This window comes from Caulobacter sp. FG7 (assembly GCF_057808875.1).
The window spans coordinates 1-54,087 of sequence record NZ_JBMDIW010000034.1; the positions used below are offsets into that span (position 1 = coordinate 1).

General features: G+C 70.8%; 59 protein-coding genes, 1 pseudogene and 1 riboswitch (1 of these 61 only partly in view). Of the genes and pseudogenes, 44 read left to right on the forward strand and 16 right to left on the reverse strand.

Annotation, left to right across the window (positions count from 1 at the left end):
• Positions 1-169: 169 nt before the first annotated feature.
• From ACODR1_RS21535 to ACODR1_RS21550, 4 genes are all read right to left on the reverse strand, one after another.
• The gene (locus tag ACODR1_RS21535) at positions 170-829 is read right to left on the reverse strand and encodes an outer membrane protein (protein WP_488882263.1); all 660 of its coding nucleotides are present in this window, start codon (positions 827-829) and stop codon (positions 170-172) included.
• A gap of 186 nt (positions 830-1,015) precedes the next feature.
• Positions 1,016-2,845: an ABC-F family ATP-binding cassette domain-containing protein gene (locus ACODR1_RS21540; protein WP_488882264.1), complete on the reverse strand. Its 1,830-nt coding sequence runs from the start codon at positions 2,843-2,845 to the stop codon at positions 1,016-1,018.
• 290 nt (positions 2,846-3,135) lie between these two features.
• A complete protein-coding gene (locus ACODR1_RS21545) occupies positions 3,136-3,852 on the reverse strand; it encodes a DUF6250 domain-containing protein (RefSeq protein WP_488882265.1) in 717 nt (238 codons plus the stop codon).
• 141 nt (positions 3,853-3,993) lie between these two features.
• Positions 3,994-4,482, reverse strand: coding sequence for a YcgN family cysteine cluster protein (locus ACODR1_RS21550; protein WP_488882266.1), 489 nt, complete (start codon positions 4,480-4,482; stop codon positions 3,994-3,996).
• Positions 4,483-4,535: 53 nt separating this feature from the next.
• Here ACODR1_RS21550 and pbpC point away from each other — a divergent pair, with 53 nt between their 5' ends.
• The 3 genes from pbpC (at position 4,536) to ACODR1_RS21565 (ending at position 8,441) form a co-directional block, all read left to right on the forward strand.
• On the forward strand, positions 4,536-6,689 hold the full coding sequence (pbpC, locus tag ACODR1_RS21555) for a multimodular transpeptidase-transglycosylase PbpC (protein ID WP_488882267.1): 2,154 nt from the start codon (positions 4,536-4,538) through the stop codon (positions 6,687-6,689).
• 155 nt (positions 6,690-6,844) lie between these two features.
• Positions 6,845-7,273 (forward strand): hypothetical protein, encoded by a 429-nt coding sequence (locus ACODR1_RS21560; protein WP_488882268.1) that lies wholly within the window; start codon positions 6,845-6,847, stop codon positions 7,271-7,273.
• Positions 7,227-8,441: a DNA-packaging protein gene (locus ACODR1_RS21565; RefSeq protein WP_488882269.1), complete on the forward strand. Its 1,215-nt coding sequence runs from the start codon at positions 7,227-7,229 to the stop codon at positions 8,439-8,441. Before ACODR1_RS21560 ends, ACODR1_RS21565 begins: the two co-directional genes overlap by 47 nt.
• Positions 8,442-8,458: 17 nt before the next feature.
• Here ACODR1_RS21565 and ACODR1_RS21570 read toward each other — a convergent pair whose 3' ends face one another.
• Entirely contained in the window at positions 8,459-8,860 is a 402-nt protein-coding gene (locus ACODR1_RS21570) for an endonuclease domain-containing protein (protein WP_488882270.1), read from the reverse strand.
• On the opposite strand from ACODR1_RS21570, the pseudogene ACODR1_RS21575 reads away from it, so the two are divergent.
• The 10 genes and pseudogenes from ACODR1_RS21575 to ACODR1_RS21620 all read left to right on the forward strand — a co-directional run bounded on the left by ACODR1_RS21575 (position 8,826) and on the right by ACODR1_RS21620 (position 14,674).
• A pseudogene (locus ACODR1_RS21575) lies at positions 8,826-10,114 on the forward strand (phage portal protein). The gene ACODR1_RS21570 and the pseudogene ACODR1_RS21575 overlap by 35 nt on opposite strands.
• 158 nt (positions 10,115-10,272) lie before the next feature.
• On the forward strand, positions 10,273-10,518 hold the full coding sequence (locus tag ACODR1_RS21580) for a hypothetical protein (protein WP_488882271.1): 246 nt from the start codon (positions 10,273-10,275) through the stop codon (positions 10,516-10,518).
• 111 nt (positions 10,519-10,629) lie between these two features.
• A complete protein-coding gene (locus ACODR1_RS21585; protein ID WP_488882272.1) occupies positions 10,630-11,031 on the forward strand; it encodes an HK97 family phage prohead protease in 402 nt (133 codons plus the stop codon).
• A gap of 159 nt (positions 11,032-11,190) precedes the next feature.
• On the forward strand, positions 11,191-12,426 hold the full coding sequence (locus ACODR1_RS21590; RefSeq protein ID WP_488882273.1) for a phage major capsid protein: 1,236 nt from the start codon (positions 11,191-11,193) through the stop codon (positions 12,424-12,426).
• A 144-nt stretch (positions 12,427-12,570) separates the two neighbouring features.
• The gene (locus tag ACODR1_RS21595; RefSeq protein WP_488882274.1) at positions 12,571-12,837 is read left to right on the forward strand and encodes a head-tail connector protein; all 267 of its coding nucleotides are present in this window, start codon (positions 12,571-12,573) and stop codon (positions 12,835-12,837) included.
• Positions 12,834-13,229, forward strand: coding sequence for a DUF3168 domain-containing protein (locus ACODR1_RS21600; protein ID WP_488882275.1), 396 nt, complete (start codon positions 12,834-12,836; stop codon positions 13,227-13,229). Before ACODR1_RS21595 ends, ACODR1_RS21600 begins: the two co-directional genes overlap by 4 nt.
• A gap of 26 nt (positions 13,230-13,255) precedes the next feature.
• Positions 13,256-13,672, forward strand: a complete 417-nt coding sequence (locus ACODR1_RS21605) for a phage major tail protein, TP901-1 family (protein ID WP_488882276.1) — start codon at positions 13,256-13,258, stop codon at positions 13,670-13,672.
• A gap of 14 nt (positions 13,673-13,686) precedes the next feature.
• Entirely contained in the window at positions 13,687-13,968 is a 282-nt protein-coding gene (locus ACODR1_RS21610; RefSeq protein ID WP_488882277.1) for a GTA-gp10 family protein, read from the forward strand.
• Complete coding sequence (locus ACODR1_RS21615; RefSeq protein WP_488882278.1) at positions 13,965-14,156, forward strand: phage tail assembly chaperone; 192 nt, start codon at positions 13,965-13,967, stop codon at positions 14,154-14,156. Before ACODR1_RS21610 ends, ACODR1_RS21615 begins: the two co-directional genes overlap by 4 nt.
• Positions 14,153-14,674: a phage tail tape measure protein gene (locus ACODR1_RS21620; RefSeq protein ID WP_488882279.1), complete on the forward strand. Its 522-nt coding sequence runs from the start codon at positions 14,153-14,155 to the stop codon at positions 14,672-14,674. Before ACODR1_RS21615 ends, ACODR1_RS21620 begins: the two co-directional genes overlap by 4 nt.
• Here ACODR1_RS21620 and ACODR1_RS21625 read toward each other — a convergent pair.
• From ACODR1_RS21625 to ACODR1_RS21660, 8 genes are all read right to left on the reverse strand, one after another.
• Positions 14,671-15,090, reverse strand: coding sequence for a DUF805 domain-containing protein (locus ACODR1_RS21625; RefSeq protein ID WP_488882280.1), 420 nt, complete (start codon positions 15,088-15,090; stop codon positions 14,671-14,673). The genes ACODR1_RS21620 and ACODR1_RS21625 overlap by 4 nt on opposite strands.
• Positions 15,087-15,521 carry a hypothetical protein gene (locus ACODR1_RS21630; RefSeq protein WP_488882281.1) on the reverse strand — a complete coding sequence of 145 codons (435 nt, stop codon included), beginning with the start codon at positions 15,519-15,521 and terminating at the stop codon, positions 15,087-15,089. The genes ACODR1_RS21625 and ACODR1_RS21630 overlap by 4 nt, the downstream gene beginning before the upstream one ends.
• Complete coding sequence (locus tag ACODR1_RS21635) at positions 15,518-15,922, reverse strand: DUF805 domain-containing protein (protein WP_488882282.1); 405 nt, start codon at positions 15,920-15,922, stop codon at positions 15,518-15,520. Before ACODR1_RS21635 ends, ACODR1_RS21630 begins: the two co-directional genes overlap by 4 nt.
• On the reverse strand, positions 15,919-16,338 hold the full coding sequence (locus tag ACODR1_RS21640) for a hypothetical protein (protein WP_488882283.1): 420 nt from the start codon (positions 16,336-16,338) through the stop codon (positions 15,919-15,921). The genes ACODR1_RS21635 and ACODR1_RS21640 overlap by 4 nt, the downstream gene beginning before the upstream one ends.
• On the reverse strand, positions 16,335-16,736 hold the full coding sequence (locus ACODR1_RS21645; RefSeq protein ID WP_488882284.1) for a hypothetical protein: 402 nt from the start codon (positions 16,734-16,736) through the stop codon (positions 16,335-16,337). The genes ACODR1_RS21640 and ACODR1_RS21645 overlap by 4 nt, the downstream gene beginning before the upstream one ends.
• 5 nt (positions 16,737-16,741) lie before the next feature.
• Positions 16,742-17,155 carry a DUF805 domain-containing protein gene (locus ACODR1_RS21650; protein ID WP_488882285.1) on the reverse strand — a complete coding sequence of 138 codons (414 nt, stop codon included), beginning with the start codon at positions 17,153-17,155 and terminating at the stop codon, positions 16,742-16,744.
• A gap of 88 nt (positions 17,156-17,243) precedes the next feature.
• The gene (locus ACODR1_RS21655) at positions 17,244-17,702 is read right to left on the reverse strand and encodes a DUF805 domain-containing protein (RefSeq protein WP_116487700.1); all 459 of its coding nucleotides are present in this window, start codon (positions 17,700-17,702) and stop codon (positions 17,244-17,246) included.
• A 79-nt stretch (positions 17,703-17,781) separates the two neighbouring features.
• The gene (locus ACODR1_RS21660) at positions 17,782-18,294 is read right to left on the reverse strand and encodes a hypothetical protein (RefSeq protein ID WP_488882286.1); all 513 of its coding nucleotides are present in this window, start codon (positions 18,292-18,294) and stop codon (positions 17,782-17,784) included.
• 90 nt (positions 18,295-18,384) lie between these two features.
• On the opposite strand from ACODR1_RS21660, the gene ACODR1_RS21665 reads away from it, so the two are divergent.
• The 6 genes from ACODR1_RS21665 to ACODR1_RS21690 all read left to right on the forward strand — a co-directional run bounded on the left by ACODR1_RS21665 (position 18,385) and on the right by ACODR1_RS21690 (position 25,174).
• Entirely contained in the window at positions 18,385-19,017 is a 633-nt protein-coding gene (locus ACODR1_RS21665) for a phage distal tail protein, Rcc01695 family (protein WP_488882313.1), read from the forward strand.
• The gene (locus ACODR1_RS21670) at positions 19,017-19,682 is read left to right on the forward strand and encodes a baseplate hub domain-containing protein (RefSeq protein ID WP_488882287.1); all 666 of its coding nucleotides are present in this window, start codon (positions 19,017-19,019) and stop codon (positions 19,680-19,682) included. Before ACODR1_RS21665 ends, ACODR1_RS21670 begins: the two co-directional genes overlap by 1 nt.
• Before the next feature lie 11 nt (positions 19,683-19,693).
• The gene (locus tag ACODR1_RS21675) at positions 19,694-20,116 is read left to right on the forward strand and encodes an NlpC/P60 family protein (protein WP_488882288.1); all 423 of its coding nucleotides are present in this window, start codon (positions 19,694-19,696) and stop codon (positions 20,114-20,116) included.
• Positions 20,116-23,853: a baseplate multidomain protein megatron gene (locus tag ACODR1_RS21680; RefSeq protein WP_488882289.1), complete on the forward strand. Its 3,738-nt coding sequence runs from the start codon at positions 20,116-20,118 to the stop codon at positions 23,851-23,853. Before ACODR1_RS21675 ends, ACODR1_RS21680 begins: the two co-directional genes overlap by 1 nt.
• 87 nt (positions 23,854-23,940) lie before the next feature.
• Positions 23,941-24,888 (forward strand): DnaJ C-terminal domain-containing protein, encoded by a 948-nt coding sequence (locus ACODR1_RS21685; protein ID WP_488882290.1) that lies wholly within the window; start codon positions 23,941-23,943, stop codon positions 24,886-24,888.
• An 85-nt stretch (positions 24,889-24,973) separates the two neighbouring features.
• Complete coding sequence (locus ACODR1_RS21690; RefSeq protein ID WP_101718418.1) at positions 24,974-25,174, forward strand: hypothetical protein; 201 nt, start codon at positions 24,974-24,976, stop codon at positions 25,172-25,174.
• Positions 25,175-25,633: 459 nt separating this feature from the next.
• Here the strand turns inward: ACODR1_RS21690 and metE are convergent, their stop codons facing one another.
• Positions 25,634-27,997 carry a 5-methyltetrahydropteroyltriglutamate--homocysteine S-methyltransferase gene (gene metE, locus ACODR1_RS21695; RefSeq protein WP_488882291.1) on the reverse strand — a complete coding sequence of 788 codons (2,364 nt, stop codon included), beginning with the start codon at positions 27,995-27,997 and terminating at the stop codon, positions 25,634-25,636.
• 116 nt (positions 27,998-28,113) lie between these two features.
• Positions 28,114-28,329, reverse strand: a riboswitch (cobalamin riboswitch).
• 157 nt (positions 28,330-28,486) lie between these two features.
• Here metE and ACODR1_RS21700 point away from each other — a divergent pair.
• The 13 genes from ACODR1_RS21700 to ACODR1_RS21760 all read left to right on the forward strand — a co-directional run bounded on the left by ACODR1_RS21700 (position 28,487) and on the right by ACODR1_RS21760 (position 41,178).
• Positions 28,487-28,804 (forward strand): PepSY domain-containing protein, encoded by a 318-nt coding sequence (locus ACODR1_RS21700; protein ID WP_165257324.1) that lies wholly within the window; start codon positions 28,487-28,489, stop codon positions 28,802-28,804.
• Between the two features lie 17 nt (positions 28,805-28,821).
• Positions 28,822-29,499 (forward strand): response regulator transcription factor, encoded by a 678-nt coding sequence (locus tag ACODR1_RS21705; RefSeq protein WP_101718415.1) that lies wholly within the window; start codon positions 28,822-28,824, stop codon positions 29,497-29,499.
• A gap of 16 nt (positions 29,500-29,515) precedes the next feature.
• Positions 29,516-30,910 (forward strand): sensor histidine kinase, encoded by a 1,395-nt coding sequence (locus ACODR1_RS21710; RefSeq protein WP_488882314.1) that lies wholly within the window; start codon positions 29,516-29,518, stop codon positions 30,908-30,910.
• Between the two features lie 172 nt (positions 30,911-31,082).
• Positions 31,083-32,414, forward strand: a complete 1,332-nt coding sequence (locus ACODR1_RS21715) for a hypothetical protein (RefSeq protein ID WP_488882292.1) — start codon at positions 31,083-31,085, stop codon at positions 32,412-32,414.
• 79 nt (positions 32,415-32,493) lie between these two features.
• On the forward strand, positions 32,494-33,606 hold the full coding sequence (gene ccmI, locus ACODR1_RS21720; protein WP_488882293.1) for a c-type cytochrome biogenesis protein CcmI: 1,113 nt from the start codon (positions 32,494-32,496) through the stop codon (positions 33,604-33,606).
• A complete protein-coding gene (ccmE, locus tag ACODR1_RS21725; RefSeq protein WP_488882294.1) occupies positions 33,603-34,097 on the forward strand; it encodes a cytochrome c maturation protein CcmE in 495 nt (164 codons plus the stop codon). The genes ccmI and ccmE overlap by 4 nt, the downstream gene beginning before the upstream one ends.
• A complete protein-coding gene (locus tag ACODR1_RS21730; RefSeq protein ID WP_488882295.1) occupies positions 34,094-36,076 on the forward strand; it encodes a heme lyase CcmF/NrfE family subunit in 1,983 nt (660 codons plus the stop codon). Before ccmE ends, ACODR1_RS21730 begins: the two co-directional genes overlap by 4 nt.
• Positions 36,077-36,195: 119 nt before the next feature.
• The gene (locus tag ACODR1_RS21735) at positions 36,196-36,627 is read left to right on the forward strand and encodes a cytochrome c-type biogenesis protein (RefSeq protein ID WP_488882296.1); all 432 of its coding nucleotides are present in this window, start codon (positions 36,196-36,198) and stop codon (positions 36,625-36,627) included.
• A 143-nt stretch (positions 36,628-36,770) separates the two neighbouring features.
• Positions 36,771-38,348: a Do family serine endopeptidase gene (locus ACODR1_RS21740; protein WP_488882297.1), complete on the forward strand. Its 1,578-nt coding sequence runs from the start codon at positions 36,771-36,773 to the stop codon at positions 38,346-38,348.
• 183 nt (positions 38,349-38,531) lie between these two features.
• Positions 38,532-39,203, forward strand: coding sequence for a response regulator transcription factor (locus ACODR1_RS21745; protein ID WP_116487713.1), 672 nt, complete (start codon positions 38,532-38,534; stop codon positions 39,201-39,203).
• Positions 39,204-39,236: 33 nt separating this feature from the next.
• Complete coding sequence (locus ACODR1_RS21750; RefSeq protein WP_488882298.1) at positions 39,237-39,458, forward strand: hypothetical protein; 222 nt, start codon at positions 39,237-39,239, stop codon at positions 39,456-39,458.
• 9 nt (positions 39,459-39,467) lie between these two features.
• Positions 39,468-39,767 carry a type II toxin-antitoxin system RelE/ParE family toxin gene (locus ACODR1_RS21755; RefSeq protein WP_488882299.1) on the forward strand — a complete coding sequence of 100 codons (300 nt, stop codon included), beginning with the start codon at positions 39,468-39,470 and terminating at the stop codon, positions 39,765-39,767.
• Between the two features lie 4 nt (positions 39,768-39,771).
• On the forward strand, positions 39,772-41,178 hold the full coding sequence (locus ACODR1_RS21760; protein WP_488882300.1) for a sensor histidine kinase: 1,407 nt from the start codon (positions 39,772-39,774) through the stop codon (positions 41,176-41,178).
• Positions 41,179-41,188: 10 nt separating this feature from the next.
• On the opposite strand, the gene ACODR1_RS21765 is transcribed toward ACODR1_RS21760, so the two are convergent.
• A complete protein-coding gene (locus tag ACODR1_RS21765) occupies positions 41,189-41,668 on the reverse strand; it encodes a hypothetical protein (RefSeq protein ID WP_488882301.1) in 480 nt (159 codons plus the stop codon).
• Between the two features lie 328 nt (positions 41,669-41,996).
• Between ACODR1_RS21765 and ACODR1_RS21770 the strand changes: the two genes are divergently transcribed.
• The 8 genes from ACODR1_RS21770 to ACODR1_RS21805 all read left to right on the forward strand — a co-directional run bounded on the left by ACODR1_RS21770 (position 41,997) and on the right by ACODR1_RS21805 (position 51,041).
• Positions 41,997-42,833 carry an alpha/beta fold hydrolase gene (locus ACODR1_RS21770; RefSeq protein WP_205685389.1) on the forward strand — a complete coding sequence of 279 codons (837 nt, stop codon included), beginning with the start codon at positions 41,997-41,999 and terminating at the stop codon, positions 42,831-42,833.
• Between the two features lie 94 nt (positions 42,834-42,927).
• A complete protein-coding gene (locus tag ACODR1_RS21775; RefSeq protein ID WP_488882302.1) occupies positions 42,928-44,202 on the forward strand; it encodes a Xaa-Pro dipeptidase in 1,275 nt (424 codons plus the stop codon).
• 69 nt (positions 44,203-44,271) lie between these two features.
• Positions 44,272-45,900: an ABC-F family ATP-binding cassette domain-containing protein gene (locus tag ACODR1_RS21780; protein WP_488882303.1), complete on the forward strand. Its 1,629-nt coding sequence runs from the start codon at positions 44,272-44,274 to the stop codon at positions 45,898-45,900.
• Positions 45,901-46,015: 115 nt separating this feature from the next.
• Positions 46,016-48,493, forward strand: coding sequence for a S9 family peptidase (locus ACODR1_RS21785; RefSeq protein ID WP_488882304.1), 2,478 nt, complete (start codon positions 46,016-46,018; stop codon positions 48,491-48,493).
• Positions 48,494-48,506: 13 nt separating this feature from the next.
• Positions 48,507-49,508: a methionine ABC transporter ATP-binding protein gene (locus ACODR1_RS21790; protein ID WP_488882305.1), complete on the forward strand. Its 1,002-nt coding sequence runs from the start codon at positions 48,507-48,509 to the stop codon at positions 49,506-49,508.
• A 59-nt stretch (positions 49,509-49,567) separates the two neighbouring features.
• Positions 49,568-50,167: a methionine ABC transporter permease gene (locus ACODR1_RS21795; RefSeq protein WP_488882315.1), complete on the forward strand. Its 600-nt coding sequence runs from the start codon at positions 49,568-49,570 to the stop codon at positions 50,165-50,167.
• Positions 50,164-50,646 (forward strand): GNAT family N-acetyltransferase, encoded by a 483-nt coding sequence (locus ACODR1_RS21800; protein WP_488882306.1) that lies wholly within the window; start codon positions 50,164-50,166, stop codon positions 50,644-50,646. The genes ACODR1_RS21795 and ACODR1_RS21800 overlap by 4 nt, the downstream gene beginning before the upstream one ends.
• 35 nt (positions 50,647-50,681) lie before the next feature.
• A complete protein-coding gene (locus tag ACODR1_RS21805) occupies positions 50,682-51,041 on the forward strand; it encodes a hypothetical protein (RefSeq protein WP_488882307.1) in 360 nt (119 codons plus the stop codon).
• A gap of 31 nt (positions 51,042-51,072) precedes the next feature.
• Here ACODR1_RS21805 and ACODR1_RS21810 read toward each other — a convergent pair whose 3' ends face one another.
• The gene (locus tag ACODR1_RS21810) at positions 51,073-51,528 is read right to left on the reverse strand and encodes a hypothetical protein (RefSeq protein ID WP_488882308.1); all 456 of its coding nucleotides are present in this window, start codon (positions 51,526-51,528) and stop codon (positions 51,073-51,075) included.
• 161 nt (positions 51,529-51,689) lie between these two features.
• On the opposite strand from ACODR1_RS21810, the gene ACODR1_RS21815 reads away from it, so the two are divergent.
• The 4 genes from ACODR1_RS21815 to ACODR1_RS21830 all read left to right on the forward strand — a co-directional run.
• On the forward strand, positions 51,690-52,493 hold the full coding sequence (locus ACODR1_RS21815) for a MetQ/NlpA family ABC transporter substrate-binding protein (RefSeq protein ID WP_488882309.1): 804 nt from the start codon (positions 51,690-51,692) through the stop codon (positions 52,491-52,493).
• A gap of 156 nt (positions 52,494-52,649) precedes the next feature.
• Positions 52,650-53,423, forward strand: a complete 774-nt coding sequence (radC, locus tag ACODR1_RS21820) for a RadC family protein (RefSeq protein ID WP_488882310.1) — start codon at positions 52,650-52,652, stop codon at positions 53,421-53,423.
• A gap of 1 nt (position 53,424) precedes the next feature.
• Positions 53,425-53,688, forward strand: a complete 264-nt coding sequence (locus ACODR1_RS21825; RefSeq protein ID WP_488882311.1) for a hypothetical protein — start codon at positions 53,425-53,427, stop codon at positions 53,686-53,688.
• A 94-nt stretch (positions 53,689-53,782) separates the two neighbouring features.
• Positions 53,783-54,087 carry the 5' end (the start) of a dipeptidase gene (locus ACODR1_RS21830; RefSeq protein ID WP_488882312.1) on the forward strand. 916 nt of this gene lie beyond the right edge of the window, so the window shows 305 of its 1,221 coding nt (coding positions 1-305); the start codon lies at positions 53,783-53,785; its stop codon lies beyond the right edge, outside the window.

A 54,087-nucleotide genomic window follows, 5' to 3' on the forward strand; every position in this document is an offset into this window, starting at 1 on the left:
GGTCCGGCGCGCCCTTCTCGTTCAGGCTGGGCCTGGGATGCGTCCTCAGTTGCTTTTACGCGTCATCCCGGCCGGAGGGCCGCGTAGCGGGCCGTAGAGCCGGGATGACGGGAAGTGAGCGAGCGAAACGGTTGGATCCGATGCGCCCGCTCAACTAAGCCCGCTTGGCCTAGAAGCCGAAGCGCACGCCGACCAGGGCGCCGGCGCTCGACAGGTCGAACTTCGACTTCTGGTCGCCGCCCGAGGTGGAGGTCTCCACGCGGATCGGGCCGACGCGCTGGTAGCGGGCCTCGGCGAACAGCGAGACGCGCGGCGAGACCGCCATGCTGGCGCCGGCGATGGCCTGCAGGGTCAGGGCCGAGCCCTTGTCGTCGAGCAGGCCGTCGTCGATCTTCACCGAGGCCGCGCCGATGCCCGCGCCCAGATAGGGCTTCACCGGACCGGCGACCGGGAAGTCGTAATAGGCGTTGATGTCGAGGCTCAGGGTCTGGGCCTTGTCGCCCTCGAAGGTCTGCGACAGCGGGCCCACGCGGACGGTGGTCTCGATGTCCTGGCTGCGATAGCCGACGGCCAGTTCGGCGCGCCAGTTGCCCTCCAGCGACGCGCCCCAGGCCGCGGCGAACTGGGCGCTGGCGTCGACGTCGCCTTCGACGCGGCCGCCGGTGAAGCCGTAGTCATAGTCGCTCTTGCCGATGTAGCCGCCGGCGATCGAGACGTACTGGCCCTTGGTCGGGGCGGGCGCCTTGGCGGCGGCGGGCCTGGCGTCCTGGGCGCTGGCGGCGCCGGCGAAGGCGAGCGTCGCGACGGCGGCGGCGATGAACAAACGCATGAAGTGAAATCCCCCAATAGCTACACGTCCGGGTTGGACGTTCCGCCGATAGGGGTTAAAGTGACGGCTGTAAACTGAAGTCGGCGACAAGCTTGACCGTTTGTCGCCGACTATTGCATGGGCGCAACAATTGGTTGCGTGGCGGATATTTGATCAACTGGAGCGGCGGCCCGGAGGCGCTTGCTCTCAGCCCGCCAGGGCCTCGCGCTTTTCCTCCAGCATCAGCCAGTCTTCCTCGGCCTGGGCCAGATCGGCGCGGGCCTTGTCGAGGGCCTTCATGATCTTGTCGAAGCCGGCCGGATCGCGGACGTAGAGGTTGGGGTCGTCCAGCTTCTTCTCCAGGTCGGCCAGGATCTTGGGCGAACCCGCGATCAGGGCCTCGCACTCCTCCAGCCGCCGCTGGTCCTTGTAGGACAGCTTGGTGGCCTTCTTGGGCGGGGCGGCGGCGGGCGTGACGACGGCCTTGTGCGAGCCCGTGCCGGTGGCGAAGTCGCCGGCCGCGCCGCGCGCGCCCTTGAAGAAGTTCGGGGACTGGTCGATCAGGTCGGTCCAGCCGCCGGGGGTCTCCAGCACGTCGCCGTGGCCGTTCATGGCGATGGTCGAGGTGGCCAGGCGGTCGATGAAGTCACGGTCGTGGCTGACGAGAATGAGGGTTCCCTCGAAATCCGCCAGCAGCTCTTCCAGCAGGTCGAGCGTGTCCATGTCGAGGTCGTTGGTCGGTTCGTCGAGCACCATCAGGTTCATCGGCGAGGCCAGGGCCCGGGCCAGCAGCAGGCGGTTGCGCTCGCCGCCCGACAGGCTGGTGACCGGCTGGCGCAGCTGGGCCTCGGTGAACAGGAACTCCTTGGCGTAGCCGGCCACGTGCTTGGAGACGCCGCGCACCAGGATGGAGTCGCCGCCCGACGGGGTCAGGAAGTCCCAGACGGTGATCTTTTCCGACAGCGCCAGGCGGTTCTGGTCGACATAGGCGATCTCGAGATTGGTGCCCAGCTGCACCGTGCCGGCGTCGGCCTCGATCTCGCCCAGCAGCATGCGCACCAGGGTGGTCTTGCCCGCGCCGTTGGGGCCCACCAGGGCCACGCGGTCGCCGCGCAGGATGCGGGTCGAGAAGTTCTCGACGATGACGCGCTCGCCGAACTTCTTGGTCAGGCCCTTGGCCTCGACCACCCGCTTGCCCGACGTGCCCGAGCTCTCGACGGCCATCGACATCGCGCCGCGCTTCTCGGACTGGATGTCCCTCTTCTCGGCGCGCAGGTCCATCAGGGCGCGGCGGCGGCCCTCGTTGCGGGCCCGGCGGCCCTGGACGCCGCGCGCCAGCCAGGCGTTCTCGACTTCCAGCTTCTTGTTGAGGCGGCGCTCTTCTTCCGCCTCGGCGGCCAGCACCTGCTCGCTCCAGGGCTCGAATTCGGCGAAGCCCTTGTCGAGGCGGCGCACCTTGCGGTGCTCCAGCCAGAAGGTGCGCTGGGTGACGCGGTTGAGGAAGGCGCGGTCGTGGCTGACGATCAGGGCCGCGCATTTGGAATTGGCCAGCTCCTCTTCCAGCGTCTGGATGGCGAAGATGTCGAGGTGGTTGGTCGGCTCGTCCAGCAGCAGCACGTCGGGCTGCTCGGCGAACGCCCGGGCCAGGGCGGCGCGGCGACGCTCGCCGCCCGACAGGCCCTGCGTGCCCTGGGCGTAGTCCAGGCCGAAGTCGGCCAGGGTGGCGTGGGCCTCGTAGTCCTGGGCGCCGCCGGCCGTGCAGTAGTCGAGCAGGGTCTCGCCGGTGATCTCCGGCTCCTGGCTGACGAACACCACCTTGGCGCCCGGCTGGACGGCGCGCTCGCCGCTGTCGGGCTCGGCGCCCTGGGCGGCCAGCACCTTCAGCAGGGTCGACTTGCCCGCGCCGTTGCGGCCCACGAGGCAGGCGCGAATGCGCGGCTCCAGGGCGAGGTCCACGCCGTCGAACAGCGGCTTGGCGCCGTCGGCGAGACGGACGTCCTTGAGGGCGAGCACGGGGGCGCGGGCGGGGGCGGCCATGAAGCGGTCTTTACGTCTGGTACGGCGAGGGCGAGGAGATGGGGCCTATAGCAGGGCGCGGGGAGGGGGAAGGCGGAAAGTTTGTCTCGTCCTGCGACGAGCCCCCTCAGTCGGCTTCGCCGACAGCTCCCCCAGAGGGGGAGCATCTGAAGCGCGAAATCCTCCCCCTCTGGGGGAGGTGGCCCGGAGGGCCGGAGGGGGGACGTTTTCAGCTGCCGGAGAGTTGGATGGTCATCACCGACTTCCCCCTCCGTCGCTTCGCGACACCTCCCCCTTCAGGGGGAGGATCTTCAGGCGGCCGCCAGCTTCCACACCGAGAAATCCTTGAACCGCAGCCGGCTCCAGGTGGTGCGCAGGCCAAACCAGCCGGTGGTGTAGGCGTCCGGATCGCGCATCTCGAACAGCTTGCGGCCGTCGGCCCAGTATTGGACGAGGTCGCCATAGGCCACCAGCTGGACGTGGACCCAGCGGTTGGGCTGCAGCAAGGTCCGGGCGTCCTTGAGGTCGTGCTGGGGCAGCATCGGGCGGTTGCCTGGTTGGCCGACATAGCGGCGCAGGCGGGTGCTGGAATTGTAGTTGCCGCCCTGGCCCACATAGTAGGTCTTCAGAAGGTCGTAGCCGGCGAAGGCGCCGGTGCGGGGGCTGGCGAAGAGGTCGTCCGGGCTGCGGACGTCGGTCGCCATCCAGAAGGCGTTGAGGTCGCTGATCCGGTCGTTGCGGCCGCCTTCGTAGACGGCGAGCGCCTGGTGCTCGATCAGCACCGGGCCTTCGAGCCGCGGCTTGAACCAGGCGGTGATCCCGGCCGGAGCGTCGAGCTCGAGGACGCCGTTCCGGGCGCTGACCTTGGACGGCTGCTCGGCTTCGATGGTCCAGTCGGCGAGGTCGTGGGTGAAATCATCCGTGTAGAGACGATCTGTCTTGCGCCAGGGCTCGGGGGCTTGCGCGCGGGCGGCGCCGGCCAGCGGCAGGGCGAGGGCGGACAGGGCGAGGGACCGGCGGGTGAGCATGAAGGAGCCTTAGCGCGAGCCGGACCGCAGCGCAGCCCCCTCCGGCCCTTTGGGCCACCTCCCCCAGAGGGGGAGGATCTAGAGCGCCAAGATGCTCCCCCTCTGGGGGAGCTGTCGCGGAGCGACTGAGGGGGCTTGTCCTCAGTCTTCGTCCGGCTCGTAGGGCCAGTCGCCCTTGTCGACCATCAGGTCGGTGGCCACGAAGTCCATGGCGTCTTCGGGATCGTCGAGGCTGGCCTCGCTGATGGTCTGGTCGCGGACCGAGACGCCGGCCTTGTGGGGGCTGTCGGGGTCGCCGGTAATCAGCGGGTGCCACTGGGGCAGGGTCTTGCCCTCGTGCAGGCGGCGATAGGCGCAGGAGGGGGGCATCCACTCCAGGTCTTCGATGTTGTGCGGCGTCAGCTTGATGCAGTCGGGCACGGTCTTGCGGCGATTGGGATAGTCGCTGCAGCGGCAAAGATGGGCGTCGAGCAGCTGGCAGTGCACGCGGGTGGGGATCACCTCGCCGGTGTCTTCGTCTTCGAAGCGAACCAGGCAGCAAAGGCCGCAGCCGTCGCATAGACTCTCCCACTCGGGGACGGTCATCTGGTGAAGGGATTTCGTCTCCCAGAAAGGTTTGCGCGCCATCATCGGGGCGTCCTAAACCCAAACGCCGATAAGACCAACTGGACGCAACACCGCACGTGAACGACTGGACGCTGCCGCCCTACAGGTTCGACGACCCGCCCGCGCGCCCGACGCCGCCGGCGGGCGGCGGTTCCGCGCCCGTGCCGCCGCCGCCTCCGGAGCCCCCGAAAGGCCCGCCGCAGCGTCCGCCCGAGGAGCCGTTCCGCGCCGACCTGAAGACGCCGCGCAAGAAGGGCGGCTGGGGCTGGGTGTGGCTGACACTGCTGGTGGGCGTGATCCTGGGCTTCCTCGCCGTGGGCGGGGCGGGCGCCTATGTCTGGTTCAAGTACCTGAAGGACACGCCGGACCTGCCGTCGCGCGAGGCGCTGTTCGCGGTCAACCGCGCGCCGGGCGTGCGGTTCGAGGACCGCAGCGGCCAGGTGATCGCCACGCGCGGACCGCGCTACGGCCAGCGGGTGACGGTCAAGACCGTGCCCGGCTACGTGCCGCTGGCCTTCCTGGCGGCCGAGGACAAGCGCTTCTACAAGCACGGCCCGATCGACCTCTACGGCATCGCCCGGGCGGCCTGGGTGAACTGGCGCGCCGGCCGCACGGTGCAGGGCGCCTCGACCCTTAGCCAGCAGCTGGCCAAGGGCCTTTTCCTGACGCCCGACCGCACGGTCGAGCGTAAGCTGCAGGAAATGCTGATGGCCTGGCGCCTGGAACAGGTGCTGACCAAGGACGAGGTGCTGGAGCTCTATCTGAACCGCGTGTTCTTCGGGGCCAACACCTATGGCGTCGACGGCGCGGCCCAGACCTATTTCGGCAAGCCGGCCAGCCGTCTGACCCTGTCGGAAGCCGCCCTGCTGGCCTCGCTGCCCAAGGCGCCCTCGCGCCTGGCCCTGACCCGCGACATGGAGGGGGCGCTGGCCCGCTCGCGCCTGGTCTTGGCCAACATGGAGAAGGAGGGCTGGATCACGGCCGCCGAGCACGCCGCGGCCCTGGACGACACGCCCAAGCTGTCGCCCGACGCGGTCAGCGACGAGGGCGACTACGGCTGGGTGCTGGACTACGCCACCACCGAGGCGATCCGCATCGCCGGCCAGAACGCGCCGGATCTCGTCGTCCGCCTGACCATCGACACCCGCCTGCAGAAGGCGGGGGCCGACATCGTGCGCCAGGCCATCGCCCTGGGCGGCCAGCACGCCGGCGCCAGCCAGGCCGCGCTGCTGTCGCTGTCGGCCGACGGAGCGATCCGGGCGATGGTGGGCGGCACGGACTACATCGCCAGCCCCTTCAACCGCGCGGTGCAGGCCAGGCGCCAGCCGGGCTCGACCTTCAAGCCGTTCGTCTATGCCGCCGCCCTGGAAAAGGGCGTGCTGCCCAGCGACATCCGTGTCGACGGGCCGGTGCAGTTCGGCGACTGGAAGCCCGAGAACTACGGCGGCGACTATCGCGGCCCGATGACCGTCGAGCAGGCCCTGATCAATTCCACCAACACCATCGCCGTCAAGCTGGCCCAGGAGGCCGGCGGCGCGCAGGTGGGCAATCTGGCCCGCCGGTTCGGGATCACCAGCCTGCCCGACCGGCCCGACCTGTCGGTGGCGCTGGGGGCCTACGAGGTGAACCTGTTGCAGATGACCTCGGGCTTCCAGGTCTTCCAGCTGGGCGGCCAACGGGTGGAGCCCTACGTCATCGAGAGCATCACCGCCCAGGACGGCCGGCCGATCTATGCCCGCGGCCCGCTCGCTCCCGCTCAAGTCTACGACATCGCCAAGGCCAGCATGATGGTCAAGATGATGAAGAAGGTGGTCGACCAGGGCACGGCCAAGCGGGCGGCGTTCGGCTGGCCGGCGGCCGGCAAGACCGGCACCAGCCAGAACTGGCGCGACGCCTGGTTCGTGGGCTTCACCCCCGACTTCGCCACCGGCGTGTGGGTGGGCAACGACAACGACAAGCCGATGAACAAGGTGGTCGGCGGCGACATGCCGGCCAGCATCTGGCGGCGCTACATGCTGGCCGCGCACCAGAACCTGGCGATCCGGGATTTCCCGTGGCTGCTGCCCGACCCCGGCCCGCGCACCTCGCCCGATCCGCGCAACGGCTTCTACGAGACCCTGGCCTCGGAGTTCGCCCGCACGGCCTCGGAGTTGGAGAGCGAGGCGGCCCCGGACGCGCCGGTCGACGACGGCCGCGGACCGGTCCCGCCGCCGGAGGAGCTGCCTTACTAGGCTTCCTTCTCCCGCAAGGGGAGAAGGCCGCCCGGACGGGGATAGAGCAGCGTCGATCCTCTGCGTAGACGGAAAAAGATCTGGCGATATCAGCCGCTTGCAACTTTCTCATGGGGCTGGATCAGACGCGCTCGCTGGCGCCGTACACTTCTGTCATGGCCGAGAAAAGCGAACAGAACGACGCGCTGCTGACCGAGATCCGCGACCTGGTCGTGGAGACCTATCACGGCGCCGCCAAGGAACTGCTGACCCAGGTGCAGGGTGAGCCGCCCAAGCCGCGGATGGAGGCGAGCAAGCAGGTCGCCCTGGTCGGGCGGCCGGTGGAGATGCTGCACGCCGCCAGGCTGCGTTCGCAGAAGATCTCGGCTTCGAGACAGCCCGCCGCGGACGACGGCGAAGAGGACGAGGCCGACATGCATGGCGAGATCCCTACCGATCCCGAAGAGCTTCGAGCCGCAGTTGAATCCAAGGTCGCCAAGCTTGCGGAGCGCCTGGAGCGCAAGCGGCGCGACGGGGATGGCGGCGGCGATCGACGCGATGAGTCCGGAGCAGCAGCGGAGGTTTCTGAGCGTCGATCTGGCTGAGCCTCTGCCGCACCAGGAACTGGAGGGCGACGAGGACTGGTCGACCTTCCTGCTGCTGGGCGGGCGAGGATCGGGCAAGACCTTCGCCGGGGCGCGGTGGCTGGCGCAGATGGCGCTGACCGTGCCGCGCATGGCGCTGGTGGGGCCGACCCTGCACGATGTGCGCGAGGTGATGGTCGAAGGCGCTTCGGGCTTGCGGGCGACCAGCGGGCCGGCCTTCCGGCCGCGGTGGGAAAGCTCTCGCCGGCGGCTGGTCTGGCCCAATGGGGCCGCCGCCTACGCCTTTTCGGCGGAAGACCCCGACAGCCTGCGCGGGCCGCAGTTCCATGCCGCCTGGGCCGACGAGTTCTGCGCCTGGCCCAAGGCGGCCGACACCCTGGCCATGCTGCGGTTCGGCCTGCGGCTGGGCGAGGATCCCAGGCTGGTCGTCACGACCACGCCGCGGCCGACCCGGGCGCTGAAGGTGCTGATGTCCGAGCCGGGCGTGGCCACCACGCGGGCGGGGACGGCGGCCAATGCCGGAAACCTGGCGCCGCGGTTCCTGGCGACGCTGGAGGCCCTTTACGGCGGCACCCGGCTGGCGGCGCAGGAACTGGAGGGGATCGTCGTCGAGACCGACGGCGGCCTGTTCCGGGCCGAGGACCTGGCCCGGTGTCGCGGGGCGCCGCCGGCCAGGTTCGACCGGGTGGTGGTGGCGGTCGACCCGCCGGCCACCGCACGCGGCGACGCCTGCGGGGTGGTGGTGGCCGGGCGCCGCGACGGCCGCGCCTATGTGCTGGCCGACCGCACGGCGCGGGGCCTGTCGCCCAACGGCTGGGCGCGCCTGGCCGTGGCGGCGGCCGTGGATTTTACCGCCGACGCCCTGGTGGCCGAGGCCAACCAGGGCGGCGACATGGTGCGCACCGTCCTGGCCCAGGCCGCCCCGCCGTGCCCGATCAAGCTGGTGCGGGCCTCGGTGGGCAAGCGGGCCCGGGCCGAGCCGGTGGCCGCGCTCTACGAGCAGGGCCGCGTGGTCCACTGCGGCGCCTTCCCGGCGCTGGAGGAGGAACTGATGGGCCTGGGCGAGGGTGATCTGGGGCACAGTCCCGACCGGGCGGACGCCTTGGTCTGGGCGCTGAGCGAGCTGATGCTGGGCGGGGGAAAGGCGCCGCGGTTGCGGGTGGTGTGAGTGTTCTGGGGGCCATCTCAAGGGTCCTCCCCCTGAAGGGGGAGGTGGCCCGGAGGGCCGGAGGGGGAAGTGTCTTCGATCTCGGCCAGGATCGTGGCCAGAACGTCGTCGACTGACGCAAGCACTTCGTAGGCTGGTATCCGCAAGGTTCGCACGCCTCGTTCGGCAAGGCGCAGGTCGCGAATGCGATCTCGCTCCGGCCGATCCTCGGTGTCATGGGCGTAGCCGTCGACCTCGACGGCCAGCTGCGTCTCCGGGCAGTAGAAATCCAAGACGTAGGGGCCGGCGGGATGTTGCCGGCGGAATTTCCATCCTTTCAGGCGACCACCCTTGAGGCCCTGCCATAGCAGGACTTCCGGGAGGGACATCTCGCGCCGGAGCTTTCTGGCCCTGGCGATTCGGGGTCTGGGCGGCTGCATCGACTTCCCCCTCCGTCGCTTCGCGACACCTCCCCCTTCAGGGGGAGGATCTTGGCGGCGGGTCACCCTTCACCCTACATCGTTCTTCCTTTGTTCTCAACTTCCACGGGAGCGGCCATGGCCCTTTTCGCGCGCCGGCGCGTGCCGGAAATCAAGGATTCGCGGGCGGCCAGGCTGGTCCCCCTGACCAGCGGCGGGCGGCCGCAGTGGACGCCGCGGGACTATGGGGCGCTGGCGAGCGAGGGGTTTTCCAAGAACCCCGTGGCCTATCGCTGCGTGCGGATGATCGCCGAGGCGGCGGGTTCCGTGCCGCTGGCGGTGTTTCATGGCGGGAGGAGGGCGGACGACCATCCGCTGGCGCGGCTGCTGGCGGCGCCCAATCCCGAGCAGGGCGGGCCGGACCTGATGGAGGCGTTCTTCGGCCACCTGCAGGTGGCGGGGAACGGCTATCTGGAGGCGGCTGGGGATCAGCCCAAGGAGCTCTATGCGCTGCGGCCCGACCGGATGGCGGTGGTGCCCGGGCCACGCGGCTGGCCGGCGGCCTACGACTACCAGGCCGGCGGGCGCACGGCGCGGATCGGGCGCGACGCCGACGGCTGGCTGCCGGTGCTGCACCTGAAGCTGTTCAACCCGACGAGCGACCATTACGGGGCCTCGCCGCTGGAGGCCGCCGCCTTCGCCATCGACGTGCACAACGCCTCGGGGGCGTGGAACAAGGCCCTGCTCGACAACGCCGCGCGGCCGTCGGGGGCGCTCGTTTATGGCGGGCGCGACGGGGACCGATTGAGCGAGGAGCAGTTCGAGCGGCTGAAGGCCGAGCTCGTTAACGCCCACGCCGGGGCCGACAACGCCGGCCGGCCGCTCTTGCTGGAAGGCGGGCTGGAGTGGAAGCCGATGTCGCTGACCCCGGCCGACCTGGATTTCGTCGAAGGCAAGCATGCGGCGGCCCGCGAGATCGCCCTGGCCTTCGGGGTTCCGCCGCAGCTGCTGGGGATCCCCGGCGACAACACCTACGCAAACTATCGCGAGGCCAACGGGGCCTTCTGGCGGCACACGGTGGTTCCGCTGGCCGAGCGGGCGGCGCGGGCGATCACCGCCTGGCTGGGGGCGAAGTTCCCCGGCGCGCGGGTCGCCTGCGATCTGGACGCCGTGCCGGCGCTGAGCGCCGAACGGGACGCCCTGTGGGCGCGGCTGGAGGCGGCGAGCTTCCTGACCGACGAGGAGCGCAGGCGGCTGGCGGGGCTGGAGGGGTGACTTAGATCCTCCCCCCGAAGGGGGAGGTGGCCCGAAGGGCCGGAGGGGGAAGCCCTAGCGAAGCTCGGTTTGGCTGCGCCCCCCGCAATCACATCCCCCTCCGTCGGCTTCGCCGACACCTCCCCCTTCAGGGGGAGGATCCTGGAGAACGGACTTTCATGACTTCATCCCCCAACCGCTGGCGGCTGGACCGCCAGGTCTCGGCGGCCGTGCTGGTGGCGGTGACGCTGCAGGCGGCCGCGGCGCTGATGTGGGCCGGGCGGGCCAGCGCCAGGATCGACGAGATGCAGAAGCGCCTCGACGCCCAGGCCCCGGTGGCCGAGCGGCTGGCCAGGCTGGAGACCCAGGCCGAGGCCACGCGCGCGGCGTTGGTGCGGATCGAGGCCAAGCTGGACCGCCCGTAGCGACGAAAACCCCGCCCTTCGACAGGCTCAGGGTGAGGTTTTCGACTGACGTTCAGGAGCCCTCATCCCGAGCCTGTCGAAGGACGAGGGCGGCTCTTGCGGAGACCACGCATGTCTCAAGACCTTCGCATCGAGGGCTACGCCTCGCTGTTCTGGACTCGCGACCTCAACGACGACGTCACCGCCGCCGGGGCCTTCAAGCAGGGCCTCGAGGCCGGACCGATCCGCATGCTGCACCAGCACGACGAGGCCGAGCCGATCGGCGTGTGGGACGAGGCGTTCGAGGACGCGCGCGGCCTATTCGTCCGTGGACGGATTATCAGGGCGACGCCGCGCGGGCGGCTGGTGGCGGCGCTGGTTAAGGCCGGCGCGCTGGACGGGCTGTCGATCGGCTTTCGCCAGGTCAAGGCGCGGACGCAGGGGCGCTTGCGGGTGCTGAGCCGCGTCGACCTGTGGGAGGTGTCGATCGTGACCTTCCCGATGCTGCCGCAGGCAAGGCTGCGGGTGGTTTGAGATCTCCCTTCCCCCTTGATGGGGGAAGGGCCGGGGTTGGGGGTGGAGCGGCCTTTCCGCGCCTCTGACCGCCGACGGCTTCGGAGGCTGACGCGCCGCGTCACCCCCATCCCAAACCCTTCCCCCATCGAGGGGGAAGGGCTTTTCACGGAGAACTCCATGAAGGAAACCAAACAGGTCCCGGCCTCGCCGGAGGCCCGCTCGGCGCTGGCCGAGATGCTGGCGGCGTTCGAGGGCTTCAAGGCGGCCAACGACCAGCGGCTGGCGGCGATCGAGAGCAAGAGCGCCGACGTGCTCCTGGAAGACAAGGTGTCGCGCATCGACGCGGCGCTGAACGCCGCCCAGGACCGGCTCGACCGCGTGCTGGCCGACAGCCGCCGTCCGGCCCTGGCTAGCGAGGCGCCGGCCGCGCGGGTCGACGAGCGCAAGGCCGCCTTCGACCGCTATGTGAAGACCGGCGAGACGGTGGGTCTTCTTGGCGGCCTGCTCGAAGCCAAGGGCCTGTCGGAGGGCGTGGCCACGGCCGGCGGCTATGTGGCGCCGCCGGAGCTGGAGCGGCAGATCCTGCGCCGCCTGGCCGCCACCAGCCCGATGCGCGAGATCTGCCAGGTGCGCACCATCGGCGGCGGCACGTTCCGCAAGCCGGTGAGCCCCACCGGCCTGGCCGCGGCCTGGGTGGCCGAGACCGCCGCGCGCCCCGAGACCACGGCGCCGACCCTGGACGTCATCGACTTCCCGGCCGGCGAGCTCTATGCCAGCCCGGCCGCGACCCAGGCGCTGCTGGACGACGCCTATGTCAGCATCGACGAGTGGCTGGCCGAGGAGGTGCAGGACGCCTTCGCCGCCCAGGAGACGGCGGCCTTCGTGGCCGGCGACGGGGTCAACAAGCCCAAGGGCCTCCTGGCCTACACCGCCGCCCCGGACGCCAGCTACGCCTGGGGCCAGCTGGGCTACGTGGCCACGGGCGTCGCCGGCAACTGGCCGGCCAGCAACCCGACCGACAAGCTGATCGACCTGATCTATTCGGCCAAGGCCCAGTACCGCCAGAACGGCCGCTTCGTGCTGAACCGCCGCACGGTCAGCGCGGTGCGCAAGTTCAAGGACGCCCAAGGCAACTACATCTGGAACGCGGCCCTGCAGCCGGGGCAGTCGGCGTCGTTGCTGGGCTTTCCGGTGACCGAGATCGAGGCCATGCCCGACGTGGCCGCCAACAGCATCGCCGTGGCCTTCGGCGACTTCGAGAAGGGCTACCTGATCGTCGACCGCGCCGGGGTGCGGGTGCTGCGCGACCCCTATTCGGCCAAGCCGCACGTGCTGTTCTACACGACGAAACGCGTCGGCGGCGGCGTGCAGAACTTCGACGCGGTGAAGCTGCTGAAGTTCTCGGTGAGCTGACCCGCCAGGCCGCCCCTGATGGGGCGGCCCCCTCCGGCCCTCCGGGCCACCTCCCCCAGAGGGGGAGGATTTCAGATGCTCCCCCTCTGGGGGAGGTGTCGCGAAGCGACTGAGGGGGTCTTCCCCCCAAGACTGGAAATCCCCATGCCCAATTCCGTGACCTTGGCGCAGGCCAAGGACTTCCTGCGCGTGGGCGGCGAGGACGAACTGGTCGCCCTGCTGATCGAGGCCGCCGAGGCGCGGGTCGGGCAGGCGGCCGGAGTCGATTTAAGCGCCGCCAGTCCCGCGCCGTTGCGCCTGGCGGTGCTGATCCTGGCCTGCCACGCCTACGAGCATCGCGGTGATGCGCGGCCGCCGCCGCTGTCGCTGGTCGAGCCGTGGCTCGCGCCGTTCCGCGAGGCGCGGCTGTGAGCGCCGAGATCGCCCTGGCCAGGGCCTTGGCCGACCTGCTGGCGGCTACGCCGGCGGTGTCGGCGATCGTGGGAACGCGGGTGCACGCGTCTCCGCCGCGAATGCTGACCTATCCCTGCGTCAGCATCGGGCGGATCGAGAGCCGCCCCGTGGGCGAGGGCGACCTGCTCGAGCATGTCGTGACCCTCACCTGCGCCTCGCGCTTCGGCGGACCGGAGGAGGCGCGGGCCATGGTCGCGGCCGCGCGGCTGGCGCTGCACGACGCCGCGCCGGCCGTGGAGGGCCGGGCGCTGGCCTCGCTGAAGGTGCGCTTCTGCGACGTGTTTCCCGCCGCCGACGACGAGCTGACCCTGGGCGTGCTGCGCGTGCGGGCCGTCAGCGAGCCGGCCTGAATTCCTATTCCACAAGGAGATCGACCATGGCCGCGCAAGCCGGCAAGGACATGCTGCTGAAGATCGGCGACGGGGGCTCGCCGCAGGCCTTCGTGACGGTGGCGGGCCTGCGCGCCCGGACCATCAGCCTGAACGCCAGGACCATCGACGCCACCGACGGCGACAGCGCCGGGCGCTGGCGCGAGCTGCTGGCCGGGGCGGGCGTGCGCTCGGCCTCGGTGTCGGGGGCGGGGGTGTTCCGCGACGCGGCCTCGGACGCGCTGGTGCGCGACAGCTTCTTCTCGCAGGCCGCCCGGACCTGGCGCCTGGTCATCCCCGACTTCGCCCAGCTGGAGGGGCCGTTCCTGGTCTCGGCGCTGGAATATGCCGGCCAGCACGACGGCGAGGCGGCCTTCGCCCTGACCCTGGCCTCGGCCGGGGCGGTGAGCGTGACGGCGATCTAGGGGAGGGCGGCGAGATGACGCTTCCCAATGCGGCGCGCGGCGAGGTGGCCGTGATGCTGGGCGGGGTGACGCGGCGGCTGTGCCTGACGCTGGGCGGCCTGGCCAGGATCGAGGCGGCGCTGGGGCTTTCGGACTGGAGCCAGCTGCCGGCGCGGCTGGCGCGGCCGTCGGCGGGGGAGCTGATGGCGGTGCTGGAGGCGCTGGTCGACGACGAGCTGGGACCGCTGGACGCGGGCCGGCTGGACCCGCGCGAGGCCGCCGCTGCGGTGGCCATGGCCCTGGCGGCGGCCGCGTGAGCCCCTGGGGCGAGATGCTGCGGCGGGCGGCGGTGGCGTTCGCCATCCCGCCGGCGGCGTTCTGGCGGCTGTCGCTGAAGGAGTGGCGGGCCCTGGCGGCCGGCGAAGGATCCGGCGCGGCGTTGGGTCGGCCGGACCTAGCGGCGCTGATGGCGCGGTTTCCCGACGGGATGGAGGACGAGGCATGAGCGGTTTCGACGAGGACTTGCCGCTGCGCACGGCCGAGGCGGCCGACGCCCTGGCGGGCCTGGAGGCGCCGGCCCGGGCGGCGGCGCGGTCGATCGAGGACGCCTTCGCCCAGGCCGGCGAAAATCTGGCGCGGTCGCTGGCCAGGGCGGCCGCCGACGGCGAGGTGTCGCTGGCCGAGCTGGCGCGGGCGGTGCTGGGCGCGGCGTCGGGCGGTCGCGGCGGCGGCGGCCTGGGCGAGGCGCTGAGCGCGGCGGTGTCGGGCGTGTTTTCCGGGACACGGGCCGAGGGCGGTCCGGTGACCGGCGGCGGGGCCTATCTGGTCGGCGAGCGCGGGCCCGAGGTGTTCCGGCCGGCCGGGGCGGGAACGATAGAGCCCGTCGGCGGCAGTGGGGGCGGCGGCGCGATCAGCGTGACGGTGCAGGTGGCCGGCGGCGAGGCGGGCGCCCTGGCCCGTTCGGACGCCCAGCTGGCCCAGGCCCTGGCGCGGGCCGTCAGCCTGGGCGCGCGGCGGCTCTAGCCGAAGACGTCGGCCGTTTCGCGGGTCGTGGCCTTGGGCGCCCGCGAGGGCAGGCAGCCGAGGACGAAGACCAGCGCCAACAGCGTCAAGGCGGCCAGCAGGGAGGCAAGGCTCATGGAGGCCTCCGGGTTCGCCGCGACGCCGGGCGGGACGCCGAATATCCTGTTCAGGGCGAGGCCGATGAGCACGATTGGCAGCGGAAACGGCGCCAGCCAGAACGGCAGGCCCGCGTCGCGCAGGCGTCGGGCGGCGAAGGCGCACCAGACGGCCAGGCTGACCCAGTCCACGGCGTCGCCGAACAGTTCGTCGTGGGGGATCTCCAGCACGGCGAACACGCCGACGATCATGGCGATCAGCGAGAGCCAATATTCGAGCCGCCGGCCGCGACCGCGCAGATAGGCCAGGACCAGCTTCATCCGAACACCTCCGCCCGGGCCTGGGGCTGGATCCGGGGCGGGCGCGAGGGCAGGCAGCCCAGGAGGATCACCGCGACGGCGATGAGCGCCAGGACCGCGCCCCCGACCTGCATGCGCAGGACGACGTGGAAGGCGACGTCGTGCTGGTCGCGCGCCAGATCGAAGAAGGCGGCGGCGGCCAGGCTGACGATCGGCGCCGGCGCGCTGAGCCAGAGCGGCCAGCGGGCGTCGCGCAGTCGGCGCACGGCGGCGAGGGTCCAGGCGAACCACAGCAGGGCGCGCAGCGGCCAGTCCGACGACAGCAGGTCCGGCGCGACGGCGACGATGACCGCGGTGGCGGCCGTGTTGGCGGCCAGGACGCCGGCGCACCACAGCCAGAATTCGAGCCGCCGGCTGCGGCCGCGCAGATAGGCGTCGATCGCCGGGCTCATCCGAACACCTCGGCCTGGGTCTCGGGCGTCGGGGCGGTGGAGGGCTTGGAGCGCCAGGCGCCGATCAACGTCCAGAATCCGATCCACAGCACGAAGAGGGTGAGCGGCGCATAGTCGAGCGCGAGGTCGGTCTTGCGGCCGGGGATCAGGAACAGGGCGACGCCGGTCACGACCGAGACGGGTATCGGCGCCAGGCAGAGCCAGGGCGACCAGCCGATGTCGCGAAGCCGGCGTGAGGCCAGCAGGAACCAGGCCGCGACCAGCACCCACGCCAGGGCGGTGCTGGCGGGCGCGAACCGCAGGGCCAGGCCGGCGCCGATCAGCGCCACGACGCTGAGCCAGTATTCCGGCCGCCGGCAGCGGCCGCCCAGATAGCGCCAGAGGGCGCGCAGCGGGCTCATCCGAACACCTCGGCCTGCTTCTGCGGTGTCGGCGGCCGGCGAGACTTGGACGGCCAGAAGCCCAGCAGCAGGTTGAAGGCCAGCCAGCCCAAGCCGATCGGCGCCATCGAGGCGTCATACAGTTTCTGGGGATCGGCGATGGTCTTGGCCAGCACGAGCAAGGCGAAGAAGAAGGCGAGGAACGTGATGATCGGCGCGAGCGACAGCCAGGGGCTCCACCCCATCGCGCGCAGCCGGCGCGAGGCCAGCAGCAGCCACAGGGCGACCAGGATCAGCGGCAGGGCGTTTAGGAACGGCGGGACCGGCGCGAAGGCCGCCGACAGCGACAGGACGAGGAGGAGCGCGAGGTAGGCCCAGAACTCGCGCCGCTTGCCGCGGCCGGTCAGGTAGCGCCAGAGGGCGCGCTGCGGGCTCATGCGAACACCTCGGCCTTGTCCTCGCCGGCGGGACGGCGCCGGGGCTTCCAAAGGCCGATGGCGATGACGAATATCGCCCAGATCCAGCCCGACGCCATCAGCAGCACGCTGACGGTCAGGGTGATCCAGGCGTCGGTGGTCAGGGGAAGTACGGCCAGCACCACGGCGAGCGCCATCAGCGCGATCGGCGCCTGGGACAGCCAGACCGGCCAGCCGATGTCGCGCAGCCGGCGCGCGGCCAGCACCATCCAGAACGCCACGCCGGCGAGGTTCGCCAGCAGGCGGACGGCGGGATGCGGCAGCAGCCGCGCGACCACCAGCAGGGCCAGCAGGACTACGAAGCCGAGCCAGTATTCGCGCCGCCTGCCGCGGCCGCGCAGGATGGTCGACGGGCTCATGGCGGTCAGTCGAAGACCTCGGCCAGGCGCGGGGCCTCGTCGAGGCGGGCGGCCTCCTTCCGCGACGGGCGCGCGCCGAGATAGATGATGAAGATCCAGGTGGCGACGACGGCGATGACCTTCGCCGCGATCGTCGTCGTCTCGACCGTGAGGTCGGGGACGATGGTGCGGACCATGCTGAGCAGCACGCCGATCGCGAAGCCGCCGCCGAGCGGCAGCAGGCACAGCCAGGGCGACCAGTCGATGGCGCGCAGGCGGCGGATGGCGATCGGGCACCAGCCCGCAAAGCCGATGAAGTTGGAGAGCCCCTTGTAGCCCAGCGCGCCGACGATCCCGGCGACCAGCATCAGCAGCAGCACGCCGCCCCAGTATTCGCCGCGCTTGGAGCGCCCCAGCAGATAGCCCTTGATCGCGTTCACGCCGCGCCCCCCGATACACAAAACCCCGCCGCGACAGTAGCGGCGGGGTTGCGTACGCGAAAGGGCTCTCGCGCGGCTTGCCAGGGGCTTAGACGGCCAGAGCGTTCAGCGGGCGGTCGCCCCAGCGGTTGTCGCTGGTGTCGCCCGGGGTGGCGCCGACCCACAGGGTGAAGCCGATGCTGACCAGGAAGCCCAGCAGCAGGGACATCACCACGCCGCCGGCGCCGGCCAGGGCGAACAGTTCGGGGTCGCCGCCGTTCAGGGCGATGGCCGCCGCGCCGAAGCCCAGCCAGAGGGCCGAGCCGATCAGCATCACCGGTCCCAGCACGATCGGCAGGGCCTGCCACCAGCCGCTCTTGCCCATGTCGTGCAGGCGCTTGGTGTAGATGCAGACGAAGCAGTAGAGCGACGCCAGGGCGACGAGATTGCCGATGACCGGGACCCACCCGGCCACCACGTTGGCGCCCAGCAGCATCAGCCAGGCGATCCAGAACGCCTGACGGCCGATACGGCCGTCGGCGGAGAACATCAGCGTTTTCCAGTCCATGTCTTTGTCTCCCAACCTTGAGGAGAGACTAGGGCCGGCCCCTGCGCGACTGAAGTGAAATGGGTGTCATGACAAGGGTTTAACCCGCCGCCGCCATTGGGGCGGGCGTGAGCGCGGGCGTCCCTCGGCGCGGGCCGGGCTCGACGCCCAGCCAGCCCAGCAGCGCCAGCCACAGCAGGCCCGAGGCCCCCGCGCCGGTGAAGATCGGCACGATGACGGCCATGCCGTCGAGATGACCCATCCAGGCCATCAGCCCGCCGGTGAGGATCAGGTCGAGACCCCAGACGCCGACCAGCGGCCAGGGGCCGTGGCCCATGTCGCGCAGGCGCTTGAGGCACAGCACGCCGCTGACCCAGCCTTGCAGGGCCAGGATCGCCAGGCCCGGGATCCAGCCGTCGAAGCCGAGAGCCGGGCCGCTGACGTCGACCAGCCAGGGCCCGACCAGCGGGATGGCGGCCATGGGCGCCGCGCCATGGCGTCCGAACGCCAGGAAGCCGCCGATCTCGAGCCCGAGCAGCAGGAACAGGCCCAGCCAGAACGGTCCGCGGCCGATGGCGCCGCGCGGCGAGAAGAGCAGGGCGAAGAAGGGCACGGCGGGGTCTCCGGCGGGTCTGGATGGAATGTAAGTAAATAATCACTCACATTGTGCAGCTGTCAAGGAGGGCTCTTCATGAGCTTGGCGATGAGCGCCTTTCACGAGGTGCGGCTGCCCGTGCGCCTGGCCTTCGGCGGGACGAGCGGGATCGAGCGCCGCACCGAGATCGTCGGCCTGGCCTCGGGCGCCGAGCATCGGTCCAGCCCCTGGGCGCACGGGCGGCGGCGCTACCTGGTCGGCACGGCGACGCGCAGCCTGGACGAGGCGGCCGAGCTGGTGGCGTTCTTCGAGGCGCGGCGGGGGCGGCTGCACGGCTTTCGGTTCAGGGACCCGGCCGACTTCAAGTCGTGCGCGCCGTCGCAGAGCCCGGCCCCGACCGACCAGAGGCTGGGAACCGGCGACGGGACGCGGAAGGCGTTCCAGCTGGCCAAGGCCTATGGGACCGGCGAGACGGCCGCGTCGCGGCCGATCGCCAAGCCGCAGGCCGGAACGGTGCGGGTGGCCGTGGCCGGGGTGGAGCAGGCGGCCGGGGCCTTCGCGGTGGATACGGCCACGGGCCTCGTCACCCTGGCGGCCGCGCCGGCGGCGGGGGCGGCGGTGACCGCCGGCTTCCTGTTCGACACGCCGGTGCGCTTCGACCTCGACCGCATCGACGTGACCCTGGAGGGGTTCGGGGCGGCGCGGGTCGGGGCCGTGTCGCTGGTGGAGGTGCGGGCCTGATGCGCGCGGTCGAGGCGGCGCTGGCGGCGCGCATCGAGAGCGGGGCGGCGCGGCTGTGCCACGCCTGGGTGCTGACCCGGGCCGATGGCGCACAGCTGGGCTTCACCGACCACGACCACGACCTGACGGTGGCGGGGACACTTTGCCGGGCGGCCAGCGGCTGGAGCGCAGGGGCGGCCGAGAGCGAGGCGGGGTTCGGGCCCGGCCTGGCCGCGGCGCTGGGGGCGCTGGACGGCTCTTCGCAAGAGGGGGCGGCGATCACCGCCGCCGACATCGAGGCGGGGCTCTATGACGGCGCGCAGGTGGTCTGCCGGCGGGTGGACTGGAGCGCGCCGGACCTGCTGGTCGAGCTGTGGCGGGCCCGGGTGGCGCGGGTGTCGTGGACGGGCCGGGCCTTCACCGCCGAACTGGAGGGGCCGGCGGCGGACCTGGAGGCGGTGGCGGGGCGGGCCTATGCCCGCAGCTGCGACGCGACCCTGGGCGATGGCCGCTGCGGCGTCGACCTGGCGGCCCATCCCGGCGAGAGCTGCGACCGGCGCTGGACGACCTGCCGCGAGGTGTTCGCCAACGCGGTCAATTTCCGGGGCTTTCCGACCCTGCCGGGCGAAGACTTTCTGACCCTCTATCCCGCCGAGGGCGAGGCCAACGACGGAGGTCGGCGATGAGGGGGCGGGTCGTGAGCGAGGCCCGGACCTGGCTGGGCACGCCCTACCAGCACCAGGCCAGCCTGAGGGGCGTCGGCTGCGACTGCCTGGGCCTGGTGCGCGGGGTATGGCGGGCGCTGCACGGGCCCGAGCGCGAGACGCCGCCGCCCTATCGCCCCGACTGGGCCGAGCTCGGCGACGGCGAGCCGCTGCTGGAGGGGCTGGCGCGGGCGCTGGTCGCCGTCGAGCCGGCCGATGCGCGGCCCGGCGACGTGGTGGTGTTCCGCATGCTGGCCGGGGCGGCGGCCAAGCACTGCGCGATCCTGTCGGCGCAGGGGCCGAAGGGGGCGCGGATGATCCATGCCTACTGGGGCCGGGCCTGCGTCGAGAGCTGGCTGGGCCCCTGGTGGCGCGCGCGGCTGGTCGCCGCCTTCTCGTTTCCGGAGATCGCTTGATGGCGCAGATGATCCTGAAGGGGGCCGGTTCGGGCCAGGGCCTGCTGGGCGCGGTCGGCGCCGGGCTGGGGGCGATCGTCGACGCGGGCCTGGCCTCGGCGCTGGCGCCGATACGGAACGGTCCGCGCATCGCCGAGCTGAAGCTGACCGGGGCGGCCGAGGGCGCGCCGATGCCGTGCGCGTTCGGACGGGCGCGGGTGGCGGGCCAGGTGATCTGGGCGGCGCGCTTTTCCGAGCATCGCCGCGAGACCGGCGGCAAGGGCGGGCGCGTGCGGTCCTACGGCTACAGCCTGTCGCTGGCCCTGGCGGTGGGCGAGGGGCCGATCGACGGGATCGGCCGGGTGTGGGCCGACGGCAAGGTGATGGACATGGACGGCGTGACCATGCGCGTCCATCGCGGGACGGACGACCAGCTCCCCGACCCGCTGATCGCGGCGGTGGAGGGCGAGGCGCCGGCCTATCGCGGCGCGGCCTATGTGGTGTTCGAGGACCTGGCGCTGGACGCCTTCGGCGGGCGGCCGCCGCAGCTGTCGTTCGAGGTCTTCCGCCGGCCGGGCGGCGACGGGACAGGGCTGGAGGACCGGCTGGAAAGCGTGTGCCTGATCCCCGGCGCGGGCGAGTTCGTGCTGGCGACCGACGTGGTGCTGCGCCGCGAGGGGCTGATCCGGACGCGCCCTGAGAACCAGAACAACGCCGAGGGGCGGGCCGACCTCCTGCTGTCGCTGGACCAGCTGCAGGCGCAGCTGCCGAACGTGCGGCGGGTGAACCTGGTGGTCAGCTGGTTCGGGACCGACCTGCGCTGTGGCGCGTGCGAGATCCGGCCGGGCGTCGAGGCGGCCGACAAGCCGACCGAGCCTATGGCCTGGCGCGTGGCGGGGCTGGAGCGCGGGCAGGCGCGGCTGGTCTCGCAGAGCGGCGGCGGGGTCGCCTATGGCGGCACCCCGGCCGACGAGGCGGTGGTCCAGGCGATCGCCGAACTGAAGCGGCGGGGCTTTGAGGTGACGCTGTATCCGTTCGTGCTGATGGACGTGCCGGCCGGCAACGGCCTGGCCGATCCGCACGGCGCGGGCGAGCAGGCGGCCTATCCCTGGCGTGGGCGGATCACCTGCCATCCGGCCCCGGGACGGGCGGGCTCGCCGCACAGGACGGCGGCAGCGACGGCGCAGGCGGCGGCGTTCTTCGACGGCGAATGGGGCTTTGGCCGCTTCGTGCGGCACTATGCGGGCCTGGCCGCGCAGGCCGGCGGGGTGGACGGCTTCCTGATCGGCTCGGAGCTGGCGGGCCTTACCCGGGTGCGCGACGCGGCGGGGTTCCCGGCCGTGACGGCGCTGAGGGCTCTCGCTGGCCAGGCGCGGGCGCTGCTGGGGCCGGCGACCAGGATCGGCTACGCCGCCGACTGGAGCGAGTATTTCGGATCCCAGCCGGCCGACGGCTCGGGCGACGTGCATTTCCATCTCGACCCGCTGTGGGCCGATGCGAACATCGATTTCGTGGGGATCGACTACTATCCGCCGATCACCGACTGGCGGGACGGCCAGGAGCACGAGGACGCCCTGGCCGGCTGGGGCGGGCCGCATGATCCTGACTACCTGCGCTACAGCCTGACGGGCGGCGAGGGCTTCGAGTGGTTCTACGCCTCGGACGCCGACCGCGCGGCGCAGATCCGCACGCCGATCACCGACGGGGCCCATGGCGAGCCTTGGGTGTTCCGGCCCAAGGACCTGCTGTCGTGGTGGTCCAACCCCCATCATGACCGGCCGGGCGGCATGCGGTCGCCGACGCCGACGGCCTGGGTTCCGAAATCCAAGCCGATCCGGCTGATCGAGTTCGGCTGCGGGGCGGTGGACAAGGGCGCCAATGCGCCCAACCTGTTCGTCGATCCCAAGAGCGCCGAGAGCGCCTTGCCGCCGTTCTCGGACGGCGGCGCCGACGGGCTGGGCCAGCGGAGGGCGCTGGAGGCGGTACTGGCCATGGTGGGCGATCCGGAGGCCAATCCGTTGTCGCCGGTCTATGGCGGGCCGATGATCGAGGAGGCCAGCGCCTGGTGCTGGGACGCGCGGCCGTTCCCGGACTTTCCGGCGCGGGCGGACGTGTGGGCGGACGCGCCCAACTGGCGGCTGGGCCACTGGCTGAACGGCCGGGCCGGCGCGGCGACCTTGAGCGAACTGGTCATGGCCGTGGCGGCGCGGGCCGGTGTGGAGATCGATCCGGGCGAGGCGTCTGGCCTGGTTGAAGGCTATGTGATCGAGCGGCCGATGCGCCTGCGCGACGCGCTGTCGCCGCTGGCCGAAGCCTTCGGGCTGGACGCGGTGGAGCGCGGCGGGCGGGTGCGCCTGGTCGCGCGCTCGGGCCCGGCGCAGGGGGCGCTGGCCGGGGACGACCTGGCCTGGCCGGAGGATCGCCCGGCGCCGGCCAGCGCGGCGCGGCGGCTGGAGGATGCGGCCGGCGCGGTGCGGCTGCGGTTCGTGGACCTGGCGCGCGACTACCAAGCCGGCGGGCTGGTGGTGCGGGGCGGGCCGGGGGCGCTGACCCTCGACGTCGAGGCGCCTCTGGTGCTGACGGCGGGGCAGGCCGGCGCCATCGCCCGGCGGCGGCTGGACGCACAGAGCGCCGAGCGGCGCGAGCGGGTCGTCCACCTGTCGCCGCTGGCGGGGCTGCGCTGGCAGGCCGGCGACCGGCTGTCGCTGGACGGCGAGACCTGGCGGGTGGCCCGGGTGGACCTGGACGAGCGGCCGAGGATCAAGCTGCTGCCGGTTCTGCCCGTCGTGGCCGAGGCCGGCGAGATCGACTGGAGCCCGGCCCCGCCCCGTCCGGCGCAAGGGCCGCCGGCGCTCATCGTGCTGGACCTGCCGCCGCTGCCCGGCGCGGAGGAGGACGCCCGGCCGTTGGTCGCCGTCGCGGCCCAGCCGTGGCGGGGCTTCGACGTGCATGCGGGGGCGGAGGTGGAGGCGCTGCGCGTACGGGGGACGGCGGGCGCCTGCGCGAGCGTGGGGACGACGCTGTCGGACCTGCCGGCCGGGCCCCGCCATCGGTTCGACCGGGGGACGCGGCTGGTGGTGCGGCTGGAGGGCGGCGCGCCGCAAAGCCGAAGCCGCGCGGCGGTGCTGGCCGGCGAGAACCTGCTGGCGGTGCGCGGTCCGGAGGGCTGGGAGCTGCTGCAGTTCCTGACCGCCGAGATGGTCGGGCCGGACGCCTGGGCGCTGGGCGGCCTGCTGCGCGGGCAGCAGGGCTCGGACATGGCGGCGTCGGTTGCGGCCGGGGCGACGGTGGTGCTGGTCGACGAGGCCCTGGTTCGCGCCGAACTGGGCCTGGCCGAGCGCGGCCTGCCGCTGGCCTGGCGCGCGGCGCCGGCCGGCGGCCCGGCGGCGGGACCGGCGATGACGCAGGTCGAGGCGGCCTGGCGGGGCGTCGCCCTGCGGCCGTGGTCGCCGGCGCACCTGAGGGCCAGGACCGTGGGCGGCGAGGTGCGGCTGTCGTGGATCCGCCGCGCGCGGGTCGGCGGCGACGGCTGGGAGGGCGAGGTCCCGCTGGCCGAGGCGGTCGAGGCCTGGCGGGTGGAGATCCTCGACGGCGAGACGGTGGTGCGGACGGTGGAAACGGCGACGCCGGCCTTCGTCTGGACGGCGGCGATGCGGGCCGCCGACCTGCCGGGCGGCGCGGCCGGGGCGCCGTCGGCCAGGGTGGCCCAGGGCTCGGCGACCTGGGGCTGGGGTGCGCCTGCGACGATCGCTCTGTGATATTAATGCAACATTTGGCTTGCGCCCGGCGCGGAACCGCCTAATTGAGGGGCTTCGGCATTTTCCGTACTTCCTTGAGGGCCTTCCTTGGCGCGCGACCCCTATCTGGAGCTTGGCGTTTCCCGCGGCGCGAGCGCGGACGAGATCCGCAAGGCGTTCCGCAAGCTGGCCAAGCAGTATCACCCCGACACCAATCCCGGGGACAAGAAGGCCGAGGACAAGTTCAAGCAGATCAGCGCCGCCTTCGACATCCTCGGCGACGCCGAGAAGAAGAAGAAGTTCGACGCCGGCGAGATCGACGCCGACGGGCGCGAGACCATGCGCGGCTTCGGCGGCGGTGGCGGCGGTCCGTTCGGCGGCGGCTTTGGCCGGGGCGGGGGCTTTGGACGCGGCGGCGGCGGCGGCGGCGGGGGCGATGGGCCCGAGATCGACCTCAACGACCTGTTCGGCGACATCCTGGGCCGCAATCGCGGCGCGGGAGCCGGCGGCGGCTTCGGCGGCGGCGGGTTCTCGGCCAAGGGCGCGGACGTGCGCGCGCGGCTCGACATCGACCTGGAAGAGTCGATCAAGGGCGGCAAGAAGCGCGTGGCCTTCTCGGACGGCCGCACGATCGACGTGACCATCCCGGCCGGCGCCCAGGAAGGCCAGACCCTGCGCCTGAAGGGCCAGGGCAGCCCGGGGCGCGGCGGCAACGGCGATGCTTTGATCGAGCTGGCGGTCAAGCCGCACCCGATCTACCGCAAGGAAGGCGAGCACCTGGTCATGGACCTGCCGGTCAGCGTTCCCGATGCGGTGCTGGGCGGCAAGGTCGAGGCCCCGACGCCCGACGGCCCGGTCAACGTGACGGTGCCCAAGGGGGCCAACAGCGGTTCGAAGCTGCGGCTGAAAGGCCGGGGCCTGGCCGACGCCAAGGGCCATCGCGGCGATCTCTATGCCCGCCTGATCGTCACCCTGCCCGAGACGATCGACGAGGACCTGGAGAAGTTCGCCCAGGCCTGGCGCGAGCAGAAGCCCTATACGCCCAAGCGGCGATAGGGGCGGTGGACCTTAACCATGCCTGGTCAGGTCTGGTTAAGGCCTGGCGACCAGATTGCGCGGTGTTTCCAGAAGGGAAGTCGCCGTGCAGGTTTCCGCAACCAACGCCGCCGTCCGCTACGCCCCGCCGCGTCCGGCCGGTTCGGGCGAGGCCGCCGCGGCCATTGTCGACCTGACCCAGCTGGCGGTGGCGCAGACCAACGCCAAGGCGACCCAGGCGGCCGGTGCGGCCCTGGCCCAGGCCACCGGCGAACTGACCGGCGTGCTGGTCGACATCTCGGCCTGAGGCCTAACAGGTCATTTTCGCCGCGAGGGCTGATGCTGGCCAGAACCGACAGGTACTCGCGACGTCGATCTAGAATCCGAAGTCGGCCCGGCGGGCAATGTCTGGTCGCGACCCGTTGCGGACATCGGGCGCAACGACCCTCTCTCTTAGAGAGAGGGAGGGGCCCATGCGAAGCATGGGAGGGTGAGTGGTTACACCCTCAGCCGGCGCGCCGGCACATCGCCCGAAACAGCGCCAAGATTTCCCAAGGGCTTCGCCTACCCACTCACCCTCCCACGCCTTGCGGCGCGGGCCCCTCCCTTTCTCCATGAGAGAGGGATTTGATGTCTGCTCACCACCCTTCGCCGACATCAAATCCACCTGCTTCGTGCAGGTTGTCGCTAGCGAATGGGGGCCCGCCGAGGGGGAGGAATGACGGACTGGAAAGGGCGCACCGGGTCGATGCGCCCCTTGTTGCGGCTACGCCCCGACCAGCTGCTCACGGGCGGCCTTGGCGGCGGCGACCATGTTGGTCAGGGCCGGTTCGACTTCTTCCCATTTGCGGGTCTTCAGGCCGCAGTCGGGATTGACCCACAGCTGGGCCGGCGACAGGCGCTGGCCGGCTTTCGCCAGCAGGTCGAGCATCTCGCCGGAGGCGGGGCTGCGGGGGGCGTGGATGTCGTAGACGCCGGGGCCGATCTGGGCCGGGTAGGCATAAGCCTCGAAGGCGTCGAGCAGCTCCATCTTCGAGCGCGCGGTCTCGATGGAGATGACGTCGGCGTCCATGGCGCCGATGGCGGCGATGATGTCGTTGAACTCCGAATAGCACATGTGGGTGTGGATCTGGGTCTCGTCGCGCACGCCTGAGGCGGCGATGCGGAAGGCCTCGACGGCCCAGGCGAGATAGGCGTCCCAGTCGCCGCGGCGCAGGGGCAGGCCCTCGCGCAGGGCGGCCTCGTCGATCTGGATGATCTTCGCGCCGGCGGCCTCGAGGTCGACGACCTCGTCGCGGACGGCCAGGGCGATCTGGCGGCAGGTTTCACCGCGCGGGATGTCGTCGCGGACGAACGACCATTGCAGGATGGTGACCGGGCCGGTCAGCATGCCCTTCATCGGCCGGGCGGTCAGGCCTTGCGCATAGGCCCACCACTCGACCGTCATCGGCGCAGGGCGCGAGACGTCGCCATAGAGGATCGGCGGGCGCACGCAGCGCGAGCCGTAGGACTGCACCCAGGCATGCCTGGTGAAGACGAAACCGTTCAGGCGCTCGCCGAAATACTGGACCATGTCGTTCCGCTCGAACTCGCCGTGGACCAGCACGTCGAGGCCGATCTCCTGCTGCCAGGCCACCGCGCGGGCGGTCTCGGCGCGCAGGAAGTCGGCGTAGTCGGCGTCGGGCAGCTGGCCCTTGGCGTGGGCGGCGCGGGCCTGGCGGACGGCGGCGGTCTGCGGGAACGAGCCGATGGTGGTGGTCGGCAGGGGCGGCAGGCCGAGCCTGGCCTGCTGCAGCACGATGCGCTGCTCGAACGGCGTGGCGCGGGTCGCGTCCCGGGTCGTGACGGCCGCGGCGCGGGCCTGGACGGCGGGATCGTGGATGCGCGGCGAGGTCTTGCGCGCGGCGACGGCGGCGCCTGCGGCGTCGAGCTGCGCGCGGACGGCGGCGCGGCCCTGGTTCAGGGCCTTGGCCAGGATCGCCAGCTCTTCCAGCTTCTGCACGGCGAAGGCCAGCCACTGGCTGACCTCGGGATCCAGATCGGTCTCGATGGCGAGGTCGAGCGGGGTGTGCAGCAGCGAGCAGGACGGGGCCAGGATCACCCGGTCGGGGCCGCGGGCGGCGACCACCGGCTCGACCCGGTCGAGGATGGCCGTCAGGTCGGCGCGCCAGACGTTGCGGCCGTCGACGACGCCGAGTTCGAGAACCAGGCTGTCGCGGGCCAGGGCGATGGCGGCGTCGAGATCCTGCGGGGCGCGGACGAGATCCAGGTGCAGGCCGTCGACGGGCAGGTTGGCGGCGGTGGCGAGGTTGTCGCCGTAGGTCCCGAAGTAGCTGGCCAGCAGGATGCGGATCCGCGGGGCGGCGTGGGTAAGGGCGCCGTAGGCGCGGCGGATCTCGGCGCGCTCGAAGTCGGTGAGGTCGAGCGCCAGGCACGGCTCGTCGATCTGCACCCAGTCGGCGCCGGCCACGGCCAGGCGCTGAAGCACCTCGGCGTAGACGGGCAGCAGGGCCGAAAGCAGCGACAGTGGCTGGAAGTCCCCGTTCGGGACGGGGTCCTTGCTTTTCGCCAGCTTGAGGAAGGTGACGGGGCCCAGGATCACCGGGCGGGTGAAGATCCCCTGCGCCTTGGCCTCGAGGAAGTCGTCGACGACCTTGGTCGAGGTCAGGGCGAAGGCCTGGCCGGGCGAGAGCTCAGGCGCCAGGTAGTGATAGTTGGTGTCGAACCACTTGGTCATTTCGAGCGCCGGCAGGCCGGTGGCCGAGGTCTCGTGGGCGCAGCCGTGATCGCAGGCCTGGCGGCCTTGCGTGCCGCCATCTTGCGTTCCTCTGGCCATGGCGAAGTAGAGCGGCAGGTCCACCGGGCCGCCGGCCCAGCCGTAGGCGGCGGGAACCGCGCCGACCATGACGGCGGTGTCGAGGACATGGTCGTAAAGCGAGAAGTCGTTGCTGGGCACGTGGTCGACGCCGAGGTGGGCCTGGCGGCGCCAGGCCAGGGCGCGCAAGGCGGCGGCTTCGGTCTGGAGCCCGGCGGCGTCCAGGCGGCCGGCCCAGTGGGCTTCGAGGGCGGTCTTCAGGCGGCGCTGGGGGCCGATGCGGGGGAAGCCGAGGGCGGCGACGGTGACGGTCATTTACTAGCCTCTGTCTCGATGGTGACGGAGGCTGGACGGGGCGCAGGCGCGCAGGCGCGCGAACGGTATGGCCGATCCGCGCCTGGAACTCGCGACCAGACCGGGCACCCCGCCGGAGGACGTTATCTGTCGAGGCAGGTCTCCTGGCTCGCGGGTCAACGCCGCCGTCCTGGCCTTCCCGGCGCCCCACCGAGTCGAGTTCGGGGCGCCAGTGACACGTATCGGACGGCCGCTCGCCGCTTACAGTTGCGGGGGCAGCGCCGGTTTCGCACCGGCTTCCCTCTTAGCTTTGGACGCGCAAGCGCCCGCAGACCACGACCCCCTTATCAAGCCTGGGGTCGCGAGCGTTGTCAATCAAGACATAAAGATATCTTTATGTGATCTCCGATTGCGCCGGAGCGTGGCCTTGGCCCGTGACAGGACGTCGCACACCGTTCATAAACCCCGCGTTCAGTCTCCATTCAGCCGTACCCGGCTAAACCGGACGCCATGAAGCCGATCCGAGCCATACTCGCCGCAGCCGCCATCGTCGCCGCCCTCCCGGGCGCGGCTCTGGCCCAGCGCGGCCCTGACTCCCTGGGCGCCGACTGGCGCGCCCGGCAGGACCAGGCGCGTGGCGGCGTTCAGTCGGGCCGGCTGGTGCCGCTGAGCGTGGTCATCGACCGCATCGCGCGCCGCACTCCCGGTCGCCTGCTCGACGCGGGCCTGGAAGGGCGCAACTATCGCATCCGCTGGGCGACGACCGACGGCCGCCGCATCGACTTCATCGTCGACGCCGAGAGCGGCCAGATCCTCAGCGGGGGCTAAGGAGTTCCTAGGTTAACATGCGCATTCTGCTCGTCGAAGACGATCCCGACCTGTCGCGCCAGCTGAAGCTGGCCCTGGCCGACGCCGGCTACGCCGTCGACCATGCCGCCGACGGCGAGGAAGCCCAGTTCCTGGGCGAGACCGAGCCCTATGACGCGGTGATCCTCGACCTGGGCCTGCCCAAGGTGGACGGGGTGTCGGTGCTGGAACGCTGGCGGCGCGGCAGCGTCGCCACGCCGGTGCTGATCCTCACCGCCCGCGGCGCCTGGAGCGAAAAGGTCGCCGGCTTCGACGCGGGCGCCGACGACTACCTGACCAAGCCTTTCCATACCGAGGAACTGCTGGCGCGCCTGCGGGCGCTGCTGCGGCGCTCGGCCGGCCATGCCGCGCCGAGCCTGACCTGCGGCGGCCTGCGCCTGGACCCGCGCGCGGCGCGAGCCAGCGTCAACGGCGAGCCGCTGCGCCTGACCTCTCTGGAATACCGCCTGCTGCACTACATGATGATGCACCAGGGCCGGGTGATCGGCCGCACCGAGCTGGTCGAGCACCTGTACGACCAGGACTTCGACCGTGACTCAAACACCATCGAGGTGTTCATCGGCCGGCTGCGCAAGAAGCTGGGCGCCGACCGCATCGAGACGGTGCGCGGCCTGGGCTATCGGCTGATCCCGCTGGAAGGCGAGACCGCCGGGTGATCCCGCGCGGCGGCGTCTGATGCTGCTCGGCTTCCGCAAGCGCTCGCTCGTCCGGCGGCTGGTGCTGCTGGCGGCCAGCTGGACGCTGATCGTCCTGCTGGCCGCCGGGGCCTTCCTGACCGCCCAGTTCCGTGACGCGGCCATCCGCCGGTTCGACCAGTCGCTGGCGGTTCTGACCGACGACCTCTACGCCGGCTCGGCGGTGGAGGACGGGGTGCTGAAGGCGCCGTTCCTGACCGACATCCGGGCCACGCGGGCCTATTCGGGCCGCTACTGGACGATCTTCGCCCAGCGCAACGGCGCGCTGCGGGCGGTCGAGCGCTCGCGCTCGCTGTTCGACAGCGATCTCATGCTGTCGACCACCCAGATCGACCGGCTGACCGCCGATCCGGGCAAGACCCAGTTCTTCGACATGCACGGTCCGCAGGACAAGCCGCTGCGGGCGGCGGCGATCCTGGCGCGGCTGCCCAACTATCCAGATCCCGTTGTGTTCATCGCCGCCGAGGACCGCTCGCCGATCGACGCCGACGCCGACCGTTTCGGCCGGATCACGATCTTCGCCCTGCTGCTGCTGGGCGCGGGCCTGATCCTGGCGATCGTCGTGCAGGTGCGCTTCGGCCTGCAGCCGATCTTCCGCCTGCGCCGCGAGATCGCCGACGTGCGGCGCGGCAAGGCCGAGCGGCTGGCCGGCCCCTATCCGGTGGAGCTGGAGCCGCTGGCCGAGGAGCTGAACGGCCTCCTGGCCCACAATCAGGAAGTCGTCGAGCGCCAGCGCACCCACGTCGGCAACCTGGCCCACGCCCTGAAGACGCCGCTGTCGGTGATGCTGACCGAGGCCAGTCAGCAGGGCGGATCGCTGGCCGAGGTGGTCGAGCGCCAGGCCCAGACCATGCGCGAGCAGGTCGACCACCATCTGCGCCGGGCGCGGGCGGCGGCCCGCTCGCAGACCAGCGGCGAGCGCACGCCGGTCGAGCCGATCCTCGACGAACTGGCGGTGACGCTGGAGCGGATCTTCCAGGACAAGGGCGACGGCCGGGGCGTTGAGATCGACTGGCGCTGTCCCGAAGACCTGTGCTTCCAGGGCGAGCGGCAGGACTTCATGGAGCTGGCCGGCAACGTCATGGAGAACGCCGGCAAGTGGTCGAAGGCCAGGATCCGGGCCGAGGCGAAGGCCGACGGCGAGGGCAAGATGCTGCTGGTCGTCGACGACGACGGTCCGGGCATTCCGCCCGAGCAGCGGGCCCAGGCGCTCAAGCGCGGCCAGCGGATGGACGAGCATACGCCGGGCACGGGCCTTGGCCTGTCGATCGTCGACGAACTGGCGCGAGCCTATGGCGGCTCGGTGACGCTGGACGATTCGCCCCTGGGGGGCCTTAGGGTCGTGCTGTCGCTGCCCCGCGCCGAGGGTTAACGCTACCGGGCGCCATTTTCAGGCGAGCGCGCTGTCGCGAAGGTGGAGAGAAAGCCCCCGCGACCATTCGCCTTGCCTTCCGACGTTGAAAAAGCAGCGGTTTCGGAAAGTTTTAACCTCGTCCGCAACATGGTTGACGCTGCCAGGACCCCCCAGTTCCCGGCGGAGATCCATGGCCGCACTCGCCGCGCAAAAACTGCAGATCATCCGGACGCTGGTCGAGACCGCGCCCGATGCGGCTCTGCGCAGTCTCGAGCTGGCGCTGGCCAATGCGACGGGCGGGGCGCTGTCGACCGTGCGCGCCATCGTCGAGGACGAGACGGCCGACCGCTACGTCCGCAACACCATCCTTTCGCCGATCGCGCCGCTGTGCCAGCCGCGGGCGGCCGACCTGCCGCAGTTTCCACGCCGGGCGCTGGCCCTGCTGTGGATCGCCCTGAAGGCCGAGGCTCCGCGCCAGGTGGCCGAGGGCGCGGCGCGCTGCAATCCCTGGGACCTCGATAACGGCGCACCCGACGTCTTCAACCAGCTGTGCAAGATCGCCGCGCGCGGCCTGCGCGAGCCGACCCGCCCCGAGTTCGAGGCGGTGGGCAGGATCTGCGACGCAGAGGCCCTGGCCGACTATCTCGACCTGTCGGTGATCGTCCGCAACGCCCTGCCGCGGCTGTCGGAGTGGGTCAGCCGGATGAACGGCGAGCGCGCGGCCTCTGCGCGCCTGGCCTATCGCGACGCCTGCGCCATCAGCGGCGACGCCGGTCCCCGGATGTTCGAGATGCTGGCCGCGCACCTGCCCGAGCCGTGGCGGATCCTGCGGGTGATCTCGGCGGTGATGGATCGCCCCAACGATCGCTATCTGGCGTCGTCGGAGGTCAAGGCCTTCGGCGAGCGCATGCTGGCCGACATCGAGGCCAGCATCGAGCACGTCCGCGCCTTCGACCTTTCCGGCGGCGAGGCGGCCGGGCGTGAGGCGGCGGCCAGCGCCCAGCGCATCGCCAACCAGCTGACCGAGTTCGAGCAGGCCGTGGACGTGGCCAAGGACGGCCCGTGGGGCAAGCGTCTGTCGAAGTTCAAGCAGGCGGCGGCCCAGGCGGCCGAGTTGCGGATGAACGCGGCCGACAAGGAGCTGTCCCTGGCCCTGCCGTCGCGGCCGATCTCGATGATGGGCAAGATGGGCGGCGGCAAGGGCGTGCCCAAGCTGGATGCGGCCCCGGACGAAGCTCTGGTGCGCCGGGCCGCAGCGGCCCTGGCCTTCATCGAGGACCTGCGTCCCTGCGCGGCCCAGGCCGGCTATGGCTCGACCCGCACCAAGGCGCTGGAGAAGCTGAACCAGCGCCTGGACCAGTATATCGAGGACTGCCTGCACGTCGCCCGCACCGGCGAGGGCGGCGACCCGCAGATCGCCCGGGCCTATCTCGATATCGCCGCCGGCTACATCGTCCATACGCGTGACGAGAAGACCGCCGAGATCGTCCGCCGCCGCGCCGTCGCGGCCATGGCGGCCTAATCCCTCCCTTAAGAGCGTTTTTTCACTGACGGGCGGCTGCTTCTCCGGCTAACAGCGGTCTCATGATCGGTTTCTGGCCATGATCGGCTTCTGGATCGCCGCCGCGGGTCTGTCCGCCGCCGTCGCCGCCCTGGTGCTGCGAGGCGCGGCGCGTGGCATGGCGCCCGCCGGGGACGATCCGGCCCTGGCCGTGCATCGTCGCCAGCTTTCCGAGATCGACGACCTGGCCGAGCGGGGCCTGCTGGCGCAAGGCGAGCTGAAGGCCGCCCGGGCCGAGGCCGGCCGCCGCCTGCTGGCCGCCGCCGACCAAAGCGCGGCCTGGCCCAAGGAAGGCCTGGGTCCGCGTCGCGTGGTCGTAACGATCGCCGCGCTGGCGCCGCTGCTGGCGCTGGGCCTCTATGTCGCCGTCGGCGCGCCGGGCGCGCCGGACCAGCCTTTCGCCAGGCGAGTGGCCGAATGGCGAGCCGGGGACGCGGCCATGCTGGACCCGCCGCGCATCGTGGCGATCCTCGAGCAGGCGGCCCGCGGCAAGGACGGCGCCAATCCCGAGCTCTATCGCAACCTCGCCATCGCCCGCATGGCCGGCGGCGACGCGGTGGGCGCGGCCGAGGCGCTGCGCAAGGCCGTGCGCCTGGCGCCGCAGCGCGCCGACCTGTGGACCGCCCTGGGCGAGGCCTTCGTGACCAGCGAGCAAGGGCAGGTGGGCGCCGACGCCCGCACGGCCTTCACCGAGGCGCTGAAGCGCGATCCGAAGAACCTGTCGGCCCGCTATCACCTGGCCAAGGGCGAGATCGCCGACGGCAAGCTGGAGGCGGGCCTTACCGGCTGGCGCGCGGTGCTGGCCGACCTGGCCGTGGACGACCCCCGCCGCCCGGTGCTGGCCGCCGAGATCGACCGCACCGCCCAGGCCGGCCGCCTGGTCGACGCGGCGCCGCAGCAGGCCGCCGCTGGCGACGTCACGCCGGAGATGATCCAGGGCATGGTCGAAGGTCTCGCTCAAAGGCTGGCCGCCGCGCCCGACGATCCCGAGGGCTGGGTGCGCCTGGTGCGCGCCTACGCCGTGCTGGGCGATGTCGCCCGCCGTGACGCGGCCCTGAAGGACGCCTCCCAGCGCTTCAAGGACCAGCCCCGCGTGCTGGCCGCCCTGCGCCAGGCCGCCGACACCGCTCCCCAGAACCCGGGCGTCCGATGAGCTTGCTTCCCAAGTCCCGCAAGGCGCGCCGGCGCCTGACCATCCTGCTGGCGATCGCGCCGGTCGCCGCCCTGGCCGTGGGGCTGGCGCTGTACGGCATGCGGGACTCCATCTCGCTGTTCTACACCCCTGCCCAGGCCCAGGAGGCGCACGTGCCGGCCGGCCGCAAGGTGCAGTTGGGCGGCCTCGTCCAGGCCGGCAGCGTGGTCAAGCATCCCGACGGCCTGGTGGAGTTCACGGTCGCCGACCAGAAGGCGACCAGCAAGGTGCGCTACCAGGGCGACCTGCCTGACCTGTTCCGCGAGGGGCAGGGGATCGTCGCCACCGGCGCCTTCGACGAGGGCGGCGTGTTCGTCGCCAAGCAGGTGCTGGCCAAGCACGACGAACGCTACATGCCGCGCGAGGTGGCCAAGGCCATCAAGGAGCAGGGCGAGTGGCGCGGCGAGGGAGCTTCCCCGCCATCCTATGGTGCGGAGAAGACCGCCAAATGATCGTCGAGTTCGGCGCCTTCGCGCTGGTTCTGGCCCTGGCGCTTTCGGTCGCCCAGACGGGTCTTTCCGCCGCCGGCGCGTGGCGGCGCTCGGGCGTGCTGGCGGGCGCTGGGCGCGGCGCTGCGCTGGGCGCCTTCGCGGCCCTGGCCTGCGCCTTCGCCGCCCTGATCTACGCCTTCGTGACGTCCGACTTCTCGGTGGCCAACGTGGCGGCCAACTCCCACACCGCCAAGCCGCTGCTCTACAAGGTGGCCGGCGCCTGGGGCAGCCACGAGGGTTCGATGCTGCTGTGGTGCCTGGTGCTGACCGGCTACGGCGCGGCCGTGGCGGTGTTCGGCGAGCGCCTGCCGCCGCGCCTGCGGGCCTGGGCCGTGGCCGTGCAGGGCGCGCTGGGCGTGCTGTTCCTGGCCTACACCGTCTTCGCCTCGAACCCGCTGACCCGCCTGGCCGATCCGCCGGTGGAGGGCCGCTCGCTCAATCCGCTGTTGCAGGATTGGGCGCTGGCCGTTCACCCGCCGTTCCTCTACGCTGGCTATGTGGGCTTTTCGGTGGTGTTCTCGTTCGCCGTCGCCGCCCTGATCGAGGGCAAGGTCGACGCGGCCTTCGCCCGTTGGGTGCGGCCCTGGACCCTGGCGGCCTGGAGCCTGCTGACCGTCGGCATCACTCTGGGCGCCTTCTGGGCCTATTACGAGCTGGGCTGGGGCGGCTGGTGGTTCTGGGACCCGGTCGAGAACGCCAGCTTCATGCCCTGGCTGATCGGCGCCGCCCTGCTGCACTCGGCCATCGTGCTGGAAAAGCGCGGCGCTCTGCCGGGCTGGACGGTGTTCCTGGCGCTGGCGGCCTTCGGCTTCTCGATGCTGGGGGCGTTCCTGGTGCGCTCGGGCGTGCTGACCAGCGTCCACGCCTTCGCCGTCGACCCGACGCGCGGGGTGCTGCTGCTGACCATCATGGGGATCGCGGCGGGGTTCGGCTTCCTGATGTTCGCGATCCGCGCGCCCAGCCTGAACGCCGGCGGCCTGTTCGCGCCGGTGAGCCGCGAGAGCGCCATCGTCCTCAACAACATCATTCTGTCGGCGGCGACGGCGACGGTGCTGCTGGGCACGCTCTATCCGCTGATCCGCGAGGCCATGGACGGCGAGGCCGTCTCGGTGGGCCCGCCGTTCTTCAACCTGACCTTCACGCCGCTGCTGGTGCTGGCGCTTGCCATCCTGCCGGCAGGACCGCTCCTGGCCTGGAAGCGGGGCGACGCGCGCCTGGTGGTGCGCCGGCTGTGGCTGGCCCTGCTGGTCGCCGCGATCCTGGGCCTCGTCGCCTACGCCGTGGTCACCCCGCGCAAGGCGCTGGCGAGCCTGGGTCTCGTCCTGGGCTTCTGGCTGATCGGCGGGGCGCTGGCCGAGCTCTTCGAACGGGTGAAGGCCTTCCGCGTCCCCTGGGCCGAGGTGCGACGTCGGGCCGGCGGCCTGCCGCGCGGGGCCTGGGGCACGACCATCGCCCACGCGGGCCTTGGCCTCTTCGTGCTGGGCGCCAGCTTCGAGACCGCCTGGAAGGTGGAAAGCGCCCAGGCCCTCAGCGTCGGCGGCAAGATCGAGCTGGGCGGCTATGTGCTGACCCTGGCCGACGTCGGCACGCTGGAGGGGCCCAACTACCTGGCCGAGCGCGGGATCGTGCGGATCGAGAAGCTGGGTGGGGGCCTGGTCTGCACGGCCCAGCCCGAGCGGCGGTTCTTCCCCACCGGCGGCCAGACGACCTCGGAAGTGGCGCTGTGCCCGCGCGGCCTGGACGACCTCTACGTGGTCATCGGCGAGCGCCGGGCGGGCGCGAACGGCCAGCCGGCCTGGCTGGTGCGGGCCTATGTCAATCCGTGGGTGCGGCTGATCTTCCTGGGACCGCTGGTGATGGCCCTGGGCGGCGTGGTGTCGCTGTCGGACCGGCGCCTGCGCATGGGCGTCGCCAGGAAAGCCAAGGGAGCGCAGGCGTGATCGCAGACCCCCTCCGGCCCTTCGGGCCACCTCCCCCAAGGGGGGAGGATCTGGTCCGACGTAGATGCTGCCCCTCTGGGGGAGCTGTGCCGAAGCGACTGAGGGGGATCGCGATAGCGATGGCCGCCATCGCCTGCATGGCCGCCGCGTCCGACCCTTCCGAGCGCCTGCCCGATCCCGCCCAGGAGGCCAGGGCGCGCGATCTGTTCAAGGAAGTGCGCTGCCTGGTCTGCCAGAACGAGTCCATCGACGATTCCGAGGCGGCCCTGGCCCATGACCTGCGTCTTCTGGTGCGCGACCAAGTGAAGCAGGGGCGGAGCGACGCGGAGATCCGTGCGTTCCTGACCCAGCGCTACGGGGAGTTCGTGCTGCTGAAGCCGCCGTTCTCGGCTGGAAACGCGGTGCTCTGGCTTACGCCGCTGGCGGTTCTGCTGGCCGGCGGGGGGCTGATGGTCGCGCTGCTGCGGCGTCGGCGCAGCCCCGAAGCTGCGCCGGAAGCGCTGTCGGCGGAGGAAGAGGCGCGGCTGAAGGGACTACTCGAGGGCGAATGACACGATTGCGCCCTGATGAGGCCGCAAGAAACGCCGCGAGGATGAAGGAAAGATAATCCTGGAACCGTTGCACGAATTGCTGGTGCAACTAGGTTCTGTTCGAGAACCCGGCGCGGAGCGTCGTGGGTGAGGAAAGACGAAAGATGGCTGCTCGGAAGTCAGGATTCATTGTTGGCGCCGTCGCGGGGGCCGGCGTTGCTTGCGCCGCTCTGGCGGGCGTGGGCATGCGCATGGGGCCGGCCGGCGCGGCCGAGCAGGAGCCGCAGCTGGTGCGCGCTTCGGCGACCAGCGCCCCGATGTTCGCCCCGCCGCCCGGCGCGCCGCTGTCCTTCGCCGACATCTTCGAGAAGGTCTCGCCGGCCGTCGTGCAGATCGACGTGACCTCGAAGGCCGATCCCAAGGCCCGTTTGCGCATCCCGGGGCTGGAAGGCCTGCCGTTCGACATCGTGCCGCGCGGCCAGAAGCCGGGCGAGGAGGGCGAGGACGCCCAGGCCGCGCCCAAGCAACAGTCCTCGGGCTCGGGCTTCTTCATCTCGGCCGACGGCTACATCGTCACCAACAACCACGTGGTGGCCGACGCCGACACCGACGGCATCAACGTCGTCATGAAGGACGGCCGCGAGCTGAAGGCCACCGTGGTCGGCCGTGACGAAAGCACCGACCTGGCGGTGATCAAGGTCATCGATCCGAAGGCCAAGGGCGCGGCGTTCCCGTTCGTGAATTTCGAGAACCAGGCCCGTCCGCGCGTCGGCGACTGGGTGATCACCATCGGCAACCCGTTCGGCCTGGGCGGCACCGCCACGGCGGGCATCATCTCGGCCTACGGCCGCGACCTGGGCGACAACTCCTCGCAGTTCGTCGACTACATCCAGATCGACGCCCCGATCAACCGCGGCAACTCGGGCGGTCCGTCGTTCGACATCTACGGCCGGGTGATCGGCGTGAACACGGCGATCTTCTCGCCGACCGGCGGCTCGGTGGGCATCGGCTTCGCGATCCCGGCCGACGTGGCCGAGGCCACCGCCAAGCAGCTGATCAACGGCGGCAAGGTGGTGCGCGGCTACATCGGCGCCCAGATCCAGCCGTTCACCAGCGAGATGGCCGAGGCCCAGGGCCTGGCCGGCACCAAGGGCGCCATCGTCGCCGACCTGGTTCCGGGCGGTCCGGCCCAACGCGGCGGCCTGATGCCGGAAGACGTGGTCACCAGCGTCAACGGCGTGGACATCAAGAGCGGCTCGGAGCTGACCCGCGAAGTGGCCAAGGCCCGTCCGGGCGAGGTCATCAAGCTGGCCGTGCTGCGCGGCGGCAAGCCCCGCACCGTGGAGATTCGTTCGGGCGTGCGTCCGACCGAGAAGGAACTGGCCGACAACGACAACGAGGACGGCGGCGACAAGGCCGCGCCGGCCAAGCCGGCCGCGCCGAAGGCCGAGGCCCTGGGCATGAGCCTGGCGCCCCTGGACGATGCGGCCCGCAAGGCCAACGGCATCGACAGCGCCGTGAAGGGCCTGCTGATCGACAGCGTCAAGCCTTCGTCCGACGCCGGCGAGAAGGGCCTGCGCAAGGGCGACGTGATCAGCAGCATCAACGGCGAGCCGGTCACCTCGATCGGCGAGGTCAACGCCGCCATCGAGGCGGCCAAGAAGCTGCAGCGTCCGAGCGTCAACCTGCGCATCATCCGCGCCGGCCGCCCGACCATCATCGCGATCAAGATCGCTCCGTAAGCGATCTGTCCGGTGTGAAAGACCAGCCCCGCCTCGATAAATCGAGGCGGGGCTTTTCGTATGTGACCAAGGTTTAAGGTACGCTGCCTCGCAAAGCCGGTATCGACCCGGCTACTATCGCGCCGGTTGGTCGAATCGGGAGAACGTGGATCGTTTCTCCATCGGCGCACGAGGGGTTGGCTGATGCGTATTCTGATTATCGAGGACGATCTCGAGGCCGCCGGCGCCATGTCCCATGGCCTGACCGAGGCTGGCTACGCCTGCGTCCATGCGCCGGACGGCGAGGCGGGCCTGGTCGAGGCCGGCAAGGGCGGCTTCGACGTGCTGATCGTCGACCGGATGATGCCCAAGAAGAACGGCGTCGAGGTGGTCTCGACCCTGCGCCGCGAGGGCGACCAGACGCCGGTGCTGTTCCTGTCGGCTCTGGGCGAGGTGGGCGACCGCGTCGACGGCCTGAAGGCCGGCGCCGACGACTACCTAGTCAAGCCCTATGCCTTCCCCGAACTGATCGCCCGTGTCGAGGCCCTGTCGCGTCGTCGCGAGACGGGCGCGGTCGCGACGACCCTGAAGGTCGGCGAGCTCGAGATGAACCTCATCAACCGCACGGTCCATCGCCAGGGCAAGGAGATCGATCTCCAGCCCCGGGAGTTCCAGCTGCTGGAGTTCATGATGCGCCACGCCGGCCAGTCGGTGACCCGCACCATGCTGCTCGAGAAGGTGTGGGAGTACCACTTCGACCCACAGACCAACGTCATCGACGTGCACATCTCGCGCCTGCGATCGAAGATCGACAAGGGGTTCGACCGGGCCATGCTGCAGACCGTGCGCGGGGCCGGCTACCGGCTCGATCCGTAGGCGGCTCGGGCGGGGCGTGGTAGGCTGGAGGCCATGAACAAGCCGGTGAAGTCCGTTCAGCAAGATGCTCCCGTCGGGCCGGAACTGTCCGACGCCGACCTCGACGCCTGGGCCGTCCGCAACCACGAAGCGCTCGAGGCGCTCGTCGCGGAAGCGGAAGTCCAGCTGGAACGCGGCGACCGCCCGGTTCTCGACATGGACCGACTGATCGCGGAGGAAACCTCGCGGTTCCTCCAGTCCCCGCCCAAAGCCTGACGCCCGCTCGTGGCGCCGCCGCGCTTAGTCACCACGGCCAAGGCCGAGGCGGATCTTCGGGACATCTTTCGACAGGTCGCCGCCGACAACGGGCTTTCGGCCGCGACCTCGGTGCTGAGGAGGCTGGAGAAGGTCTTGCCAAACCTGGCGGCCTTTCCTCACCTTGGCCGAGCTACGCACAGCGGCGCGCGCCTTCACAGCGTCAAGCCGTGGATCATCGTTTATCGCCCGATCACGGGCGGCGCCGAGGTGTTGCGGGTCCTGGATGGCCGGCGTGACCTCGACGTTCTGATCGGCAAGAAGACCTGAAGCCATGCGCCTGCCGCGCCTTGTTCGATCGACGCCTTTCCGGCTGACCCTGCTGTTCCTGGCCCTGTTCGCGGCCGCAGCGACGGCGTTCCTCGGCTATATCTACATCGCCACCGCCGGCGAGGTGGACCGGCGCGCCGACGCCGAGATCACCCGCGAGATGGAGAGCCTGGAGGCGGCCTATCGCCAGGGCGGGGTCAACGCCCTGAACCAGACCCTGGTCGAGCGGGCCATCGGCGAGCGGCCGTTCCTCTATTACTTCGCCGACAAGACCGGCAAGCGGATCACCGGCTCGATCGAGGAGTCGCCGATCGACGACTTCACCGGCGCGGGGCCGACCTGGCGCAGCTTCACCCTGACCGAGACCGATCTGGACGGCGCGACCGTCCGGCGCTCGGCGCGCGGCGTACAGGAGCGGCTGGCGGGGGGCGAGATCCTGTTCGTCGGCGCCGACGTCGCGGAGTCCCAGGGCTATGTGATGAAGATCGTGCGGGCCCTGTGGGGCGCCGGCGCGCTGGTGATCATCCTGGGGCTGGCCGGCGGGGTGCTGATCAGCCGCAATGTCAGCCGCAGCATGCAGGGTCTTGTGGACGTGGTGAACGCCGTGCGCGGCGGCGACCTGCATGCCCGGGCCAAGATCCGCGGCGCTCGCGACGAGTACGACGAGCTGGCCGAGGGCCTGAACGACATGCTCGACCGCATCGAGCGGCTGATGGGCGGCCTGCGCCACGCCGGCGACGCCATCGCCCACGACCTGCGCAGCCCCCTGACCCGCCTGCGCGCCCGCATGGAGGTGGCCCTGATCGACGCCGAGAACGGCAAGGGCGACCCGGTGGCGGCGCTGGAAACGGCGTTGATGGACGCCGACGGCGTGCTCAAGACCTTCAACGCCGTGCTGGCGATCGCCCGCCTGCAGGCCGCCGGCCAGGCCCCTGACCAGAAGCCGTTCGAGGCCAGCGACCTGGCCACCGACATGGCCGAGCTCTACGAGTTCTCCTGCGAGGACAAGGGGCTCGACTTCAAGGCAGAGATCACCCCGGCCCTGTCCCTGCGCGGCAACCGCGAGTTCATCGCCCAGGCCCTGGCCAACCTGCTCGACAACGCCATCAAATACACGCCCGAGGGCGGGGCGATCATGCTGCGCCTGCGCCGCCGCTCGTCGGGCGAGCTGGAGTTCTCGGTCACCGACACCGGCCCCGGCGTGCCCGAGGAGGACCGCGCCCGGGTGGTTCAGCGCTTCGTCCGCCTGGAGAACAGCCGCAGCGAGCCGGGCGCGGGCCTTGGCCTGTCGCTGGTGCAGGCGGTGGCCGCCTCGCACGGCGGCCGGCTGGAGCTGGCCGAGGGGCCGGGCGAATACAACGGCATGGGCCCGGGCCTGCGCGTGGCCCTGGTGCTGCCCCGCGTCGAGTAGGCCCGCGGATCTAACCCAGCGGCGAAGACGCCGCCTCGCAGGCCGCCAGCGCCTCGGCGGCCAGGGCGTCGATATAGGTCTCGTCCGACGGCTCGGCCCAGACCTTCAGGTCGGCGACCAGCGAAGGATGGGCGCACAGCGCGGCGGCCTCGAGCGCGGGGCCAGCGACGGTCTCGGCGGCGAGCGCCGCCCGCACGAAGGGCAGGGCCAGGCTGGCGTCGCGCTGCGCCAGGCCCAGCATCGCCTCGGCCCGAACGATGTCGTCTTCGTCGTTTGCCGCGCGCAATAGCGCCTCGCGGACTTCGGGGCCGTCGACCTCCTCCTGGGACAGCAGCAGAACCGCCCAGTCGCGGTTCGACCGGTCGGCGTCGGCGGTCAGCGCGATCAGCCGGTGCAGGTTCTCCTCGGCCCCCTCGGCGCCGGACAGCGGCGCCTGCTCGGCGATGACCCGCTTGAGGAAGTCGGAGGCGGGTTCGTAGCGGTCGGACATCGCGCGAGGATGGCGCCTGGGCCAGGCTTCGGCAAACGCGGTCGAGCGGGCATGCGAGATGCTGCACGCCTCGGCGCGTTCGTCCCAGCGGTCGCGTGATACGTTCAAGCCCCATGAGACGGGCTGGGCCACCTTGCACCGGCTCGGGGGCGGCATGACGCCGCCCCCGATTGTTCGATGCAGAGGGCGAGCGATGACCACCCAACCTTCCGACGACGGCGCCTCGCGCAGGGACGTCCTCGCCGCTGGCCTGGGCCTGGCGGCTTTCGCGGTCACGCCGTCCTTCGCCGCGGCTGCGCCCGCGATCTCTTCCCCAGGAGCCAAGACCATGAGCAGCGGTTTCGTCACGACCAAGGACGGCGTGCAGATCTACTACAAGGACTGGGGTCCCAAGACCGCCCAGCCGATCGTGTTCCACCACGGCTGGCCGCTGACGGCCGACGACTGGGACAACCAGATGATGTTCTTCTACGCCCAGGGTTTCCGGGTGATCGCCCATGACCGTCGCGGTCACGGCCGTTCGACCCAGACCGACACCGGCAACGAGATGGACACCTACGCCGCCGACGTCGCGGCCCTGACCGACCACCTCGACCTGAAGAACGCGATCCACGTCGGCCATTCGACCGGCGGCGGCGAGGTGATCCACTATGTCGCCCGCGCCAAGCCGGGCCGCGTGGCCAAGGCCGTGCTGATCGGCGCGGTGCCGCCGATCATGGTCAAGAGCGACAAGAACCCCGGCGGCCTGCCGATCGAGGTGTTCGACGGCTTCCGCGCCGCCACCGCCGGCAATCGCGCCCAGTTCTTCTACGACGTGCCGGCCGGCCCGTTCTACGGCTTCAACCGTCCGGGCGCGAAAGTCGACCAGGGCGTGATCTGGAACTGGTGGCGCCAGGGCATGACCGGCAGCGTCAAGGCCCACTACGACTGCATCAAGGCCTTCTCCGAGACCGACTTCACCGACGATCTCAAAAAGGTCGACGTGCCGGTGCTGGTGATGCACGGCGATGACGACCAGATCGTGCCGATCGCCGACTCGGCGCTGCTGTCTGCCAAGCTGGTCAAGAAGGGCGAGCTGAAGGTCTACAAGGGCCTGCCGCACGGCATGTGCACCACGCATCCGGAGATCATCAACCCGGACCTGCTGGCCTTCTTCAAGGCCTGACGAAAAAGGGGCGGTCGCCATGCGCGGCCGCCCTTTCCACTTTCACGGTCACGCTCTAGCGTCCTCGCCTGCAACTCGAAGCGAGGCCGACCGGATGCGTGGACTGACGATTTCGACCCTGGCGGCCCTTATGCTGGCCTCGACCGTGGCGCATGCCGCCGAGACCAAGGTCGTCACCGCCGCCCGCCTGCTGGACGTCGCCACCGGGCGCTATGTCGAAAAGCCGGTGGTGCTGGTCGTCGCCGGCCGGATCACCGCCGTCGGCAAGGCCGGCGATTTCGCGATCCCCCCGGAGGCCGAGGCCGTCGACCTGCCGGGCGCGACCCTGCTGCCGGGCCTGATCGACATGCACGTGCATCTCGACGCCTCGCCGGTCTATGGCGGCTACAACGCCCTGCAGTTCAGCGACGCCTTCTGGAGCGTGACCCAGACCGCCAACGCCAAGGCCACGCTGGAGGCCGGGTTCACCACCGTGCGCAACGTCGGGGCCGACCGCTTCAACGACGTGGGCCTGCGCGAGGCCATCGACGAGGGCGTCGTGCCCGGCCCGCGCATCGTCACCGCCACCTACGCCATCGGGGCGACCGGCGGCCATTGCGACAGCACCTTCTTCCCGCCGTCGATGGACCAGAAGGCCCCCTACAACATCGACAGCCCCGACGAGGCCCGCAAGGCGGTGCGCACGCTGAAGAAGTACGGCGCCCAGGTGATCAAGATCTGCGCCACCGGCGGGGTCTTCTCGCGCGGCGACGAGCCGGGCCAGCAGCAGCTGACCTATGACGAGATGAAGGCCGTGGCCGACGAGGCCCACATGGCCGGCCTGAAGGTCGCCGCCCACGCCCACGGCGGGGCCGGCATCAAGGAGGCTATCCGCGCCGGCATCGACACCATCGAGCACGCCAGCCTCGTCGACGACGAGGGGATCAAGCTGGCCGCCCAGAAGGGGACCTGGTTCTCGATGGACATCTACAACACCGACTACACCCAGTCCGAAGGGCGCAAGAACGGCGTGCTGGAGGACAATCTGCGCAAGGACCGCGACATCGCCGAGGTGCAGCGCGAGAACTTCCGCAAGGCCCTGAAGGGCGGCGTGAAGATGATCTACGGCACCGACGCCGGGGTCTATCCGCACGGCGACAACGCCCGCCAGTTCGCGGTGATGGTCCGCTATGGCGCCACCCCCCTGCAGGCGATCCAGGCCGCCACGGTCAACGCCGCCCAGGCCCTGGGCCGGGAGAAGGACCTGGGCCAGGTGAGCGCCGGCCGCTACGCCGATCTGATCGCGGTCTCCGGCGATCCGCTGGCCGACGTGACCGTGCTGGAAAAGCCGGTGTTCGTGATGAAGGGCGGGCAGGTGGTGCGCAAGTAGGGGCAGCGCGCATCTGACGCGCGGCGGAAGGCTGGCGTTCTGCGTCCGCTCAGGCTAGCAGACCGCCCCATGATCCGCCTCGACAACATCTCCAAGCAGAACGGCCACCAGATCCTGTTCATCGAAGCCTCGATGGGCATCCAGAAGGGTGAGAAGGTCGGCCTCGTCGGCCCCAACGGCGCCGGCAAGACGACGCTGTTTCGCATGGTCACCGGCCAGGAACAGCCCGACGACGGGCTGGTCGCGATCGATCCCGGCATGCGGATCGGCTATTTCAGCCAGGATGTCGGCGAGATGTCGGGCCAGAGCGCGGTCGCCGCGGTGATGGACGGCGTCGGCCCCGTCAGCGCGCTGGCCGCCGAGATGGCCGTGCTCGAAGCGGCGATGGTCGATCCGGACCAGGCCGACCAGCTGGACGCCGTCATGGAACGCTATGGCGAGGTGCTCGAGCGCTTCCAGGAACTGGACGGCTATGCGCTGGAAGCCCGGGCGCGCGAGGTGCTGGCGGGCCTCAGCTTCAGCCAGGAACGCATGGACGGCGATGTCGGCATGTTGTCCGGCGGCTGGAAGATGCGCGTGGCCCTGGCCCGCATCCTGCTGATGCGGCCCGACGGCATGCTGCTGGACGAACCCTCCAACCACCTGGACCTGGAAAGCCTGATCTGGCTGGAAGCGTTCCTGAAGAACTATGACGGCGCGCTGCTGATGACGTCGCACGACCGCGCCTTCATGAACCGCATCATCGGCAAGGTGGTCGAGATCGACGCCGGTTCCCTGATCACCTATTCGGGCGACCTGGACTTCTACGACCAGCAGCGCGCGCTCAGCGAGGCCCAGCGCCAGGCCCAGTACGAGCGCCAGCAGGCCATGCTGGCGAAGGAAATCAAGTTCATCGAGAAGTTCAAGGCGCGCGCCTCGCACGCCGCCCAGGTGCAGAGCCGGGTCAAGAAGCTCGACAAGATCGAGCGCGTCGAGGCGCCGCGTCGCCGCCAGACGGTGCAGTTCGAATTCCAGAGCCCGCCGCGCTCGGGCGAAGACGTCATCAGCCTGCGCGACGTCCACAAGGGCTATGGTGACCGGCCGATCTACGAGGGGCTGGATTTCCTGGTTCGCCGCAAGGAGCGCTGGTGCGTGCTGGGCGCCAACGGGGCCGGCAAGTCGACGCTGCTGAAGCTGGTGGCCGGCGACGCCAAGCCCGACCAGGGCGCGGTCAACATCGGGGCCAGCGTCAAGATGGGCTATTTCGCCCAGCACTCGATGGACCTGCTGGACGGCGAAGAGACGATCTTCGAGTCGCTGGAGCGCTCGTTCCCGCAGGCGGGGCAGGGCGCTCTGCGCACCCTGGCGGGTTGCTTCGGCTTCTCCGGCGACGACGTCGAAAAGCCCTGCCGCGTCCTGTCAGGCGGCGAGAAGGCGCGCCTGGTCATGGCCAAGATGCTGTTCGATCCGCCGAACCTCCTGGTGCTCGACGAGCCGACCAACCACCTGGACATGGCCACCAAGGAGATGCTGGTCGCGGCCCTGGCCGACTTCGAGGGCACCATGCTCTTTGTCTCGCACGACCGTCACTTCCTGGCGGCCTTAAGCAACCGCGTGCTGGAGCTGACGCCCGAGGGCGTGCACCAGTACGGCGGCGGCTACACGGAGTATGTCAGCCGTACGGGCCAGGAAGCGCCGGGGCTGCACCCGGGCGGGTAAGACCGCCCCGGACGCAAAGACCGACCGCCGATATCCCGTCGGTGGTCGATTTTTCGTTCACCTGAGCCGTAAGCACGCCTATTGCTGCCCCTCCTACGCGTTTCCCGGGGGCTTCATGTTCGACACCCAATTCCGTCGCCGCGCCGCGGCCCTGGCTTCGACCGCCGTGCTGGCGGCGCTCATGGGCGGGACCGCCCTGGCCGGCGAGGCCTATCGCACGCCGCCGGCGCCGATCGCCCAGATCCTCGACGCCGCGCCGACGCCGGGCGTCAGCCTGAGCCCCGAGCGCAAGACCCTGGCCCTGCTGGGCCGCGAGAACCTGCCGCCGATCCGGGCCGTGGCCGACCCGATCCTGCGCCTTGGCGGCTATCGCATCAATCCGCGCACCAACGGCCCGATCGAGGCCCGCACCACCTGGATGAACAGCCTCTCCTTCGAGGACGTGAAGACCGGCGCGGTGCGGCCGGTGGCCCTGCCCCAGGGCGCGCGCTTCATCGAGACCCGCTGGTCGACGAACGGCCAGAGCCTGGCCTTCGTGATGGAAGCGCCCACCGGCCTTGAGCTGTGGGTCGCCGACCTGAAGACCGCGACGGCGCGCAAGCTGACCGGCCCGGTGCTGAACGCGGCCTTCGGCGGCAGCTATGACTGGCTGCCCGACGACAGCGGCTTCCTGGTGCGCCAGGTCCCGGCCGGTCGCGGCGCGGCCCCGGCCGAGCCGGCGGCGCCCGAGGGCCCGATCGTCCAGCAGTCGGCGGGCCGCACCGCCGCCATCCGCACCTATCAGGACCTGCTGGGCAACGCCCACGACGAGGCGCTGTTCGACCACTACTTCACCAGCCAGCTGACCCGTGTGGCCCTGGCCGACGGTGCGGCGACCCCGGTGGGCGCCCCCGGCGTGATCAACGGCTTCTCGGTCTCGCCCGACGGCCGCTACCTGCTGGTGACGCGCCTGAAGCGTCCGTACAGCTACCTGGTGCCGGCGGCCCGCTTCCCCACCGAGATCCAGGTGCTGGACGCCGCCGATGGAAAGCTGGTCAAGACCCTGGTCGACCGCCCGCTGGCCGACAACCTGTCGTCGGCCTTCGACGCGGTGGTGGCCGGTCCGCGCAGCCCGCAATGGCGCGGCGACGCCCCGGCGACCCTGGTCTGGGCCGAGGCCCAGGACGGCGGCGATCCGAAGAAGAAGGTCGAGATCCACGACCGCGTGCTGATGCAGGCCGCGCCGTTCGAAGCCGCGCCGACGACGCTGGTCGACCTGGACCTGCGCTATGCCGGGATCAGCTGGGGCCGCGACGACTTCGCCGTGGTCACCAGCCGCTGGTTCGACAACCGCAAGGAAAAGCGCCTGGCCGTCGATCCGGCCAAGCCCGGCGCCGCCCGCGTGCTGGTCGAGCGCAACTACCAGGACCGCTACAACGACCCGGGCAGCCTCATGAGCCGCCGCAACGCCAAGGGCGAGGCGGTGCTGCACTTCACGCCCGACGGCAAGGGCGTGTTCGTCGCCGGGGACGGCGCGAGCGCCAAGGGCGAGTTCCCGTTCGTGGGCGTGATGACCCTGGCCGACGGCAAGACCTCGCGCCTGTGGCAGGCCAAGGCCCCGTACTACGAGGCCCCGGTGGCCCTGGCCGACGAGGCCGGCAAGACCCTGATTACCCGCCGCGAGAGCAAGGACGAGGTTCCCAACTACTTCGTCAAGCCGCTGAAGGGCGGTAACGGCAAGGCCCTGACCAAGTTCGTCGACCGCGCCCCGCAGTTCGCCGGCGTCACCAAGCAGACCATCACCTACAGCCGCCCCGACGGGGTGAAGCTGTCGGGCGACCTCTACCTGCCGGCCGGCTACGACAAGGCCAAGGACGGTCCGCTGCCGATGCTGATGTGGGCCTATCCCGAAGAGTTCACCGACGCCTCGGTGGCCGGCCAGACCGTGGATGCGGGCAACCGCTTCACCCGTCCGGGCGGCGCCAGCCACCTGTTCCTGCTGACCCAGGGCTATGCGGTGCTGGACGGCCCGGGCATGCCGATCATCGGCAAGGACGGGGCCGAGCCCAACGACACCTATGTCGAGCAGCTGACCGCCGACGCCAAGGCCGCCGTCGACGCGGTGGTGGCCATGGGCGTGGCCGACCGCGACCGCATCGCCGTGGGCGGCCACAGCTACGGTGCGTTCATGACCGCCAACCTGCTGGCCCACAGCGACCTCTTCCGGGCCGGCATCGCGCGGTCTGGCGCCTACAACCGCACCCTGACGCCGTTCGGCTTCCAGTCCGAGCAGCGCACCTACTGGCAGGCCACCGACACCTATACGAAGATGAGCCCCTTCACCTATGTGAAGCAGGTCAACGAGCCGATCCTGCTGATCCACGGCGAGGCGGACGACAATTCCGGCACCTTCCCGGTCCAGAGCGAGCGCTTCTACGCCGCGCTGAAGGGGGCGGGGGCCACCGTGCGCTACACCGTGCTGCCCTACGAGGCCCACGGCTATCGCGCCCGGGAGTCGGTGATGCACACCCTGTGGGAGATGACCGACTGGATGGACCGCTACGTCAAGAACGCCCCGCCGCGCGCGGCGGCCCCTGCGACCGCCGCGAAGTAAGGACCTGCCGCCGGTGATCCGTTTCGAAGCCGTCTCCAAGACCTACGCCGCCGCACGCGGCGCGACCGGTCACGCGGCCCTGCGGGAGGCCTCGCTCGAGGTCGCGCAGGGCGAGGTGTTCGGGGTCATCGGCGCCTCGGGGGCGGGCAAGTCCACCCTGATCCGCCTGATCAACGGCCTTGAGCTGCCCACCGGCGGCAAGGTGATCGTCGACGGCGACGACGTGGCGGCGCTGGACGTCGCGGGCCTTAGGGCCTTGCGTCGCCGCGTCGGCATGATCTTCCAGCACTTCAACCTGCTGTCGTCCAAGACCGTCGAGCAGAACGTCGCCTTCCCGCTGAAGCTGGCCGGTCGCGGCCCCGCCGAGATCAAGACGCGGACGGCCGAGCTCTTGGCGCGGGTGGGCCTGTCCGACCACGCCGCCAAGTATCCGGCCCAGCTGTCGGGCGGCCAGAAGCAGCGCGTCGGCATCGCCCGGGCCCTGGCCACGGCGCCCAAGATCCTGCTGTGCGACGAGGCCACCAGCGCGCTCGATCCGGAGACCACCGAGCAGATCCTGGCCCTGATCTCCGACCTCAACCGGGAACTGGGCCTCACCATCGTGCTGATAACCCACGAGATGGACGTGGTGCGCCGCGTCTGCGACCGGGTGGCGGTGCTGGAAGGCGGCCGCGTGGTCGAGCAGGGACCGGTCGAAGAGGTGTTCCTGCATCCGGCCAGCGACACGGCCCGCCGTTTCGTCGGCGAGGTCGAGGAGACGTCCGAGACCGCTCTTCCGGCCGGCGTGCTGGTGCGCCTGACCTTCAAGGGCGAGGCCACCTACAAGCCGGTGCTCGGCGTGGTGGCCCGCGAGACCGGCGTCGACTACTCGATCCTCGGCGGCCGCATCCACAAGCTGCGCGACACCCCATACGGCCAGCTGACCCTGGCCCTGACCGGCGGCGACGTCGACGCCGCCATCGCCCGTTTCGAGGCCGCCGACGTGCGGGTCGACCGCCTGGAGGGCCGTCCGTGAGCCTGTTCTCGAACATCGACTGGACCGATATCGCGGCCGCCGGCCTCGACACCCTGACCATGCTCGGCGGCTCCATGGCCCTGACGGTGATCCTGGGCCTGCCGCTGGGCGTGATCCTGTTCCTGACCGGCAAGGGCCAGATGCTGGAGAGCAAGGCCGCCCATACGGCGCTGGGCCTGCTGGTCAACATCCTGCGCTCGGTGCCGTTCGTGATCCTGCTGATCGTGATGATCCCGCTGACGGTGCTGCTGGTCGGCACCTCGCTGGGCGTGGCCGGGGCCATCCCGCCGCTGGTGGTGGGCGCGGCGCCCTTCTACGCCCGCCTGGTCGAGACCGCCCTGCGCGAGGTCGACAAGGGCGTGGTCGAGGCCAGCTTCGCCCTGGGCGCCACGCGCCGCCAGGTAGTGCTGGGCGCGCTGCTGCCGGAAGCGATGCCGGGGATCATCGCCGGCGCGACGGTGACGGCCATCGCGCTCGTTTCCTACACGGCCATGGCCGGGGTGGTCGGGGCCGGCGGTCTCGGAGACCTGGCCATCCGCTTCGGCTACCAGCGCTTCCAGACCGACGTGATGGTGGTCACCGTGGTGCTGCTGTTGATCCTGGTGCAGGTGTTGCAGATGGTCGGCGATACGGTGGTGCGGAAGGTCTCGCACCGGTGAGCGCCATCGCGATCAGGCCCGCCGTCGATGCCGACATCCCGGCCCTGGTCGCGCTGAACGCCGGGGTGCAGGCGCTGCACGCGGCCCTGTCGCCCGAGATCTTCAAGCCCGCCGTCGATCCTGCCGAACTGGCGGGGTTCCTGCGCGCCACGCTGGACCAGCCGGCCCATCGCCTGCTGCTTGCGGAGATCGACGGCGCAGCGGCCGGCTATGGCTGGGCCGAGGTCCAGGATCGCGCGCAGACGCCCTTCGCCCTGGCTCGTCGCCGGCTTTACCTGCACCATCTGGCGGTCGATCCCGCGTTCCGACGCCGAGGGATCGCCGCGGCCCTGCTCGCCGCGCTGGAGGGGCAGGCGAGGGCGCTGGGGCTGGCAAGCGTGGTCCTCGACGCCTGGGCCGACAACGTCGGCGCCCAGGCCTTCTTCGCCGCCGCCGGCTATGCGCCGCTGAACCTGACGCGGGCCAAGCAGCTGGGGTGATTGCGGGGCGGCGAGCGCGGCCTTAAGAACCCCGAATGACCGACGAAATCCTCTCCGCCCCGCCGCCCGAGCACTGGGACCAGGCGCTGGCCGACACCCTGCCCGGCCGCATCATCCTGGTGGGCCTGACCTTCCTCGACGCCGACGGCGAGATCGAGGACGTCGAGCAGTTCCACGGCGTCATCCTGTCGGCTGACCCGGAGGAGGGCATTCTCGTCGACCTGCTCACCGAGGAAGAGGACGGCGACACCTATCTGCTGCCGCCGCAGACCTCGAACATCAGGCCGGCCATGCCGGGCGCCTACACCCTGGCCAACGGCGAGGTGCTGGAGAACCCCGACTTCGTCTCGAACTGGACGATCCAGGGCCCGGAAGATCCGGCCAACGACGACTGAGGCCCAATCAGGTTCCCAATCAGGTTCCCAATCAGGTTCCCAGGCAGCGGCGCACGGCCAGCTCGATCAGGCGGCGCCGTTCCAGCATCGTGCCGACGGCGTCGCGGGCCCCTTCCACGGCGACGTCGCCCACCATGGAGTCGTGGCAGACCAGCGCGCGCTGCGTCACGCCTTCGGTCGTCAGGGTGCAGACCCCGCCGTAGATCGTGCCGGGGTAGTTGGTGGTGGTGCTGGTCGGCATCGAAAAGCCGGCGTCGCAGTCGGTGACCCTGGTGGTCAGCTTGTTGAACGTCAGGCCGCTCTGCAGCTTCCGGTCCATCTCGTCCAGCGTGGCGCCTTCGGCCCAGTCGAGCGGATAGTCGTATTCGCCGATGCGCACCGACTGCAGGTCCCTGGCGATGCGCATCGGGCCGTCCAGGGCCTCTGCGGCGTTGGTCGCCGCGATCGCGAGGAGGCCGGCGAGGGCGCAAAGGAGGGGCGTCTTCATCGGCGGCGCTCATCGCTGCATGGGTTCTATGCGCAACCTATAGTCAAGCTGTCGCCGCGCCAACCACGCCGCCCTCTTGGCCGCCTCAGGAAAACTGATTCCGTGCGAGCGGCGTTTGTGCGCAATACCCTCCCGGAATTATCGACTTATCGGAGCCGTTCATGGTCGCCCGCCGCGCCGCACTCGTCAGCCTCGCCGCCTTCGCCCTGCTGGCCGCCTGCAGCCGCCAGCCCGCGCCGTCGGCCGCCGACACCCTGGTGGTCGGCGCCACCGCCGTGCCGCACGCCGAGGTCCTGGAGTTCATCAAGCCGAAGCTGGCGGCCGAGGGCCTGAAGCTCGACGTCAAGGTGTTCAACGACTACGTCCAGCCCAACGTGCAGCTGGCCGAGCGTCACCTGGACGCCAACTACTTCCAGACCGGCCCCTATCTCGACACCGTCAACGCCGATCGCGGCTGGGGCCTGGTCAAGGTCGCCGGCGTGCACATCGAGCCGCTGGGCGCCTATTCGACGAAGATCAAGGCCATCGCCGAGCTGCCTGCCGGGGCCACCGTGGCCATCCCCAACGAGCCCAGCAACGGCGGCCGCGCCCTGCTGCTGCTGAACAAGAACGGCCTGATCACCCTGAAGGACCCGTCCAACCCGGTCTCGACCCTGAAGGACATCACCGCCAATCCGAAGGGCCTGAAGTTCAAGGAGCTGGAATCGGCGACCCTGCCGCGGGTGCTGAACCAGGTCGACCTGGCGGTGATCAACACCAACTACGCCCTGGACGCCAAGCTCGACCCGGCCAAGGACGCCCTGCTGATCGAGGACAAGACCAGCCCCTACGTGAATTTCCTCGTCACCCGCCCGGACAATGCTTCGGACCCGCGCGTGGCCAAGCTGGCCAAGGCCCTGGCCTCGCCCGAGGTGAAGGCGTTCATGGCGGAGAAATACAAGGGCGCAGTGGTTCCGGCGTTCTGATCTCTTCCTTTCGATCTCCTTCAGGTCGTCATCCCGGATCTGGGGTCCGCTGCGCGGTCCTTCGCCTGGGGTGACGGGCCTTGGGCAGAAGGGACGAACGCGCCCTCGACAACCTCTGATTGCTGAGCTCTAATCGCCCTCACGCAGAGGGGCGCGATGGTTAGCGGCAAGTCCTTGAGGGTGTCGGAAGCCGCGCCGCGCGCAGCCGAGGCGGCGCAGCCCGCCCAGGCCAGCAAGGCCAGCAAGGCCGCATTGGTCGCCGCCCATCACACCGGTCACCGCGAGCGACTGCGCGAGCGGGCCAGGTCTGGCGGCCTGGCGGCGCTGCCCGATTACGAGCTGCTCGAACTCTATCTCTTCCGCAGCCTGCCGCGCGGCGACGTCAAGCCCCTCGCGAAAGCCCTGCTGGCCCGGTTCGGCTCGTTCGCGGGGGTGCTGGGGGCGACGGTGGAGGAGCTGAAGACGGTTCCCGGCGTCGGCGAGACGGCGGCGGTGGACCTCAAGATCCTGCACGAGGCCACCCTGCGGGCAGGCCGCGAAGGCATCGCCAAGCGCCCGGTGATCTCGTCGTGGACGGCGCTCCTGGGTTATGTGCGCGTGGCCCTGGCCAACGAGTCCCGCGAGCAGTTCCGGGTGCTGTTCCTCGACAAGAAGAACCAGCTGATCGCCGACGAGGTGATGAACCACGGCACGGTCGACCATGCGCCGGTCTATCCGCGCGAGGTGATGCGCCGGGCGTTGGAGCTTTCCAGCTCCAACCTGATCCTGCTGCACAATCATCCGAGCGGGGACCCTACCCCCTCGCGTCCGGATATCGAGATGACCAAGCAGATCATCTCGGCCGGCAAGGCGCTGAGCATCGCCGTCCACGACCACCTAGTGGTCGGCCGCGACGGCGTGGCCAGCTTCAAGGCGCTGGGGCTGATCTGAGGTGCTGCGCGTCGTGCTCGTCATCGCCGGCGTTCTCCTGGCGCCGCCGGCCGCCTTCTTCGGAAGCTTGGCGTTCGGCGTGCTGGGGCACGGCTACGGCTGGTCGGAGATGGACTGGAACAGCGACGACCGGACCAGCCTTGGCGAGATCATGGAAGCGGGCGACATCGGCAAGCGCCAGGCGGTGGTCTGCCAGCGCACCTGCACCGAATACTTCGCCTACAAGGATGGCCTGCCGGTCCGCACCGACTGCCCGCCGCCCTAGCAGCCAGGGCCGATCGCGCGAAGAAAATCTAATGTCCTTGACGTAAGGTTCGGCATTGCGGAGCTTGGCGCGATCAGCTGTTCCGGAGTGTTCCATGCGTCGCCTGCTGTCAGTCCTCCTCGGCTCGGCCGCCCTGTTGGGCGCCGCCGCCCACGCCGCCGAGGCGCCTGTTTCCAAAGCCGACAAGGCGCTGCACGAGCGCATCCTGACGCTGGACACCCACCTTGACACGCCCGAGCATTTCGCCCGGCCCGGCTGGAGCATGGTCGACCGCCACAGCGTGCCGCAGGACTTCAGCCAGGTCGACCTGCCGCGCATGAACGACGGCGGCCTCGATGGCGGCTTCTTCGTGATCTACACCGGCCAGGGCGACCTGACCGCCGAGGGCTATCGCAAGGC

What these genes read in the sequence shown, in the direction of transcription:
- ACODR1_RS21655 (WP_116487700.1), bottom strand. Translation starts at nt 17,702, where the DNA reads ATGGACTGGAAAACGCTGATGTTCTCCGCCGACGGCCGTATCGGCCGT.
- radC (WP_488882310.1), top strand. Translation starts at nt 52,650, where the DNA reads ATGGTTAGCGGCAAGTCCTTGAGGGTGTCGGAAGCCGCGCCGCGCGCA.
- ACODR1_RS21665 (WP_488882313.1), top strand. Translation starts at nt 18,385, where the DNA reads ATGAGCGCCTTTCACGAGGTGCGGCTGCCCGTGCGCCTGGCCTTCGGC.
- ACODR1_RS21765 (WP_488882301.1), bottom strand. Translation starts at nt 41,668, where the DNA reads ATGTCCGACCGCTACGAACCCGCCTCCGACTTCCTCAAGCGGGTCATC.
- ACODR1_RS21635 (WP_488882282.1), bottom strand. Translation starts at nt 15,922, where the DNA reads ATGAGCCCGCTGCGCGCCCTCTGGCGCTATCTGGGCGGCCGCTGCCGG.
- ACODR1_RS21610 (WP_488882277.1), top strand. Translation starts at nt 13,687, where the DNA reads ATGACGCTTCCCAATGCGGCGCGCGGCGAGGTGGCCGTGATGCTGGGC.
- ACODR1_RS21785 (WP_488882304.1), top strand. Translation starts at nt 46,016, where the DNA reads ATGTTCGACACCCAATTCCGTCGCCGCGCCGCGGCCCTGGCTTCGACC.
- ACODR1_RS21810 (WP_488882308.1), bottom strand. Translation starts at nt 51,528, where the DNA reads ATGAAGACGCCCCTCCTTTGCGCCCTCGCCGGCCTCCTCGCGATCGCG.
- ACODR1_RS21680 (WP_488882289.1), top strand. Translation starts at nt 20,116, where the DNA reads ATGGCGCAGATGATCCTGAAGGGGGCCGGTTCGGGCCAGGGCCTGCTG.
- ACODR1_RS21760 (WP_488882300.1), top strand. Translation starts at nt 39,772, where the DNA reads ATGCGCCTGCCGCGCCTTGTTCGATCGACGCCTTTCCGGCTGACCCTG.
- ACODR1_RS21620 (WP_488882279.1), top strand. Translation starts at nt 14,153, where the DNA reads ATGAGCGGTTTCGACGAGGACTTGCCGCTGCGCACGGCCGAGGCGGCC.
- metE (WP_488882291.1), bottom strand. Translation starts at nt 27,997, where the DNA reads ATGACCGTCACCGTCGCCGCCCTCGGCTTCCCCCGCATCGGCCCCCAG.
- ACODR1_RS21550 (WP_488882266.1), bottom strand. Translation starts at nt 4,482, where the DNA reads ATGATGGCGCGCAAACCTTTCTGGGAGACGAAATCCCTTCACCAGATG.
- ACODR1_RS21540 (WP_488882264.1), bottom strand. Translation starts at nt 2,845, where the DNA reads ATGGCCGCCCCCGCCCGCGCCCCCGTGCTCGCCCTCAAGGACGTCCGT.
- ACODR1_RS21715 (WP_488882292.1), top strand. Translation starts at nt 31,083, where the DNA reads ATGGCCGCACTCGCCGCGCAAAAACTGCAGATCATCCGGACGCTGGTC.
- ACODR1_RS21780 (WP_488882303.1), top strand. Translation starts at nt 44,272, where the DNA reads ATGATCCGCCTCGACAACATCTCCAAGCAGAACGGCCACCAGATCCTG.
- ACODR1_RS21535 (WP_488882263.1), bottom strand. Translation starts at nt 829, where the DNA reads ATGCGTTTGTTCATCGCCGCCGCCGTCGCGACGCTCGCCTTCGCCGGC.
- ACODR1_RS21625 (WP_488882280.1), bottom strand. Translation starts at nt 15,090, where the DNA reads ATGAAGCTGGTCCTGGCCTATCTGCGCGGTCGCGGCCGGCGGCTCGAA.
- ccmE (WP_488882294.1), top strand. Translation starts at nt 33,603, where the DNA reads ATGAGCTTGCTTCCCAAGTCCCGCAAGGCGCGCCGGCGCCTGACCATC.
- ACODR1_RS21640 (WP_488882283.1), bottom strand. Translation starts at nt 16,338, where the DNA reads ATGAGCCCGCAGCGCGCCCTCTGGCGCTACCTGACCGGCCGCGGCAAG.
- ACODR1_RS21645 (WP_488882284.1), bottom strand. Translation starts at nt 16,736, where the DNA reads ATGAGCCCGTCGACCATCCTGCGCGGCCGCGGCAGGCGGCGCGAATAC.
- ACODR1_RS21745 (WP_116487713.1), top strand. Translation starts at nt 38,532, where the DNA reads ATGCGTATTCTGATTATCGAGGACGATCTCGAGGCCGCCGGCGCCATG.
- ACODR1_RS21770 (WP_205685389.1), top strand. Translation starts at nt 41,997, where the DNA reads ATGAGCAGCGGTTTCGTCACGACCAAGGACGGCGTGCAGATCTACTAC.
- ACODR1_RS21795 (WP_488882315.1), top strand. Translation starts at nt 49,568, where the DNA reads ATGCTCGGCGGCTCCATGGCCCTGACGGTGATCCTGGGCCTGCCGCTG.
- ACODR1_RS21750 (WP_488882298.1), top strand. Translation starts at nt 39,237, where the DNA reads ATGAACAAGCCGGTGAAGTCCGTTCAGCAAGATGCTCCCGTCGGGCCG.
- ACODR1_RS21580 (WP_488882271.1), top strand. Translation starts at nt 10,273, where the DNA reads ATGACTTCATCCCCCAACCGCTGGCGGCTGGACCGCCAGGTCTCGGCG.
- ACODR1_RS21570 (WP_488882270.1), bottom strand. Translation starts at nt 8,860, where the DNA reads ATGCAGCCGCCCAGACCCCGAATCGCCAGGGCCAGAAAGCTCCGGCGC.
- ACODR1_RS21565 (WP_488882269.1), top strand. Translation starts at nt 7,227, where the DNA reads ATGAGTCCGGAGCAGCAGCGGAGGTTTCTGAGCGTCGATCTGGCTGAG.
- ACODR1_RS21735 (WP_488882296.1), top strand. Translation starts at nt 36,196, where the DNA reads ATGGCCGCCATCGCCTGCATGGCCGCCGCGTCCGACCCTTCCGAGCGC.
- ACODR1_RS21705 (WP_101718415.1), top strand. Translation starts at nt 28,822, where the DNA reads ATGCGCATTCTGCTCGTCGAAGACGATCCCGACCTGTCGCGCCAGCTG.
- ACODR1_RS21630 (WP_488882281.1), bottom strand. Translation starts at nt 15,521, where the DNA reads ATGAGCCCGGCGATCGACGCCTATCTGCGCGGCCGCAGCCGGCGGCTC.
- ACODR1_RS21815 (WP_488882309.1), top strand. Translation starts at nt 51,690, where the DNA reads ATGGTCGCCCGCCGCGCCGCACTCGTCAGCCTCGCCGCCTTCGCCCTG.
- ACODR1_RS21605 (WP_488882276.1), top strand. Translation starts at nt 13,256, where the DNA reads ATGGCCGCGCAAGCCGGCAAGGACATGCTGCTGAAGATCGGCGACGGG.
- ACODR1_RS21595 (WP_488882274.1), top strand. Translation starts at nt 12,571, where the DNA reads ATGCCCAATTCCGTGACCTTGGCGCAGGCCAAGGACTTCCTGCGCGTG.
- ACODR1_RS21545 (WP_488882265.1), bottom strand. Translation starts at nt 3,852, where the DNA reads ATGCTCACCCGCCGGTCCCTCGCCCTGTCCGCCCTCGCCCTGCCGCTG.
- ACODR1_RS21805 (WP_488882307.1), top strand. Translation starts at nt 50,682, where the DNA reads ATGACCGACGAAATCCTCTCCGCCCCGCCGCCCGAGCACTGGGACCAG.
- ACODR1_RS21775 (WP_488882302.1), top strand. Translation starts at nt 42,928, where the DNA reads ATGCGTGGACTGACGATTTCGACCCTGGCGGCCCTTATGCTGGCCTCG.
- ACODR1_RS21730 (WP_488882295.1), top strand. Translation starts at nt 34,094, where the DNA reads ATGATCGTCGAGTTCGGCGCCTTCGCGCTGGTTCTGGCCCTGGCGCTT.
- ccmI (WP_488882293.1), top strand. Translation starts at nt 32,494, where the DNA reads ATGATCGGCTTCTGGATCGCCGCCGCGGGTCTGTCCGCCGCCGTCGCC.
- ACODR1_RS21740 (WP_488882297.1), top strand. Translation starts at nt 36,771, where the DNA reads ATGGCTGCTCGGAAGTCAGGATTCATTGTTGGCGCCGTCGCGGGGGCC.
- ACODR1_RS21590 (WP_488882273.1), top strand. Translation starts at nt 11,191, where the DNA reads ATGAAGGAAACCAAACAGGTCCCGGCCTCGCCGGAGGCCCGCTCGGCG.
- ACODR1_RS21700 (WP_165257324.1), top strand. Translation starts at nt 28,487, where the DNA reads ATGAAGCCGATCCGAGCCATACTCGCCGCAGCCGCCATCGTCGCCGCC.
- ACODR1_RS21585 (WP_488882272.1), top strand. Translation starts at nt 10,630, where the DNA reads ATGTCTCAAGACCTTCGCATCGAGGGCTACGCCTCGCTGTTCTGGACT.
- ACODR1_RS21670 (WP_488882287.1), top strand. Translation starts at nt 19,017, where the DNA reads ATGCGCGCGGTCGAGGCGGCGCTGGCGGCGCGCATCGAGAGCGGGGCG.
- ACODR1_RS21560 (WP_488882268.1), top strand. Translation starts at nt 6,845, where the DNA reads ATGGCCGAGAAAAGCGAACAGAACGACGCGCTGCTGACCGAGATCCGC.